The following is a 57,671-nucleotide window of genomic DNA, read 5'->3' as shown; positions in this document are numbered from 1 at the left end:
CGGGAACGGTTCTCGTGCAGTCGAGCGAGAAGGTGCGCGACGACTCGTCGGTCCTGCGCACCATCCAGGGCCATCTCCCGGGCATGTCGGTGCCCAGCCTGCACCAGATCAACCAGCAGATCACCCAGCAACTAGGGCAGCAGCAGGGCTGAGTCGGGCTCTCGAAACCACTGCGCCGCAGGACCTTCGGGGTCCTGCGGCGCAGTCGTTCGTAGGTGGTACCCGGCTCCGGCCTCTGCTCCCTGAGGAGCGAGCTTGCGCAAGCTCCGGGTGCTCCTCAGAGGGCGAAGGGTCAGATGTTGACCTTCTCCTCTTCGCCCTTCGCCGCGAGGCGGTTTCGACGCACGATGCTGGAGATCAGTGCGGCGATGATCAGCGCGACACCGATCAGGCCGGTGATGATCTCGGGGACGTGGGTGCCGATGGAGTACAGCAGGATGAACGCCAGCGCGCCGATCGCCCAGTGCGCTCCGTGCTCGAGGTACACATACTCCGACAGCGTGCCCTTGCGCACCAAGTAGACGGTGAGCGAACGGACGAACATCGCACCGATGAGGCCGAGGCCGAGGGCGATGATGATCGGATCCGCCGTGATGGCGAACGCGCCGATGACGCCGTCGAAGGAAAACGACGCATCGAGCACCTCGAGGTAGAGGAACAGGAAGAAGCCGGCCTTGCCTGTCGCCTTGGCCAGGTCCGACGGTCCCGACTTTCCGTTGGTCTTCTCGATTGCCGCTTTCTCCGCGGCGTCGGTGCCGGGCTCGGCCGCTTCGTCATCTTCCGCGGTCTCGACGTTGAAGTACTCGCCGAGGCCGTTGACCAGGATGTAGGTGATCATGCCGAGTGAGCCGGCGATCATGACCGTCGACCGCTCGTCGGGCGCGGCGATGTAGGTCGCAGTGAGGACGAGAAGCGTCATGGCGATGACGACCTCGAGCATCTCCAGCTTGCCGATCTTCTCGAGCGGCCGCTCGATCCAGGTCAGCCACGTGAGCTCCTTCTGCTCGAAGACGAAGCCGAGGAACAGCATCAGCAGGAACATGCCGCCGAAGGCCGCGATCTGCGGGTGGGCGTCGGTGATGATCGTCTCGTAGCTGGGATCGCCGTTGGGGAAGTAGGCCGCATCGTTGGGCGGCGGGTTCAGTGCGAGGTCGAGCGCCTCAACCGGGTTGAGACCCGACGCGAGCCACACGATGACCAGCGGGAACACCAGTCGCATACCGAAGACGGCAATCAGGATGCCGATGGTGAGGAAGATCTTCTGCCAGAACTCGCTCATCCGGCGGAGGATCGTGGCATTGATGACCGCGTTGTCGAAGGAGAGCGAGATCTCGAAGACGCCGAGGATGGCGGTCAGGATCAGCGCTTCGACGCCGCCATAGAGGAAAGCGATGATCAGCGACACGATCGTCACGACGACCGAGAGGCCGAAAATTCTTACTACCACTGGCTTGTGGCCTTTCTAGGGTGCGTGGAAACCAGCCGACCGCATTGTCGGAGAGGAGTGGTGACGCGCGGATGCCGCACCCGTTCGACAACGGGTGCGGCATCCACAAGCACGTTCAGGCGGACAGCCGGAGTCTACGAGAGACTCAGACGTTCACACCGAAGTCGCGGGCGATACCCGCGAGACCCGAGGCGTAGCCCTGGCCGACCGCGCGGAACTTCCACTCCGACCCATGACGGTACAGCTCACCGAAAACCATCGCGGTCTCGGTGGAGGCATCCTCGCTGAGGTCGTAGCGGGCGATCTCGGCGCCGCCGGCCTGGTTGACGACGCGGATGAACGCGTTGCGCACCTGGCCGAACGACTGCGACCGTGCGTCCGCGTCGTAGATCGAGACGGGGAAAACGATGGAGTCGACGTTCGGCGGAACGCCCGCGAGGTCGACCTTGATGACCTCGTCGTCGCCCTCGCCCTCACCGGTCAGGTTGTCGCCGGTGTGCTCGATCGAGCCGTCGGGCGAACGCAGGTTGTTGAAGAAGATGAAGTGCTGGTCGGAGAGGACTTTCTTGTCCGCGCCGAGCGCGATGGCGCTGGCGTCGAGGTCGAAGTCGGTACCGGTCGTGCTTCGGATGTCCCAGCCGAGGCCGACGGAGACCGCAGTCAGGCCCGGAGCCTCCTTGCTCAGCGAAACGTTTCCGCCCTTGCTCAGGCTCACGCCCATGGTTTGCGCCTTTCTGTTGGTACGGGGTCTCGTGATGTCCGATGTGCCCGGTACGGGCCACTCGGAGCAATCGACAACACTCTATGTGAACGGTTTGACCCGGTCACTGGTTCGGATGGATGACCTGCGGGTTCGCCCTCGGCGATCCGGACACTGCCGGTGCGGGGCGGTGATGGTCAACCCATCCGGGAGATCAACTCGACCAGTCGCCCGACGGCATCACCGGCAGTGGTCGCCCGCTGGTGACGTGCGGCGCTGTCGGATCCGTTGCCGGTCTGTACCCATTCCGGTGTTCCTCCGACGCTCTGCGCGACGCGCAATGCGTATCGGGCGTGGGGGGACGCGACGCGGACCTCCTCGGGCTTGTCCCGATCGACGCGCAGCGTGACGACCTTGCCCTCCGGGGTCAACACGACCTCGTCGATGGTGTCGGAGGCGGCACGCAGAACCACGCGATTGAGACCGATGGGCCACCCCGGGAGTTCGATCGGTACTCGCGCGGTCTCGGGCACAGTCTCGGTTCGGCCCAGGAAACCCTTGCGCTCGACCTGTCGGGTCACCTCCTTGTGCCCGACCACCGGAAGCGGCCGACGCTGGGCGCGCAATCGCGCGGCTGCGTCGGCGGCTGCGCCGGTGAGGTCGCTCAGTCGCGGCTCGGATGTGGAGGTCATGTCAGTTCGCTCCCCGTGCTTCGTCGATGATGTACTTCGCGATATGCCATTCGGCGCGCTCCTGACCGCACACCCAGTCGTTGTAGGCGTAGACGCCGAGCTCGCCGAAGTACGTGGGCCACGCGAAAGCCCAATCGGGAAGCCAACCGCTGCGGGACGTGATGGCATCCGTGATGTCAGTTGCGACGATCTCGAGTTCGCAGTTGTTGCGCCGTCCGAAGTCTTTGATATGGCCGTTGAACACGTTGGCGAGCTTGATGAACACGTCCTGACCGGAGACGTCGACATCGGCGACCATCGCCCCGATCCGGCGGATCGACTCGAGATGATCGAATCGCTGCGGAATGGCATCGACATGTTGGAGTTCGATGTCGCCGGTGGTCCAGTCACGATCTCCGGGGGTGTCCACGGTGTCGATGGTCTCGACGAAGTCGAGCACGTGCGTCCAGCCGATCTCGGACAGGTCGGCCATACCGCCTCGTGCCGCCCATTCCTGGATCTTCAGCTTCATGATGTTGACCCGAAGCACTTCGAGCGTGAGTGCGGAGGGATCCCACCAGTGAAGGCGCAGGATCGCAGCAGCTACCTGTTTCCACTCCGAGTCGACTACTCGACCCTCATACTCCAACCCCGCGTTCACGCTCGCGCGCAGACCGTCTGAGTAGGACTGCATCTGTGCCACAAACCCGTTGTCGAGGTATTCAGGCGCAGACTCCGGGAGGTGAAAACCGACGGGGCGGCGAGCTGTGACGGGGGCAGCCGCTGCATTCCGGGATTGGCTGTGCACACCCGCCAGTGCCCAGAGGTCGGCACCGCAAGACACACACTGGGCCAGCACGCTGCGATCCGCCGTTGCGCCACACGTGCAGGTGACCTGATCGTTGGCGTGTACGCGAGGAGTGGGCGTTGGCACGGGAGCCGCGTCCTGTCGGTCCGGAGCAGGTCGTGACACACGATCGCGCCGTCGATAGTTGATCGGCTGGCTCGACGATGCCTCGGTTACGGGATCGGCCGGACTGTCCGCAACTGGATCCGCAGTGGCCGGCCTGGCGCGAGATCCCCGGCCCGGATGTTCATAGTTGATCCGGCCCGGATGGGTGTAATCGATGGGCATCAGTCGCCGACCTCGTTCTGTGAGTGGGTTTGTGGCGTGTCGAGACCCTGCGAGTACTCGAAGGCCGGATGGGGGCGCCGGATGCTCGGAGTCACCGCAACCAGACCGTCCAGGTCTCACCTGAGCGTTTGACCCTGGTGACCGTCAGCTCCGGCGGGATCGTCGCCAGCTCGAACATCGCCCGTGCCAACGGATTCACGAGCATGGCCTCGAGGACGTTGGCGACACCACGGCCCCCGAAGTCGAGATTCAATGTCGCGCCCTGGCGCAGAGTCTGCAATGCATCCTCGGCGACTGTCAGCCGCGCGCCGGTGGTTTCGCGAACGCGGTTACCGATGTTCGTCACGAACAGGTCGACCAGGTCGTCGCCGACCGTCTCCGACACAAAGTCGAATACGACGATGTTCTCACCGATTCGGTTCAGCAGCTCCGGGCGACCCAGCTCTCGGGTGAAGTGCTCGGCTACGGCCTCGCGGATGGTCGACTCCACCTCGCGGTAACCGGCACCTCGGGCGATCCGCGGCGTTCGGTGTCCGTCGGCCCCGGTGGTGTAGACACCGAGATTGGATGTGAAGACGATCAGTGCTTCGGAGAAATACACCGTGGAACCGTTTCCGTCGGTGAGGCGGCCGTCTTCGAGAATCTGTAGAAACTTGTCGAAGATTCGCGGGTGGGCCTTCTCCACCTCGTCGAAGAGGATGAGTCGGAACGGTTGCTGTCGGACCGCGTTCGTCAGCTCGCCACCCGCGTTGTGGCCCACGTAGCCCGGTGGGGCCCCGATCAGCCTGGCTTCGGCACCCTCGGCCGAGAACTCGCTCATGTCAAACCGAAGGAATGCATCTTTCCGGCCGAAAACTAACTCGGCCAATGACTTCGCCAGTTCAGTCTTGCCGACGCCCGTCGGTCCGGCGAAGAACAGGACACCCTGGGGGCGCCCGCCGGAACTGGCTGTCTGCGCGCCGGTGAGGCCCATCGTCGACCGGATGAGGATGTCGACCGTCTTGCGGATCGCAGCGGGCTGGCCGAGCACGCTCTTGTTCAGACGGGTTGCGGCGTCGCGGATCTTCGCCTTGAGTGCCGGGTCATGCCACGGGTTGTCGGGGATGCCCACGCGGAAGGTGCGCACCGCGTCGTCGATATTCGGGGCCGGGATTCCGCGGTCGATCGCGAGACGGTTGATCTCGGTGATCGAGCGGAGTGTCATGCCACCGGTGAGCCCGGCGTAGTGGTCGATGAGCTTGGCAGTTTCGGGGTCGGGATCCTGATCGAGGGGCATGGGTGTCGCGCCCGGAAGCGAATTGACCAACGGCTTGATCAGATGTCGTCGGTCTCCCAGGGACGGTAACGGAATCGAGATCACCCGAACCAGGTCACTACCGACGATCCAGTGGGGGAGGTCGGACTCCCGATCGATCATCCAGAAGATGGTGTTGTAGAGAGGCGATCGGTGGGGGCCCTCCACACGCCGACGGGGCGCTGTCAGGAGAACGCGCTCGGCGGTCACCAGGAGCTCGTGGAGCTCGCCACCGAAAGACTCCGAGTCGGCCCGCAGGCGGGAAGCGCCCTCGATGATGAGGCAACACGGAGACTCCGACATCGCAACCATTCGGACTATCCGGCGCAGTTGACCTGTCAACGACGCTTCCGGCCCTGCACTCGACTCGGCTGCGCGTATCAACTCAGAGCCGACCTGCTGGTGCTCCGCCAGAATCCCCAGCCCCTCAGCCGGGTTGAACGAGAGAAGTGTCAGATGTCCGGCCTCGTGCAGCGTGCGTACGAGTGCTGACGTCGGGTCAACCGTGACGAAGCGAGGCCCGGTAGGCCGCGGATTCGGAACGAGCACGAGGTCTCGTAGGTTGCCGGTCAACACCACTTGCGGATTGGCCGGTAGTGCGACGTCGACCTCGCGAAGCCAAGTGGGCAGTGGTGAATCCGCGTACGTCAAGATCGAAGACCTCCGTGCTCAGTCCAGAGAGGTGAGACCGGAGAAGTTTGCCACAGGTCGGGGTCGATGGCTGTCCTATGAACATGTGAACGTGTGCGCCGCCAAGAGTAGCCCCTGTGTGGGACACACGTCCCAGACGGATGTCCGGCAACGTCGGCCTCGGGAATCCGGCGTCCGGACAGGCCGACAACCGCGCTCGTGCCGGATGTCTGCGTCGCAGATGCCGCACTGATGCAATGGAATTCGTACAAAATGATGACAGAGCGCGCTGACCCCGGCTGTTAGCTTCGATGTTCTGAGAATCTCTCGGACTCGTCTCTAACCCATGAGTACGCGGAAGCGTCATGTGTGATGACCAGGCGAGTACATCTCCTAGGAGCGTGTCTGCTGATGGTTGAAGTCGACTACTACGAACTGCTCGGCGTCACCCGCACTGCGAGTGAGGCCGAGATCGAGCAGGCCTCGAAACGGGCGACCCGGCAGTGGACCAAACGCGCATCCTCGCCGAACATCGACGTGCGGCACGAGGCCGAGACGAAGATGAAGCGGCTACGTGAGTCCCGCGAAGTTCTTCTCGGCGGCGCGGACAAGCGCGCGGCGTACGATCGCGCGCTGGCGCAGGGTGTGGCGCCGGCGTCCGCACCGTCACGCCAGCCTGTAGGAGCGGGCGGCCAGGTCGACTGGGTTGCAACGGCCCGAGAGGCTCTGGCGAACAACGACTATCATTCCGCTGCTTACGCGGCGAAAGAGGCGACCACTGTGCTAGCCGGAAACGCCGAGTCCTGGAGCCTTCGGTCTCGTGCGAACCTCGGACTGGGCAGAGTGCAGGACGCCCTATTCGAGGCGCGGCACGCCACTGAGATCGAGATGAACAACGCCGAGTATCACTTCAATCTCGGCAACGTCCATGAGCAGCTCCGGGATTGGGTGGCAGCGCTGAAGGAGTATCAAGTGGCCACTCAACTCGATTCGCAGAACTTCGTCTATCCCCTCGCACAAGGCTCGGTGCTTCAGCAGAACGGGCTCCTCGACGAGGCCATCGACATGTACCGCCGAGTCTTCGCCCAGCACCAGACTGTCGATCCGGTGCGCTACTACCTCGGAATCGCCTTGCTGGAGAAAGCTGAGACAGTTCCGAAGCTGAAGGGAAACGGCCGTTACGCGGTGACCGCGGAGGAGGAGATCGCTCCGATGGTCGCACTCGCGTCCGAGGCGCAGCAGCTCTCTCGGGACCCGGAAATTCAGCAGGAGGCGGCGCGGATTCTCGAATACCTGCACAAGCAGAACGAGATGACGTGGTGCCTACCGACAACAGTGTCCGACGCTCCGTTCATGTGGCTGGGTGGTGTCGTGGGAGCGTTCCTGCTCGGGGTGGTGCTGATGGGCGTCTCCTCCGGCATCGGGGTACTGCTCATTCTCGCGTCACTGGCGGCTGTCGGACTGATCGTGTGGCAGTCCTACGTTCCGGGCTGGAAGAAGTCCAAGCGTAAGAACTCTCTCGCGCTGATGATTGGGCACCTGCAATGAGCAAGGTCATCGGAATCGATCTGGGTACAACGAATTCAGCGGTTGCGGTGCTGGCTGACGACGGCATCCCGACGATCATCCACAACCGCGAAGGCGACAACACGACTCCGTCCGCGGTCTTGTTCGACGACGGTGACGTCACCGTCGGAAAGCAGGCCAAGAACGCAGAGACGTCGATGCCCGGCAACGTCGTCCGCTACGTCAAACGTCACATGGGAAGCCCCGACTACAAGTTCATCCCTGACGGCGACTCGACCGAATACGGACCCGAGTTGATCTCGTCGTTCATCCTCAGATTCTTGGTCGACGATGCATCGGCCTATCTCGGCGAGAAGGTCGACGAGGTGGTCATCACCGTGCCGGCCTATTTCGGTGATGCCGAGCGAACCGCAACACGCCAGGCCGGAGAGATCGCAGGACTGAACGTTCTGCAGGTGATCAACGAACCCACCGCTGCAGCTCTGAGTTTCGGTCTCAAGGGCGGCTACAACGGAAGGGTCCTCGTCTATGACCTCGGCGGTGGCACCTTCGATGTGACGCTGATGGACATCTCGCACAACAACTTCACGGTCCTGGCGTCGGCAGGCGATCGCAACCTGGGCGGCTTCGACTTCGACAACGAGCTCATCAGGTTGACCGAAGCGAAGTATCGGGATCTCGGAGGCGAGCTGGATCCCGACGATGACAAACAACAGGCGCTCATCCGCGAGCAAGCCGAGGCGGCAAAGCACAGGTTGTCCACCAGCGACAAAGCGAAGATCCGGATCGGGACCGAGTCCATCACGATCATGCGTGAAGAATTCGATCGGGTCGTCGGCGACCTGGTGACCCGGACCCGCTACATCCTCGAGGATGTGATGGATCAATGCGGACTGTCCTACTCCGACGTCGACAAACTGTTGCTGGTCGGCGGATCCACCCGGATGAAGATCGTGGAGCGGTCGGTCAAGGAGTGGACCGGACTCGAGCCCGACAAGAGCGTTCATCCCGATGAGGCCGTCGCGCTGGGAGCGGCCATCGTTGCAGAGCTCCGCAACGCGGTAGAGACAGGTGAACCACCAGCGGTGCAGGCGTCCGTGTCCGACGTGGTCGCGCAGGGACTCGGCGTCGCGGTTCTGGCCGACGACGGATCGAAGATGCTGAACAGCCTTGTCGTCGTGCCGAACACGAGGGTGCCCAATCGGGTTGAAGCCAGCTCCTTCTCGACGGTGGGGGCGACGCGCCAGATCAACTTCCGGATCACCGAGGGTGACGAGAACGGAGCCGAACTCCAGTACGTGAAAGTGATCGGAGAGTCGCTACTCGCTCTCGACTATGACTTGCCTGCCAAGGCGCCGCTTCGGGTCGTGTTCGTCATCGGAGAGAACCAGACTGTCGAGGCGGAGCTCCATGACGCGGTGAGCGGTCGGCTGATCGGCCAGATGAACGTACAGCGAACGGCCAACCTCGATGCCATGGAAGTCCAGTCCCTCCGTAAACAAAGTCGAGAGATCGTGGTGCAGTGAGCTCCGCGGACAGCACCGGATGGGCCGCTGATCCGGTACGTGACCCGGCGCCTGCCGGTCCCGCCCGCACCGACGTCGGCGAGTTCACCGAGTGCGATCCGGTGTACCCGGATGTGGATGGGACCGATCGAGCCGCCTCGCGCGAGGGTGCGCCGACGGGAGAGGTGTCGGGTCGGCCGGCGGCAGCATGGCCCTCGGTCTCGAGCACAGTGGATTTCAGCGAATTGCACCTTCGGTTCGACCGGATGGAGAGTGCCATGGCGACTGCCTCCGGGGTCGTCGAGCGCAACTATGAGCAGTCGCTGATCGCCCTCCGAGATCGTGCCGCGGCCGCCGAGGTCGGGATGACGCAGACGTTGCTCCGTCCCATCGCGCGGCAGCTGGCGGCCTTGATCGATCGGGTCGAACTCGAGCAGGGACGTCGGCAGGTCGACCCATGGGCCCTGAGCGCCAGCGTGGTCGACGAATTGCACGACATTCTCGAGGACTTCGGCATCGAGACGATCGAGTGCCCACCGGGATCAGAGGTCGACAAGGCCAGACACCGAGTGGTCACGAGTCGAAGCCCGCGCGGGAGCTCGGACGACACACTGCGGATCGTCGAGCGGGTACGGCACGGGTACGAACTGTCGGGGTATGTGATCAGGCCGGCGGAGGTCGCGGCCGAATGGACACCGGAATGGGGTGACCCGACCTACCCTGGGTGACCACGCCGCCCGTCGGGTTGCGTGCATGTTGGCGCCTCCGAGGGACCGGTGCACCATGACAGAGCGCCCCGTCCGACAAGCCAGTCGGACGGGGCGCTCTGTTGTATCCGGCCGACTCGTCAGAGACAGCAACCTACAGAAGAAGCGGCATCCAGCAGGGTGGGGAAACGGCTCCTCGGTCACAACGACCAGGAGGAACCATGTATCAACTACCGACATCCACGCAACGGACTGCTGCGGCGGCAGGCCTCGACCACGCCATCGATGTCGCAGACCGCGTCGTCCGCCGGGTTCCGGCATACCGAGCCCATCTCCGGGCACACAGTTGCGATCCGCAGCGGATCATGACGAGAGACGATTTCGCTGCGCTGCCGATCACGACCAAGATCGACTACCTGGCTCCCCACGAGCTGGATGAACTGATGTGGGACGGTGACATCTCACGGGCACAGACATGGTCGGCGACATCTGGTTCGACCGGATCGCCGACATACTTCCCTCGCGACTCCCGGGCCGCTCGTGATGCTGCCGACTACTACGGGCGGATCTTCGAGGAGTGCTTCGATATCGGAGGGCACACGACCCTGGTTGTGGTCTGCTTCGCGATGGGGACCTGGATCGGCGGCACGTACAGCTATCAGGCCGCTCTCGGACTACACGAAGACGATCGTCGAATCACCGTGGCGACACCGGGAATCGATGTCGCGGCGGCGGTTGCGAGTCTGGTCGAACTGGGTCCACGCCACGAGAAGGTGATACTCGCGGGTTACCCCCCCCTGGTGAAAGACGTGCTCGACATGTTGCCCGCCGACGCACTCACCCAGGACCTGCACCTCCTGCTGGCCGGTGAAGGCATCACCGAGCGATGGCGCGACCACGTACTGGAACGCTTCGGTCGGCTTCACCGCCCGGAGCGGGTATGCCTGATGTACGGGACAGCTGAGGCAGGCGTGATGGGTCACGAGACACCGACGACCGTGACCGTCCGCCGGGCGGCATTCACTTCTGACAAATTGCGGCGGGAACTGTTCGGTCGCAACGCGACACCGTTGACCACGTTCGTCGAGGTCGACCCGATGCGCCGTTACACCGAGGTAGACGAGGACGGGTACCTCTTGTTCACGATCGACAGTGCCCTGCCCCTGGTGCGTTACCGGATCAATGACCAGGGTCGCGTCCTCACCGGCCTAGAACTCCAAGAGGTGCTGAAGATGAGTGGATTCGACGATCTGTCCACGATCGTCGATCCCGAAGGGTGCTTCGTGGTCCTGACCGGTCGGCCGGATGTGGCCACATCCTTCTATTCGTCGTCCATCTTCCCTGCGCAGCTGGCCTCGGCGTTCGACGCCGCGTCGGTCGCACGGTCGGTCACCGGGCGGTTCTGCGCGGACGGAAGTCCGGGGGACGATCACTGCCCGGTATTGCGCATCGACGTCGAGCTTTCGGCCGGAGCAACCACGCCGGAACCAGGTCTGGCCGAGAGACTGCGAAGTCTGTGTCTGGCAGCCCTACTGGACAACAACGACGAGTTCCGAACGCTGCGCAGTTCACACGGGGAGGAGCGGACCACTCCGGTGGTCAACGTGCACCCCTACGGAACCGGGCCCTTCCGACCCGGTGCAAAGCACACCTACACCTTGCGGGGTCGGCGATGATCGAGATCTTGGACCCACGGCTCGATTGCCGACGTCTGGAGGAGATCCGACGCGCCGGTACTCGTGTCGTCGATGCCTGGGCACACGCTTTCGACGAGTACTGCGCAATGGTGCGCCTCGATACGGAGCTGGAGCCGCTGGCGCACTGCGAACTCGAACGCCGGAGCCGTTATGTCTTCTATCCGTGGCGGGACGTGCTGGTCCGCCTGCCCGACGACGAGATCTTCCACCGAATCCGCACGTCCCGGAATCGGTTCCTCATCACCGACGAGGAGCAGGCGAGGTGGTCTGGCGCGACGATCGCAGTCGCCGGGTTGAGTGTGGGTGCGTCCCTGCTACACACATGCGCGCTGACGGGGGCTCGCAGCTTTCGCATCGGCGACCCAGATGTGCTCGGACCGTCGAATCTCAACCGGTTGAACGGGTCGGTGTGCGATCTCGGCGTGGCGAAAACGACTCTCGCGCAGAGGCGGTTACTCGAACTGGACCCATATACGACAGTCGAGACATTCGACCGAGGTGTCGGCCCCGATGACCTACAGCGCTTTCTGACGCCCCCCGGTGGCCCAGGTGCAGACGTTGTCCTCGAGGAGGTCGACGATCTGGCGATGAAGGTGGCGATTCGGCGCGCCGCGAGGGCGGCGGCGGTTCCGCTGATCATGGTCACCGACGATGGTGACGACGTCATCGTCGACGTGGAACGCTACGACCTGGAGCCCGACTATCCCGAGTTCCACGGGATGGCGGGCGATCTGGGGTCGTTGAGCGCCGACGAACTCTCCGACCCCGCCAACAAGATTCGCCTTGCCGGCGCGATCGTCGGACCCGACGTGTCACCTCGGGTGCACGATGCTCTCGGCGAGGTCGGCCGCTCGATCCCGTCATGGCCGCAGTTGGGCAGCGCAGCGACTCTTGCCGGCGCGGTCGGTGCCACCGTTGCTCGACGGATCGTCTGTGGGGGCCGGGTGCCTTCGGGACGGAGACACGTCCGCGCGGGTGATCTGGTGTGTTTATGAGATTCCTACTCCCGCCACCTACCGTGGCGCGAGGACATCAGCGTGGCCATGGCGCCGACACCAGCTCACGATGTAGCGCGCGTGCAGACCGCACCACCGGAAGACAGACGCCTGTGTTAGCGGCAGGCGTTCGTCGTGTTCGTTGCGGGCACGCATCATGGGACCTACGTAGTTGGACGCGACCTTGCTCGCGGTGTTGGCGGACACGCGCGCCACCTCCGCCAGGGTCGCGACGTCGGCCGCGTTGCCGGCGGCGATCGCCCCGGCCATGCGCGCCGCAGTGGTTCCGCGGCGTCCGTTGAACATCTCGAACAGGGATGGGCGCGAGCCCGACTCAGGCCGACTGGTGATCCGCTGGCCGTAGGCGACAGTCCGTAAGGACTCCACGAAGGTGTGCAGACCTGCGGACTTGGCCACCACACCGGAGACATCGGCACGTCGTCGTGCCTCGGCGAGATGGTCCTCCTCCATCGAGTGGCCTTGCGTGGCCAGCAGGACGGGCGCGAGACGATCCGACGTGCGCAGCCCCTCGATGACGTCGAGGCCGTCGAAAGTCCACTCGAGTTCGGCGTGGTTGAAGATGAGGTCTGCGCTGACGACATCGAAACGCACGCGTGCCGCGATCGCGTTGCGAAACTCATCGCGATCCCGGGCGACTGTCACCAAGGAGCCCTCGAACGTTGCCTTGAGCGGGTCTGCCACCACGTGCCCGAGTGGCGAGGCGATGAGGATGCGGAGTCCGGTCGTCACCCGCGTCATCTTGCCGTACTGGTCCGATTCATGCGCGATTCCACCTCCGCGTCGCTCTTCGGGGGCGGAATCCGTCCGAACCCAGCACGAAAATGTCGTCACTGTGGCTGATCGCTCGGCGGGATCACCTCACTCTTGACGGGTACCCGATATCCCGCCGACGCCCGCCGTACCCCTTCCCGAGGAGTGTTCATGACCACCGACATCAGCCACGATCTCGACGTCCCCATGCGCGAACTCACTGTGCGGCAGCCGATGGCGGTGATCGCCGAGCACGACCTGGGTGATGTCGCACTGATGGCACTCCTCGAGGACTTCGGTCATCGGGTGAGCATCATCGATGTCGATGCGGAGGCCGACATGCTGCCACCTTGCCCGGTCGCCGCCGTGATCGTCCGCAGTGAACGACGATTGGCGCGGCTGAGCGAGTTGGGCTGGTTCCGCGACTCGAGAATCATCGGAATCGGGGTTCGACCGGACCCGTCTACCGGTGTCGGGCTCCCCGATTCGGCGTTCTCGGCCGGTGTCCTCCGGCAGGTACTCGAGAAGATCGCCCCGTCCCGCACGCGTCGCCGAGTTCGACTCAGCGACCGGGAGTGTGAAGTCGTGTTGACCTATGTGCTCGGTGCGACGGTTCGGCAGACGGCGGCGCAGCACTACATCGCCGAGAGCACCGTCCGCACACACCTGCGCCGCGTCACCGAACGCTATGTCGAGGCCGGACACCAGGTGTCGAACAAGTCGCAGTTGCTCATCGAGTTGATGGCCGATGGCTGGATTGATCGCAACCAACTGCTCCGTCGCTGAGTGCCGGCGGGGATATCCGCCGCGTGGCGCAGGTGGCGCTGCCCAGAGTTGTTCGGGGCCTGCCGCGTCTGCGACATCAAGGAGCCGCCCGCCAGCACGAGCCGTGGACGGGGCATAGTCGGCCGGTGCTGAGGCAAGCAACGCAGGTGAGGCGTCCGGCAATGCTGTAACCGCCCGCCTGCCCCCGGCATGTAGGACAAACGTCCAGCAGTCGCGCGCATCGCTCGCACGCAGTCACCTCGGCCCTCTCTGTAATGTCGATGCCTGCGACGGTAGTCCGCGGATGGACGAAGTGGTCTCCTCCAAAACGATGAAGTTGCGGGTGCCTCGCCGGGAATGCGAACGCGTGGCGGGTAATCCGTACACTTACCGCAGACATCGACGAAGGAGCGCCGGAGTGAGCCGACTTGCGCCACCCGATATTTCCGGAGACCCCGGGCCTGGTGCCGACTTCCTGCCTGTGGTTCCGCCGGAAGGTATCGACCGAGTGGGATACATGTCGCAGTACCGGCGGGCGATACGGTCGCCGATTTCCGACATGCACACCCTGACAGGAGAATTGCACGGCTGGTGCGGCGCGCTCGGACGTAAGGCGTGGTTCGGTGAGCGATACTGCGCCACCAGCGCACTGATGGCGCGAAGTCGTCAAGTGCGAATCGCCGACGCCGAGACGATCGCGAACTTTGGGGAGGCGTGCCACGACGCTGTCGCGCCACTGAGTCGATACACCGCCGGATGGTTCACCAGCTTGGCTGACGTCACCCCGGTCGGGTTGCGTAAACCCATCGGCGTCGCGGTTCGTGAAGCGCGCCGCGCCGCGGCACGCAGTGTGCGCCGGAGCCTGGCCGCGACGCCGGCCGTTCACGAATCCTTCGCCACGGTGCGCGACTTCGCGCTCGGACCCGGCAAGCGAACCGATGCCGACGAGGTCATCGCATTGGACACGTTCGCCACTGCGATCGCGAAACTGGTCCACAGAGGATTCACCGGTGACCATGTACTGACCGACGCCGATCGTGCCGACCTCGCCGATCTGGGCGATCGAGTGATGACCGAATTCGGCGCGGTTCCTGACGAACCACTCTCGGACCGGCGCCGGGACGAGCTGCGCGGGGTCGCGGTGGAGTTCTTGAACCGGGTCATCGCGGAGCGCTTCGGGAACAGGGCGTTCGACCCGGATCACCTGGCCGAAGCGTACGAACGTGTGGTGACGACTTACGTGAATCGACTGCATGCGGGAAAGGCATTGGAGGGCACCGAGTTCTACCTACTCGTGCGTCTCGACGCGGTCCGGATCGATGAATGGCGGCGCGGCACGATTCGGCGCCGCCGCCAGACACACCTGGTGACCGGTGACGACCAGGGGAGCGCCCGCGCCGACGATCGGCTGGAGGACACGACCGCACCGTCAGACTCAGGTCCGGACGACCTTCTACGTGTCGCTGCGACGCTGATAGGCCAGGATCGCGCCAGTCGTGTCGACGGTGAGTTGTGTTGGGAGGCACGAACAGCGATGGCCCTGCTGACCGCAGGCCTCGATCTGGATGGGTCCCAGCAGGTTCTTCGGGAGACGATCTCGGGCCGTTGGCAAGCAGAACAGCCAGGTGACTCACGCAGCCAAGCGTCGTCGGCCGCCGAAATGACAGTGTTGTTGATGATGCAGACCGCTGTCACGCGAGCTCGTCGCGTCTTCGACGCACACCTCCGCCCGGAGGAGGCATCGTGAGTGGGACGGTGAGACACAGGCCGGACGGGAGCATGGAATGGCGAGCCGAGCACCCCGAAGCCATCCTGCCGATCACGGTGACCATCGGCGGTGTGGCCATCACCGTCGACGCCTTGCTGCCCGAAAGGCCGGTGGAGCTCACGGCGGAATCCGGCGAATCCCTGCGCCGGTTGACGAACGGCTTCGCCCTTCCGTCTTCTTTCGAAGAGCTGCTCGGTGCAAGCGACTCCGAGGCCGTGCCGGATCCGATCCTCGGCGACGAACTCGTCCGGCTCCTGACCGTGGCAGCTGTCGATGTCGTTCATCTCGGCGAGCTCGACGATGGGGTGTTGCTGCTCGACGCAGCCCATTCCCGGGCGCTCGTCGGAGATCCGATGACCGATTGGTACTACGCTCTTGCGGCATCGGTCCCGGGCCGTCTCGTCGACGAGATCGAATCGACGGATCAACTCGGCCCGATGGTCGACAGGTTGGCCGAGGTGATCGCAGCGGCGCCGACGGATTCCATGCCCGAAGATGAGCGCCGCGAGGCGCTGTCGCTGCTCAGCGCGCGCATTGATCGAGCTGATGCCGTATGGGACGTGTTTCAGGTGACGAGCGCCGGCGCCGAACTCGCCCTGGCATCCGAACTCGGTTCCATCTCCACAGTGACGATGGAGGTCGCCGACCTCGCATCGTTGCCTGCCCGCCTGCTGCGTTTCGACGGCCCGGAGGAGCCGGAGATCGAGGTGCACGAGAACGCGGACGGGTCGATCGAGATCTCGGCCGCGATTCGGTCGAGCGTCGACGCGGAATCAGTCACCGCCGAGGGGATATTCGCCGTCGCAGCCGACCGTTCCTCCGGAGAGATACTGGCGTTCGCACAGGCTGTCGCGGTGGACGGCCGGGTCGTCGCACGCATTGACGATCCGGATGGTTTTGTCGAGGGCGCACGATGTGCGTTTTTGGGGGCCGATGCCGACCTTTCGGCACTGCGACTCGATCCATTCGGCATGTCCGTCGCCCGGGTCGACCGTCACTGCCGCTACGCCTGGACTCGGTATCGGGCGGCTGGCGCCATCCGCGCCGGCCTGGGGGTGGTGGACGACGAGAGCCGGATAGCGGCCGCGGCGCAGATGGCGGATGCAGAACAAGTTGGTGCCGCCGAGGCGATCGATCAGGCCCGAATGCTCTTGCGACAGATGACGCGACGGTGGGGTGACACTGATCGGTCCGCGCTCGTGGCGTCCTATCGCGACATCCTGGTCTCTCTCGCAGCCAGATTCTCCGAACCACCGCCCAGCGATGGCGCGGCAGGCCCGACGCTCGCCGAACTGCACATGATCGGGCGGAGGTGAACCCGGCACCCGCGTCGGAGTTGCTGATCCGAGCTGTCGACGCGGACAGCACGTACGTGTCGTTCCGCTGGTTGGACAACCCGGACCATCCGATCGTGCATGCGATACCCGCATCCACCATGCGTCGCTTGCTGGCCCGGCTCGACTCCGCACTCATCACCACTGACGCCGACACCGAGATCGACCATCCCACTGGAGATGCCGAGGGCGATGCGGTCCGAAAGGCGTTGTCCGGTCAATTCACTCGGTACTGGAGCGAGTACACACTGAGTGAAGCGTTCGCGCGGGCCATCGTGCCTGCACAGATAATGACCGAGATAGGCGATCGGGCTAGGCACGGTCGGATCTCGATCCGCGTCACGCCGAGCAGGTCTCTGGCGAGGGTGCCGCTGGAGCTGCTCGTCATCGATGATGACCAGCGGCTGATCGAGCTCGCCGACGTCGTGTACGAACCGCCCGCGGCACTCCATCTGGGGCGGGCCCGGACCCCGGAGCCCTGGACAGGAGCGGTTCCGCAACGCCCGGTTCTGTATTTGGTGGATCCGAGGTTGCCGGCCGGATCTGGACTGAGGCAGGTGCTCGCCACCTCATCGTCGCGCGGCCTCGCGACAACAGGAGGCTCAACCAACGAGGGCCTCTTTCGAGACCGAATCGTTCGGCATCCGACGACCGATCTGTCGGGCATCGGGCGGGCCGTGAGCAGATGGGATCTGAGTGAAGAACTCAACGAATCGCGACCGAGTCGGCTGTTCTATTTCGGACATGTGAGTTCTACGGTTGACCAGCCCGGGTCTGCGGCCATCCACATGTACGACGACGAGCAGGTGTGGGGACTGGCCGCGTCGGTGAATCGAGCTCATCGACCGCTCACCGCACTGGATCTGCTGCTCGGTACCGCCAACCCCGAAGTCGGTCCCGAGGACGCTGATCCTGTGCGGGACAGGAGATCCGGGCATCAATGGTGGCCAATGCCTCCGCGAGTGGCGGTGATCGCATGTGAGGGTGGGGTCGACTATCGGAGCTCGGAGACCTTCGGACTGCTCGTCGCCATGTTCGGCGGGGGCGCCCAGATCGTCACCACAACACGCTGGACGTTGCCCTCAGACGCGGCTTTCGACAGGTTCGCCGGTGTGACCGCGGTTCCCGGTCCGACGACCGAACTGGCCCTGGCTGTGGACGACACGCACACGACGTCTGATCCTTCTGCCGCTCTGGCGGAATGGCAACGGACCAAACTGCAGCAGTGGCGTGACACGCCGGGACCAGCTACCTCACCACTCACCTGGGCTGCGGTTGGCACCCATGTCTGCGGGTATCGGCCCGTCACTGCGGGAGCGGCAAGTGCATCCCGAGGAAGGCCATCATCGTGACCGTGCCGGAGGACGGGCAGCACACAGAGGAATCGGATGAGGAATGGTCGAGACGCCTCGACGAACTAGATGAGCGGGCGCAACGGGCCGACGACGGCGGCAATCCGCGTGAGGTTGTCGAGGCCTACGTGGACCTCGCCGAACACCTTGCAGGCGTTGCCGATCACGATGTCGTGATCGAGTTGCTTCTCGTTGCACGCGAGGCCTGTCTCGAAGTCGATCCGGCGCGGGCCACCGAGCTTCTGCAAACCGTCGGTCTGCTCGCACACACCGCCGGTGACTTCGGATCCGCCTACGACGCGTTCGGAATCGCGTGTGAGGAGCTCTCAAGCGTCGCTGACCCGGAGCACTTCGCGAGCTCGCTGAACGACTTCGGCGCCATGTGCACACAGGTGGGCGAGTTCGACGAAGGAGAGGAGGTGCTCCGGATGGCCGAATCGATATATCTGGATCGCCGTCTTCTCCATGACGCTGCCGAAGTACGGCTGAACCTCGCGAACAACCTCTACCAGTCGGGCCGGGGCGCGGATGCGGAGCGGCTCCTCTCCGAACTCGTCGACTTCTTCGGACACGACTCGGTGCGCCAAGCGATGTGCCTGACGTCTCTGGCGGCGGTCCACGTGGAATCTGGTCGGGCTCATCTCGCACGACCGGCTTTCGAACGCGCGATCAAGATCTTCGAATCGGCCGGCGACGCAGAGCACGCTGCCGAGAGCCGGATGGGTTTGGCGCTGGTTCTACTCGGGTCGGGGGAAGTCGACCGCGGCGAGACACTACTCGCAGAGGTCATCGATTACTACGAGAGCATCGGGAAGCCCGATCGGGTTGCGATCTGCGAGTACAACCGCGCGAATGCTGCGACTGCCCGCCATGACTTCGCTGTCGCCGATGCCGCGTTCGACGCTGCGAGCAACGGGCTCGCGGCAGCGGGAATGCACCACCAGCTCGCCAAGCTGCAGTGGAATCGCGTCAAACGCCTCACGACCGAGGCCGCCCTCGACCCGCAGCGGCAGGCCACACTCGGCGCCGAAGCGGTCGACACCGCAGTTGCGTCCCTCATCGCGTCCGACTATGAGCGCTTCCAGTTCACGGACTCGTGGCGGCGTGCCAGGTGGCGCGACACGCTCGAACACCGGATGACGTGGACGTTCCTACTGGCCTACAAATTGGGTGCGACCACTGTCACCGCGGATCTCATCGACACGATGATCAACGCCGGGGTGTATGGCTTCTCGGGGACGCTGATGCCGGATGAACCGGTGGCACTGGACGTGTCGACCGGACCGCGAGCAGGCGCAGCCATGCAGGACGAACCACCGACGTCGCTCGTGCTCGGGCTCGCCGCCACGTTCCTGCGGACTGCCGAGTTGCCGATGGCGCCGCCACCGGCGTTGGTTGACGGGAACGGGCGTTTGCTCCTGGAACGTCAGCGCGCAATGGCTGCCGCACTGGATCCTGACCTCGCTGCAGTGCTGGAAACAGCACCGCGAGTGCAGATTTGGTAGAAAACTCGGACCATCGCCGCTACCTTCGATCACAGGGTCGAGGTCGATGATGGCGTGGGAGCAACTCGATCTTGTCCGACGTGACCTGCACACCATCGGTCGGTGTCAGAGCCTCGCTACTCCATTCATACGAATTTCTGCACTTACGTTGCCGCCCCCAAATCGCCCGCTTAGCATTGCAGTGCTGGTCCAAGCTATCCGCCAAAGAAGAACGGACACAACACATGACCACTGGCAAGAAGAAGCTCTCCGAGCTCGTCGGAAGCGCGGTCGACAGCGATTCCCTCCTGGCCGAGGCAGTTGAGCGGCTCAAGAGAGAGAAGGAGACCGACAGCGTCGAGTTCTTCCGTCACGGACAGTTCGGTTCGCACAACGCGTAGCGACTCGTGAAACTCTGGCCATACGACGGATCGTGCGATGCCACCACTTCGATAGCGGAGGGGTGGCGTCCCCATCCGATCAACGAGTTCATCTTCAAAATCCAAACGCGCTGCAATCTCAACTGCGACTACTGCTACGTGTACAACCTCGGTGATGATTCGTGGAAACAAGCACCCGCGGAACTCAGTGACGAACTGGTGGATGCGGCGGCGGCTCGGATTCGTTCGCACGCAATGCGACACGGCCTGCCGTCCGTGGCAGTGTCCATACACGGTGGTGAACCGTTACTACGCGGGATCAGCAGAATAGAGAACTTTGTCGGGCGCATGAAGTCCGGTCTCGCGCCGGTCCACGTGGAGATCTCGATGCAGACCAACGCCACCCTGGTGACCGAGCAGGTCGCTGCTCGATTGGCTGAACTCGATATCCACGTCGGGGTTAGCCTCGATGGTGGAGAGAAGTCGAACTCCCACAGGTTGGACCTCGGGGGGAAGTCGTCCTTCGCGCGTGTTGTACGCGGGATCTCGAATCTTTCGCGGTTCCCGGGCCTCGTTCAGGGGGCTCTCGCGGTGATCGATCTCGAGAACGACCCCGCCGACGTGTACGGCACGATCAAGGATCTCGGATTCACCAGCCTTGACGTGCTGCTTCCACATGGGACATGGGAAGCGCTACCGGTACGAAAGAACCCGGACCGTCGACTCGACGCATACGCGCCGTACGGGGACTGGCTGATCGAGTTGTACCGTGTGTGGTCCACCGATGAGTCACGGATACGGTTGCGTCTGTTCGATGACATCATTCACCTCCTACTCGGCGGGGAGTACTCGTTCGAATCCCTGGGCCTGGCACCGGCCCAACTCGTGACGATCGAATCCAACGGCGACATCGAACTGGTCGACAGCATCGGCTTCACCTACGACGGCGCGGCCGCCACCGGTGCGAATGTCATGACCCATGAACTCGACGAGGTCCTGACCCATCCCGGCGTAGTCTGCCGACAGATCGGGGCGCGAGCCCTGCCGGAGGTGTGCCGAAGCTGCCCCGTTCTCGAGGTGTGCGGTGGAGGTCTCATCTCCCATCGATGGGACTTGTTGAACGGCTTCAAGAACCAGACTGTCTATTGCTCGGACATGAAGAAGATCATCGACCACATCGACACTGATGTACGTGGGCGAGTGGAGCGGGCGGACACCGCCGGCGTCGGAGCCGCGGGGTGAACTCATCGAGTCCGCAAGCAACGGATGAGGTCGACGAATTCGGTCCCGATGATCGAGTCGTGGACGCGCTTGGCATCCCCAGCGCTCTGGTGAAGTCGGCCCTCGACGAGGGAATCGCGGCGCATGACTTCTGGGCTGTGATGACGGTGGTCGGCACATCGCAGATGCGACCCGACAACGACGCGGCGTTGATCCGCGATCTCATCGACTCCTGCGGGGGTGTCGACGGCAAACGCGTCGCGGACCTGGGGAGTGGCTGCGGGAGGTACGCGGCCGAGATCCACCGGCGCGGTGCGAGCGAAGTGGTCGGATTCGAGACATCCGGCACGCTCAGGCGGATCTCGAGAGCATTGCATCCGGCGGTACGTGTCGTAGGCGACTCGCTCAGCGACATCGGGGTGAGAGGCGCATTCGACGTGGTTGTCGCGTTGTCGCACATCCTGTTCATCAACGAGTCGCATGACGGGTTGCGGTCTGATCTCCGGAACATCCGGAGTGCGATGCCGGACTTCGGTGTCATTGTGGTGGAGCAGTTCTCGATCACCGCTGGGGAGAGGGTCTGGGCAGCGGTCGAAGGGACATCGATCACCGAACAATGCCACCTCGCTGATGAATCTTTGGTCCACCGGTTCGTGGTACGACGGGACGGCACAGCGATATTCGAGGAACAGATGAAATCGCTGCTTCTGACGGACGACGAGTTCGAGGAGATCGCACGGGACGCCGGCTTCCTGGTGAGTGCACGTCGCTCCGATGTGACGTCTTCCGGTGAGAAGTCGGAGTTATGGGTCCTGCGCGCGCAGAAAGGATTCAACTACCTCAGTGACATCGATTCCTTCCTGGAATCGTGGTTGGAGGGAGATCACGAGCGAAACAGATTGTCGCGTTCGCTCGTGGCCGACGCCGACGGGCGTGTGCGTCCCGAAGGGACGTTCGCATGGGGCCAAGGAGCCTCGGTCTCCCGGAACCATCCGGAGTTTCTAGAGTGCTTGGAGCCTGCGGTCACTAGCCTTGTTGTCGAACTGGTCACCGAGTGGAATCTGGTCACGTACTCCAGTTGCGACGGCCATCGAGTCTCGCGTGAGCCGTGCGAGGACTACACAGAATGCTACGTAGGTGTGGTCAGCTTCAGCGACGTTCACGAGCAGGCGTTGGTCAAGCTCTTTGAGACCGTATGTGCCGAGTTGGCGACCGATACCGCGCACCCCAGAGTTCGACAGCGTCCACTACTCGGCCCGCGTAGCAAGCATCCGGCCGTGGATCTACTGATCAACCGGCGCGGGCCGCATGTCACGTGGGCGAACTATCAGGTGGAGCGAGATCGACTTGTACACAGCATTGTTCAGCGTCTGAGAAGGATGCGACTTGAGAACTGACCGAGCGAGTGACGACATCTGGACCGAACTCGCTGACCTCGACGTCCGTCCAGAGCGGGCTTTGGGTGTGCTCGACCTCCTGAGCGGACGGATTCGCGGGTCATTCCGCACTCTCGCCCAGAGTCTCGAGGTTCCGTTCCCGGAGCTGTCGAGAACGATCTTCGAGGTACTCGAGATGGCGCCGCACGTGGTCGGCTACGGCGCGGGGTACATCTGGATGACATCGGTTCACAGTGCGATACGAGTAGACGACACAAACCGGTTCGAGGAGCTCGCAGCCGATTTTGAGCGATTCCGGGCGGCAGCCGCTGTGCTCTCGGGTAGCTCGTATGTTGCCGATGGCTTCCGCACCGACCTGCTCTCACGCGGTGCCGAGGGCGGGCCGGTGGTTTCCCTACCGTCTATCGGCGCCTTCGAACTGAACTCCGATTCGGGGCTCCGTATAGAGTCCGGCATTGTGCACGGGGAGTATCGGTCCGGACCGAGAACCGGCGGCCTGCGAGTCGACGCCTTCGAGAGTGCGTACCGGCTTCCCCGTTCGAAGTCGCTGTTCGATCTCGCACCCGAGGGTTGTTGGGAGACTGCGCACGAGGAGATCATTGCGGCAGCCGACATGGCGCACCAACTTGTTCCGACGCTTATGGATCGCTATCAGGCTGATGTCGTTCCGCTGAAGCGTGGGGAGCACACCTCGAACGCGGGTACGGATGAAGCCGCGCCCTTCGTGCTGTACTCGTCCTTTCGACGGACTCCGGTGGACTTGGTGGCCTGCCTCGCGCACGAGGAAGCGCATGCACTGATGAATGCGGCCGAGAAGATCCTCGGCGGAGTGCTTCCGGAGTCCGAGCTGACGATGCCTGTCCCGTGGAAACCGGGTGTGACCCGCACCCTGTCCGATGTCATCCACGGGCTCATCTCGTTCGGGCGAGCCGCCCAGGTCCGTGGGCGGGCCCTTTCGCTCGGCGTGTCCGATGAGCAGAACGAGGAAGCACGCGAACGGGAATCCCGATGGGTGCGTGAGGTCACAGCCGGCCTGGAGAACGGTGTGCTGGGTCCGCTGTCCGACGAACTCCGATCGTGGCTCGGACAGAATGTAGAAAGACTTGAGCCCGCACCACCGGAAGCCCGCGACGGCCGAGATGTGGTGGCGGTGGCAGGTGACTCGACCGACGCATGTCCGTGGGTGCTCTATCGATCGACGGGTACCAGGAACGCAGCGGCGGAACAGTATCCGGAGCTGAGTCAGGGCGAATGGCTTCGCGGATCGGGTGCATTCGGCGATCAAGATCGGCGGGATCTGGAGGTTGTTGTCAAGTCCCGGCTCGACACTGTTCTCACGCAGGAGATTCCCGAGCTCATACAGAGTCGATTCGGCACCAACGTCGTCCTGGAGGCCGTCAAAGCCCACCGGCTGCGGGAGGGCGATTCGATTCGCAATCACTCCGACCATGACGATCGAGCAGGTTCGTCGTCGACCGGGTCCTACCGTGCGGTGCTCGGCTGCACCGTGGCGCCGACGGCCGGCGGCGAACTACGGTTCACCGACGGTGATCGGGAGGCCTTCGTGGGACTTCCGCTGCGGTTCGGTGATGCGCTGATCATGAACATAGATGTGCCCGGAGGCCACGAAGTGACGAAAGTAAGCTCGAACACGTTCCGTTACACCATCATCGCCACCTACCGGCGGGATGGAGATGCCTGATCCCCGCGATCGGAGGGCGAAGCTCGTCGTTGCCGACCTCCGGCCCAAGGTGATCATCTGGGATATCGACGGCACCCTTTGGGACGGCGTGATCGACGACAGCGTTGCGGGGGAACTTCGTCAGGGAGCTCAGCTGGTGCCGGCTTTGACCGAGCGAGGGCTGGTCAACTCGATCTGCTCGTACAACGAGACCGCGAAGGCCCGCCGGTGGCTTGAACAGCACGGGCTTGCCGACTACATCGTGTTCGAACAGATATCGTGGGAGGACAAAGCATCGGCGATCCGCCGAATGCTCGCATTCTTCAATGTCGCAGCCGAGTCGGTGGTCGTGGTCGACGATGATCTGCGGGTGCGCGAACGTCTTGCGGCCGATCTGGGCGTGACGACGCTGGCTCCCAACGACATTGAGACGGCTGATCTCGATTCATGGGGAGACGAATCGAGCGGTACCGAACGACTCGGACACTACCGTGTGCTGGAGCGCAGATGGAAGACACTCGAATCCCACCGGGCCAACTCACCTGGGAACGACCTCGTCCCGTTCCTGCGGGACAGTCGAATCACCGTCACTCCGGTTGACGTAGTGGCCAACAGCGGACGAATCGCTGAACTCTCGCAACGCAGCAACCGGCTCAACCTCACATCGAGTCGGATCGACCCGGAGGCCGTCGAAGAGCTAAGTCGCGATGGGGGACTCGTGTCCCGGGCCTTCCGCGTGGCCGACAGGTTCGGCGACTACGGACTGTGTGGATACCTGGTGGTGGAACCGAGTGTGTCGGTGAAGCACCTGCTCTGGTCATGCCGGGTGGTCAACCAAGGAGTTGTCGAGGCTGTCGCCGACAGGATTCGCACCGAGTTCGGGGTGACAGTCGATCACCCGGCCCTGATTGAGTTCGGCCGAGAGGTCGACTGGATCTCGGGTGTCGACGAGTTCTTCGGGCCTTGTTCGTCCATCGTGGAGCCTGCGGAGGCCGACCATCCGCCACCGGTCCTGAGTCAGGTCTGTCTCGTCGGTGGTTGCGACATGGATCTTGTGGCCGCGATGTGGCCACCCAGCGAGCATCTGGACGTTCTCGTCAGTGGGCTGACCAGTGCCGACGGTGTGCAGCAATACGGTCAGAGCAGCCTGCCGCTACTCGTGGGTGCAGCCGCGTACGGTGAAGAGTCGTTGAGAGTCAAGCAGATACCCTGGATCGGAGCGATCCCCTCGGTCGGCGACTGGGCCGAGGCAGATCTCGTCGTGATCAGTTTGTGGGTCGACTACAGCTGTAGCACCATTCGGCATCCGGAGGATCCCGACGAAGTGTGCGCGCCGGAGTACATCCGGTTGACTGCGTACAGCGACGACGCCGAATGGGGCCACTGGTTGGGCCAGTCAATGTGTAGGACAACATATCTCGGCGAGTTTATGCATGGGCCAGCGCTGACTGCCAGTGAACTGACGGGATACGTCGCGAAGTTGGCAGAGCTCTGCTCCGACACCACTGTCGCTCTGATCGGTGGTCCTGAGCTGTGCCGGGATGTCAGCTATCCATCGGGTGATGACCAGTACCGTCGCAATAAGACACTGAACGAAGCCGTGGCGGCTGAGGTGCGTAAGCATTCGAACCTGGTTTTTGTCGATATGAGTGCGATGGTGGACGGCGTCGGTCAACTCGCCTCGCCCGATGATCCGACCGGCTTCCACTATCGCCGTGATGTGTATGCGCGGATGGCAATCGAGCTTTCAGAGTTGCATGGGGAAGCGAGGGCCCGAGCGTACCGATCGCTTCTGGAGGCAGCGGAGACCGCGTTGTGAAGGTCGTGGGCGTGGGTCCGCGAGATGACTTCTACTGTCATGTGAACGGTGATTGGATCGATCAGCACGTGATGCCGCCGAACGTGTCGATCGACGGATCATTCAGGGACGCATGGAGAATGGCCGAGAGTCGTGTGCGAGATACCATCGCGTGCGAGCTGAAGGACACGCCTGTCTTCACATTCTGGTCCGCAGCGATGAGTGCATCGGATCCGTTGGTCGATCCGCACATCGTGTGCGCCGAGGAGCTGCAGGTTGTATCCACCCTGCGGGAGCCGTCCGACCTTCCCCGTGTGCTCGCCGAGCTCTACGAGATGGGTGTGACCGCCGCGCTGGAACTCACGGTCCGAACGGAACCAATTCTCGAATCGGGGGAAAAGCCAAATCGTCTGATCGTGAGGACGGTTCCCGGCGAGACGGACGACCGTGGGTCGGGCCCGGGCGTAGCGCAGAACCAGTTTACTTGTGATGACACACAGGCAAGTGCCCTCTCGCTCGACCTCGCTCACGCATGCCGGACCCGGAGTGCGGACCGAACTGAGAGGGTTTCTGTCCTCGACCTCTGCGATCGAGCCCCGTGTTTCGACTGGACCGGATGGCTCGACATCCAGGGCGTCGCATTGACCGAACAACTGAACGTGCAGGTCGTGGACGTCGAAGCGGTGGAGACAGTGGCGAACGCACTCACCGCGCACCCGCTCGCCGCCGTTCGGGAGTGGTTGCGATCACGAGTGATCCGGTGCCGCTACGGTCAACTGCGGGGTGGCGATAGCCCCGATGCACGACTGCTCGCCTGTCAACGGCTGACGGAACGCTTCTACGCCAAGGAGATTCTGGAGAGGTATCGACAACGTTTCGTCACTGAATCCCGAGTCGAGCAGGCGATGTCGATCGCGCTCGATGTCCGGAATGCTCTCCTGGAAATTCTCTGTCATCTTCCGCTCTCAGACGGTGGCCGACGCCATCTGGCCGAACAGATCGAGCGGGTCACCATCCGAGTCGGTCTCCCGGAGGCGAGACCGGTTGCCGCGGAGTTTCGGTGTTCGGACAACCCGTATGAGAATGTGCGCAACGCATTTCGAACTGAAGCTGCCGCCGTGCGAGCAACTCGGCATTGGCGGGAAGCCGCCGCCTGGGACCCGGCGAGGGCGTACAGCGCAACAGGGTATTACCACCGGGGTCGCGGGGAACTCTGCTTCCGTGGGGCTTGCTCGACGAACCCTTCCTCGCCGACAACGGTGCGCCGGGCGCCAGCTTTGGGACGTTCGGTTGCATAGTCGGACACGAACTCGCCCATTCGATCGACCTTCACACCGAGGTCGACTTCGGAGATGACTCGCAATCAACGATGACGGTGTCAGACCTCCGGCGGGTGGCCGCCTGGCTGCACAGTCTGATCGACCAGAGTGACAAGGCGTTCTTTGATCCGATGTCCCGGCTGGAGTACGCAATCGACGCCGGTCGCGCACTCAACGAGGTCTTTTGTGACCACCTCGGGGTGTGGGCTGCGGCGGTCGCAACGAGTCATGCATCGCCTGGGCAGCAGGCGATGCGTGAGTTCTTCCGGGGCTACGCCACCATGATGCGTTCAGTCGCGACCGATGTCGAACGCGATGATCGCCTCTCCTACGATCCCCATCCCCCGGCTGAGGTCAGATGCAACTGGGTTCTTCGAAATCTGGACTACTTTCACGATGCCCACGCCACCACCAGCGGAGACCGGATGTGGGTCGAGCCGGCCCGTCGGCTGTGTCGGACACTCGAGGAGATGCCCGGTGAGTCGGGCTGACGTGTCGACCGATTCGTTCGCGTCCCTCGTCTCCGACGACGAGGTGTTACGCCATTTGTTGGAGGGAAGCGGGATCTCCTTGCCAGAGAGCGGATCGGAGATGTTGCAGGCATGGGAGTACAGCAGGCGATTCCTCGCCGGACTCATTCCGCGGCCCGGCACGCTGCTGGATTACGGCTGCGCCAACGGGTTTCTCCTCAAATGCCTTCAGAATTGGTCCCCGCACGACATCGTCCCTTTCGGCGTCGATATCGATGCCGCCCGTCTCCGGGAGGCGCGTCGGATCTTCTCAGAGGTTCCGGAGAACTTTGGTCTGGTCGGCCAGAGCGATGTGGTGGGTGAGGGGTTCCCCCGCCAGTTCGATCTGGTCTATTGGGCAGTCGGTGACAACATCGACTTCGCTGAAGCCGCGAACCAGCGGTGGCTGCGGAGCGTCCACGCGCTCACCGCTCCGGGCGGAAGATTTGTGATGGGGTTCTACGAATCGCCGACGGCGAATCGCGCCAAATTAGATGCCTTGTCGACGTGTGGTTTCCGCTTCCAGAGTGTGGTTCAGAATCCGCAGTCACCGGATGAACTCGCCATTTGGATCGACGTTTCACAGTGAGTGTGCACTCGGGCTCACCACCTGTGGGAACCCGGATGCCCGCCGGGGGTGGTTCGCGACGAGCAGATGAGAAACGTCCCCGTGCGGCCGGAACTCCGGCACACGGGGACGTTCAGTGGAATCTCTAGACGAGACTCAGGCCTCGATGATGAACTCCTCGAGCTGCTGACGCGCGACGTCGTCGGCGAGCTGCTTCGGCGGGGACTTCATCAGGTAGGCCGAGGCCGGGATGACCGGTCCGCCGATACCGCGGTCCTTGGCGATCTTGGCGGCGCGCACGGCGTCGATGATGATGCCGGCCGAGTTGGGGGAGTCCCAGACCTCGAGCTTGTACTCGAGGTTGAGCGGCACGTCGCCGAAGGCGCGACCCTCGAGGCGGACGTAGGCCCACTTGCGGTCGTCGAGCCACTCGACGTGGTCCGACGGGCCGATGTGGACGTTCTTGTCCTCGACCTTGCCGGCGAGCGAGCCGGTCAGGTTGGAGGTCACGGCCTGGGTCTTGGAGATCTTCTTGGACTCCAGGCGCTCACGCTCGAGCATGTTCTTGAAGTCCATGTTGCCGCCGACGTTCAGCTGGTAGGTGCGGTCGAGGGTGACGCCGCGATCCTCGAACAGCTTCGCCATCACGCGGTGGGTGATGGTGGCGCCGACCTGGCTCTTGATGTCGTCGCCGACGATCGGGACGCCGGCGTCGACGAACTTCTGCGCCCACTCGGGGTCGGAGGCGATGAACACCGGCAGGGCGTTGACGAAGGCGACGCCCGCGTCGATCGCGCACTGCGCGTAGAACTTGTCGGCCTGCTCCGAGCCCACCGGCAGGTAGCTGACGAGGACGTCGACCTCGGCGTCCTTGAGGGCCTGGACGATGTCGACGCCCTGGCCGTCGGCCTCGGTGATGGTCTCGAGGTAGTACTTGCCGAGGCCGTCGAGGGTGTGACCGCGCTGGACGGTGACGCCGGTCGGCGGCACGTCGGCGATCTTGATGGTGTTGTTCTCGCTCGCGAAGATCGCGTCCGAGAGGTCGAAGCCGACCTTCTTGGCGTCCACGTCGAAGGCGGCGACGAACTCGACGTCGCGAACGTGGTACGGGCCGAACTTCACATGCATCAGACCCGGCACGGTGGAGTTCTCGTCGGCGTCCTTGTAGTACTGCACGCCTTGCACCAAGGATGAAGCGCAGTTTCCTACGCCCACAATGGCAACGCGCACCTTATTGGGCTCACCCATGGTCGGGCTCTCCTTCTTGTCGCGGCATCGCAGTCGTTCGCTGCGCCACCGTTGTTTTCACTTGCTCGGGTTCGTCGAGCTGTTCGTCCCGGCTCGGCGTCGAGTCCGGGTCTTGATGTTCGTCATCGGCTCGTCCGGTGGAGGCCGTCGGCCGCCCCGGATCGAACGGTGACCGTTCGCCGTCGGCGAGGTCGTCGTCGAACTGTCCGTCGAACGGGTCTGGCGACCCGTCCTGCTGGGAGCTCTCGGCCGCGATCAGCTCGTTGAGCCAGCGGACCTCGCGTTCGCTGGATTCGAGGCTGAGCTGATGCAGCTGACGGGTGTACCGGTCGACGGCCCGGTTGGACCGCCCGACGATCTCCCGCAACCCTTCTCGACGCTCCTCGACCTGCCGCCGGCGTCCCTCGAGGATGCGCATGCGCGCGACCGCCGGGGTGCGGCTGAAGAACGCCAGATGCACACCGAAACCGTCGTCGGTGTAGTTCTGGGGTCCGGTGTCGGCGACCAGCTCCGCGAACCGTTCCCGGCCCGCGTCGGTGAGCTGGTAGACGCGCCGGCCTCGCCGCACCTTCACGCCCAGGGGCGTCTCCGGTTCGTCGATGAGGCCGTCGGCCTGCATGCGACGCAGCGTCGGGTAGAGCGATCCGTACGAGAACGCACGGAAGGCGCCGAGCAGGCCGGTGAGCCGCTTGCGCAGCTCATAGCCGTGCATGGGGGATTCGAGAAGCAGTCCGAGAATGGCCAACTCGAGCACTTCGCCACCCCCTTCGCGGTCCTGCCGATGACTGTCACTACTTCCTCGGATCGATGTGCCGGCACGCTCTGACGAGCCGACACCTCGTTCCGATGTGTTTGCCAATGTATCGCACCGATATAACCGTGTCCACGAGCGGTCGGTCGGCGGGAGGACGGACACGCGACGACGCCACCACGCGGCGATCGACCATCCCGGGTGTGGCTCCATCGGACCCGCGTGCCGGACCCCGTCGGCCCAACGCCCCGGCAGAGACCACGTACCCTGAGAACCGTGCAACGCCAGATCGTCGACTACGCCCTGCAGCGGCGCGCTCGGCTGTCCTCGGTCCACGCGGGCCGGACCGCCGTTGCCGAGGTCTGCGATGCGAGCCCGTATCTCCTGCGCGCCGCGAAATTCCATGGTCGGCCCAGCACCACGATGTGCCCGATCTGCCGAAAAGAGCAGGTCACGCTGGTTTCCTGGGTGTTCGGCGACCGGCTCGGTCAGGTGAGCGGGTCGGCGCGCAGCAACGAGGAGATCGCCCGGCTCGCGACGACCGCCGAGGAGTTCTCGGTGCACGTGGTCGAGGTGTGCCGGACCTGCAGTTGGAACCATCTGGTCCAGTCGTACGTTGCCGGGCTGCCGCCGCAGACCACGCGTCGCTCCCGACGCATGGCCAAGTAGCGCGCCGGCCTGCGGTTTTTTGCCCGAGGCGGTGGCCTGCTGTCACAGTGGAGCGGCACGAGGCCAGAGAAGTTGACCGTGCTCGCCGGATGACGAATGTCCGTGCGACCCGGCAGGAAGGTGGACGATGAGCGAGGCACGTGGTTCTTCGCCCACGCCGCGACGCACCGGAGTCCGACCCGGTCCGGGCGGCGGCGGTCAGAACAGAAGTCAGACAGCGACACGACACCGACGGTTCGCGTGGGCGCTGGGGATCGTGGGCGCCATCGTCCCGGCGATCGTGCTGGTGCTCATCATCGCGTTCGCGGCCACCTACTTCACTGCCGAGATCCCCGAACCGGAGGTGAGCCAGAAGGCCACCATCGTCGACACGTCCGGGCGGACCCTCGCAGACGTCACCTCGCCCGACGGCAACCGCACGGTCGTCCCGTTCGACGAGATCCCCGAGACGATGAAGCAGGCGATCGTCGCCGCCGAGGACCGGGAGTTCTGGACCAACAACGGCTTCTCGCCCCGCGGCCTGTCCCGCGCCGCCATCGGTCAGATCACCGGCAACCAGACCGCCGGCGGTGGCTCGACCATCACGCAGCAGTACGTCAAGAACGCGATCGTCGGTGACGAGGTCAGCTACTCCCGGAAGTTCAAAGAGCTCGCGATCGCCGCGAAGATGAACGACCGGCACGGCTGGTCGAAGGAAAAAATCCTCGAGGCATACCTCAACACGATCTACTTCGGCCGGGGCGCCTACGGCGTCGCGGTGGCCGCGCAGAAGTTCTTCAACAAGTCGATCACCGACAAGCGTCGCGCCGAGCGCAACCCGCTCACCTTCGAAGAGGCCGCGCTGCTGTCGGCGGTCATCCGCGCACCGTCCTACTACGACCCGGACACCAACCGTGAGGTCACCGAAGCGCGCTGGCGATACGTCCTCGACGGCATGGTCGCGACCGGTGCGATCACCCGCGCGCAGGCCGACAACGCGGTCTTCCCCAAGACCGTCAAGGCGCGTGTCAGCGACTCCGACGAGACCCCCGGGCCCAACGGTCTCATCAAGCGACAGGTCCTCGCCGAGCTCAACCGCATCGGCATCACCGACAAGCAACTGCGGACCGGCGGTCTCAAGATCAGCACCACGATCGACCCGCAGGTCCAGAACGGCGTCGTCCAAGCGGCCTGCCGCAAGAACCGGATCTACAAGTGCCCCGAAGGTGAGCTGAACGGCGAACCGGATGATCTGCTCGCGTCGGTGGTATCCATCGATCCGCAGACCGGCGGGGTGCGCGGTTACTACGGCGGCGACAACCCGGGCGGCTGGGACCTCGCCCAGGCGGGCCTGCAGACCGGGTCGTCGTTCAAGGTGTTCGCGCTCGTCGCGGCGCTCGAACAGGACATCCCGTTGTCGAAGACCTACAGCTCCGCGCCGTTCCAGGCCAGCGGCGGACTCACCGTCGAGAACTCCGACGGTGAGAGCTGCGGTACCTGCAACCTCGCGACGGCGATGAAGATGTCCCTCAACACGGTGTACTACCGCCTGATGATGGACCTCGACGGCGGTGCCCGGGCGGTCGCCGACGCCGCGCACCGCGCGGGTGTGGCCGAGTCCTTCGGCAACATCGAGCACACCCTGCAGGAGGCCAACGGCGAGCCCGAGGGCGGTGTGGTCCTGGGCCAGTATCAGTCCCGGGTCATCGACATGGCCTCGGCATACGCCACGCTCGCGGCCTCGGGTGTCTACCACGAGCCGCACTTCGTCCAGAAGGTCGTCGACGCCGAGGGGCAGGTCCTCTACGAGCGCAAGACCGAGGGCAAGCGCGTCTTCCCCGCGAAGGTCGCCGACAACGTCAGCGCGGCCCTCGAACCGGTCGCGGCGTACTCCAACGGCAACTCGCTCTACGACTCCTCGCTCGGTTCGCGGCCGTCGGCGGCCAAGACCGGCACCGTCCAGCTCGGCGACACGGGGCAGAACAAGGACGCGTGGATGGTCGGTTACACCCCGCAGCTGTCGACCGCCGTCTGGGTCGGCACCAGCGACGGCACCGCCCTGACGAACTACAACGGCGCGTCGATCTACGGCAGCGGCCTGCCGTCGTCGATCTGGAAGTCGGCGATGGATGCCGCGCTCGAGGGCAAGGAGATCAAGCAGTTCCCCGAGCCGGAATCGGTCGGCGGCGTGGCGGGAGTGCCGTATGAGGCACCGGCTACCACGTACGCGCCGTCGCAGCCCCGACGTGGGCCTTCCATACCGAACTTCGACATCCCCGACCAGGGCGGTGACGGCAACCTCACCCTCGCACCAGGCGTGACGATCCCGATCCCGGGCGCTCCGCGCAACGGCGGCGGTGGTGGCGCCGGCGGCGGGAACAGCCCCGGTGGTGGCGACGGTGGTGGCGACGCCGGCGGTGGCGACGGTGGCGACCTCGGCGGCATACCCGGCGGCGGTGGAGACGGTGGCGGAGGAGTCCCTGAACCGCCCATCGGCTGACCCGGACCCGGCCGACTCCGCGGCGAGCGGCTCTGAACCCGTCTGGGACAGCCCTGCACCACTGGCGAGCGATCAGCGTGTCGACGATGCACGCATCTTGCCGACGCGCACGGACGGTCTGGTGCGAGAGGCGAGTTCGCTCGTCGGCGGGCCGGTCGGGGCGCACGCCGTCATCGGGCGCGGCCGGCATCTGACTCCGCTGCGGGTGCTCTTCGCGCTCGCGTTGTGCGGACTCGCGCTTGGCTGGTTCGGCAAGGCCGGGTGCCTGCAACAGGCGCCGGCCGACTCCGGGGCCAACGGCGCGAGCGCCGAGATGCGGCTCGACTGGGACGATCAGCGCCAGTTCACCAACCTCTGCTACTCCGACGTGATCAGCCTGTTCGGGGCGGAACGCCTCAACCGGGGAGCGCTGCCCTACCGCGACTTCTGGTTCCAGGAGGGCTCCGAAGGCGAGACCATCAAGCGGTACATGGAGTATCCGGTCGTCACCGGGATGTTCATGTACGGCGCGGCGCAGCTGACGCAGGGCTGGGTCTGGGCCGAGGCCAACTGGGGTGTCCCCGGCGCGCTCGACGTCGTGCTGTTCTTCACCATCGCCGCCCTGGCGTTGGCGGCGTTCTGGCTCGTGACCGTCTGGGCGACGGCCCTCACCGCGCGAACCCGCATGTGGACGGTATGGCTGGTGGCGCTGTCCCCCCTCGTCGTCGTCCACGCGTTCACCAACTTCGACGCCATCGCCACCGCGGCCGTCGCGGTGGCCCTGCTGGCCTGGTCGCGGGAGAAGTTCTGGGTGGCCGGCCTGTTCATCGGGCTCGGCGCGGCCGCGAAGCTGTATCCCGCACTCCTGTTGGTGGTGCTGGGTGCGCTCTGTCTGCGCAGCGGGAGAGTCCGCGAGTTCGGGATCACGGCTGCGACGGCGATCGGCGCCTGGCTGGCGGTCAACCTGCCGATCCTGATCCCGTACCCGACGGGGTGGTGGGAGTTCTTCCGATTCAACGGCGATCGGTCGGCGGACCCCGACACCATCTACCGGATCGTGGCCGACTCGGCTGGTTTCACATGGAACATCGGTTATCTGAACGCGTTGTCGGTGGGTCTGACGGTCGCCGTGATCGCGGCGGTGGCCGCGATCGGAATCCTCGCGCGGCACCGACCCCGCGTGGCCCAACTGACCTTTCTCGCGGTGGCGGGCTTCCTGCTGGTGAACAAGGTGTGGAGTCCCCAGTACTCGCTGTGGCTGGTTCCGCTTGCGGTGCTTGCCATTCCACATACTCGACTGCTGCTGGCCTGGATGACGCTCGACGCCCTGATCTGGGTGCCGCGGATGAGTCTGTTCCTCGAGGCCGAACGTCGCTGGCTTCCCGACCAGTGGTTCACCGCAGCCGTCGTGCTCCGCGGACTGATGGTGCTGGTCCTCTGTGCCGTCGTCCTCTGGCAGATCTGGCATCCGCGCGACGACCTCGTCCGCCGCGGGAACGACGGCCGATGGTACGACGACCCGGCCGGTGGTGTCCTCGACGGTGCTCCCGACCGGATCGGCCGCCGGGCGAGGACGCTCGGCACCGCGGATGGTCCTCGGGAACCGGCCCCGGTGGGCGGATGACGGTCACCGAACGCGACGGAACCGAACCGGGCCCCGCTGCGTCCAAACGACCATGAAGCACACCACACTCGCTCTCCCCGACGATCTCACCGACTGGCTCTCGGCGGGCGACCGGGCCGCCGAACTGCACTCCGACACCGTCGCCGTCGACCGGCAGTGGTGGACGGACGCGCTCGCCGAACACGGACTCCCGGATTCGTTGCTCGGCAACAAGATCAGCAGAGCAGACCTGTTCGCGCTGGGGTCTCGGGCCACCGACTCGCCCGACGACGCGATTGCGTTGCTGTGGAACGTCGTCGCGTTCTGTCTCGGCCGCCGCACCTCCGACGGCAAGAAGCGGATCGCCGCGGTGTCCGCTGACCGGAAGTACCTCGGCGGGCTGCTGAGAGACGCGGCCGAGACGGGCCGCGAGGAGCCCGGCGCGGCGTATGCGATGCTTCGGCCCGACAAGGGCGGCAACATGATCGAGCGTCTGGGTCCGGCCGGTTTCACCTGGTTTCTCTACTTCGCGGGCGCCGGGGAGCCGAAACATCCGAGTCCGGTCCTCGAGAGCAAAGTGGCCAGGTCGCTGCGCCGTGCCGGCTGGCGGGACCTTCGCGAGTCGACGTGGACCGCGGCCGACTACGTCGCCTACTCGAAGGTCGTCGACGGGTGGCGTGCGGATGCGGGCATCGACCGCAACGACGTCATCGTGCGGGGCCTCTTCGCCATCTCGCCGCCGAGCGGCTGGGATCATCCGTGGCAGGCATGGGAACGACAGACGTGGGAACGCGAGAACTGGGTGAGGGGACCGTTGACGACGGATGACCTGCGCGCCGTACACCGCTGGCTGTCCACGCTCGCCGCGCTCACCTCCAGATCGGCTGCCGCACACGAGGAGTTCGAGCGGCTGGGGCACAAGATCAACACCGCACTAGGAGGCGAGGTCGGTGAGATCAGGGCGTCGCTCGAGGGCGATCGCTACCGGCACTCCTACCACGGGGAGTACTGACGGTTGGGTGACCGCTCCGGTGGGTAATGACGGATCATGTCGGATACCGCACCACACATCTCGGACGACACCGCGGAAGCGGTCGGCAAGGTGGGGGAGGCGCTCGAGTACATCGAGCGCGCCCGCGGCCACCTCTATTCGTTCCACCAACTCATCGGACGCGGCGATCTGCTGCTCGGGGAAGCAGTGGACGAATTACGAAAGGCCGGACACGGGGAGTTCGCCGACGAGTTGTCCACCGAGTTGGTGGGTCGCAACGTGCTCGAGGGGCGCTGGACATTCCAGGTCGTCGAGGAATTCGACGACACCTACTGGGGCCCGTTGCGCGAGTACGTCAACCGGGTTCGAGCCGACCTGACCGACGGCCAGCGACACGTGCACGAGGCGCGGATGAAGGAAGACCGGCGCACCCAGGGCCATCCCGAGCACACCGCGAATCCCTAGGCCTCAGACAGAGATTCGTTGTAACAGGCGATCTCTCGCCGACGGCCACTCGTCGTCGGTCATCGCGTACAAGGCGGTCGTGCGCCAGCCGTCGCCGAATCGGCGGTGCTTGCGCAGCAGACCCTCGAAGTTGGCACCCAGTTTGGTGATCGCGGCGCGGGACTGGGTGTTGTTCTCGTGGGTGTGCCAGGTGAGGCGGACGGCGCCGCGCTCCTCGAACGCATGGCGCATCAGCAGGAACTTGGCGGTGGGGTTCACCGCGGTTCCCTGGACACGTTCGTTGTAGAAGGTGTATCCGATGCACGCGGACCGGTTGGCCTCGTCGATGTCGTAGAAACTCGTCGACCCGACGACACTGCCGTCGGTGTTGTCGACCACGGCGAACGCCACCCGGGAACGGAGCGCCGAGTCGACGAACCGACGGGCACTGTCCTCATCCGTCGGCACTCCGGGGACCCACCGGAATCGGGTCGGGTCGTCGACCACGCGCGCCAACGGTCCGATGTCCTCGATGCTGATCGGTCGCAACGTGACTCGTCCGTGCACCAGGGGGCCGGTCGCCAACCAGGAACTCATGACGAGCCTTTCGCCATCGCGTCTCGCGGCGGGTGCCGGGGTGCGTCAGCGGACCCCTGATCGGTGACGTCGTGCACCTGTGCGGCCACCCTGGAGGCCAACGGTTCCCGGAGCGGGGTCCGCGGGAGGGTCACGATCAGGTAGCCCAGCAGGGCGGCGTGCACCCACACCGAACCGGCGACGCCGGTGACGATCCACCACGGCAGCGGCTCGCCGGCATCGCGGATCGGGAACAGTCGGAAAATCGTCAGGTCGAGGGCGAGGTCGGTGAGCAGATACGTCAGGATCACCGACCACCGCACCTTCATCAGAACGAAGAACGGCAGGATCCAGAGCGTGTACTGCGGGGAGTGGACCTTGTGGAACAGCATGAAACCCGCGAGCATCGCGCCGCTCACGCCGATCCAGGGGAAGGTGCCGACGCGGTCGAAGCGGCGCCACCCGAGGTACATCGCGACCCCGAACGTCGTGAGGATCAGCAGCGGCGACAGCACACTGACCAGCGAGTGGTAGGTGTCACCGGTCCCGGTGAGATAGCGCAGCCCCCAGTACCAGATGGAATTGGTGTCGACGTCGGCTCGTCGTCGACTCTGGAACGACAGCGCCGCCTTCCACCCGTCGAATCCGAGCACCATGAACGGCAACTGGATCGCGACCACGGTGACGACGGCAGCGCCCGCTACCCAACCGGCGCCCGTCCAGTCGAGACCGCCGCGGGCGTCTCGTCGTCGTTCGACCATGCGCGCTCCGCCGGCTCCGCGGGTGAGAACGTATGCCGCCAACGGCAATACGAAGATCCCCGGGTAGAGCTTGAGGCAGAATCCGATCGCGAGCAGAACCGCCGCGATCACCGCGCTCGTACGAAGCGGCAGTCGTCGTCGACGGGTTACGGGGTGGTCCGACGCGCCCCACGCCATCACGGCGACGGCCCCGACGGCGGTGGAGACGACCGGGAGCTCCCAGTTGTGGAAGGAGTACAGCACCAGAGGAGGTGTCGCGGCCCAGAGCAACGCCCACCAGCGCACCATCGATGCGAGCAGCACGGTGATCGCGAAACCGAACGGCGCCAACAGGAGCGCCGACTGGGTGAAGAACTCGGTGTCGGTGTCGGCGCCGACCGCACCGACGAACATGAGCACGCCGGAGAGCACCGGATATTCGACGACGCCACCGAACAGAGTCCCGTCCGATGTGATCCCACCGTGGATGTAGGGAAAGACGTGGGTGTTGATGTCGCGACCGAGCCAGAGATACATCAGGTCCGAATAGCAGGGGATCACCGCGTCCGGATCGCCGGTCGGCCAGTTGTCGCTACGTCCGAGTGCATCGAACGGGGCGCCGCCGCACCGCAGCTTCGCCTGGAAACTCCAGAACATCGTCGCGGCTGTCGCCAACACCGAGACGAGGACGATCACGGCCGTCTCACCACGGCCGGAGAGCCGCGCCGACCACCGGCCCGGGGTTGTCCGCCGCTCCGACATGGGCAACAGCGTAGGTGGTCTCATGATGTGTCGCCGAGGCGGCCCGCGACCACGGATTTCTCTGCGAACGGGCAGGTCATGTATCTTGGACCGGTTGCCGACGCAGGCGACCCTCCTGCCACGGACAGTCCGTGGCCGACCTAGCCCATAGGAGGTGATGTGGTCTTATGCGTCACTACGAATTGATGGTCATCCTCGATCCGAATCTGGACGAGCGCACCGTCGCACCCTCACTCGATACTTTCCTCAACGTTGTCCGTAAGGACGGCGGTTCGGTGGACGGCGTCGACATCTGGGGCAAGCGCCGACTCGCCTACGAGATCCTCAAGCACAACGAGGGCATCTACGCCGTCATCGATCTCAATGCCGAGCCCGCCACGGTCTCCGAGCTCGATCGTCAGCTGAAGCTGAACGAGTCGGTTCTGCGCACCAAGGTCCTGCGGAAGTAATCCACAGGGTTTCTTGATCGTCTGAAGACGTCGGTACCGGGTTCTAGGGTTGAGCCCAGAATCCGGTGCATGTCGATCAGCGAGTGCCCACCAACGACCCGAGGGGAAACACACATGGCAGGCGACACGGTCATCACCGTCATCGGCAATCTGACCGCCGACCCGGAATTGCGGTTCACGCCGTCCGGCGCAGCGGTTGCCAACTTCACGGTGGCTTCCACCCCGCGCACCTTCGACCGCCAGACCAACGAGTGGAAGGACGGCGAAGCGCTGTTCCTCCGCTGCAACATCTGGCGCGACGCCGCGGAGAACGTGACCGAAAGCCTGACCAAGGGCTCCCGGGTGATCGTGCAGGGACGGCTCAAGCAGCGGTCCTACGAAACCAAAGAGGGTGAACGACGCACGGTCGTGGAACTCGAGGTCGACGAGATCGGCCCCTCGCTGCGCTACGCCACCGCCAAGGTCAATCGGGCCTCGCGCGGCGGTGGCGGTGGCGGCGGTGGATTCGGATCGGGCGGCGGCGGTGGCCGCGGCGGTGGTTCGAACCAGCAGGTTGCCGACGATCCCTGGGGCAGCGCGCCTGCCAGCAACAGCGGGGGATCGTTCGGCGGCGGGGACGACGAACCACCTTTCTGATATCGGTCGGGGCACGATGATCCGCCCCGAACAGCCCGGGAACGGCAGCGACCGTCCCCGACAGCATTGACTGGAGCAACACACACATGGCAAAGGCAAAGCCGAGCCGGAAGCCTCGCGTCGAGAAGGTCACCAAGACCAAGGCGTGCAGCTTCTGCAAGGACAAGAAGGCCGTCATCGACTACAAGGACACCGCGCTGCTGCGTCGTTTCCTGTCCGACCGGGGCAAGATCCGGTCGCGTCGCGTGACCGGTAACTGCGTGCAGCATCAGCGCGACGTCGCTGTGGCAGTGAAGAACTCGCGTGAGGTGGCCCTGCTGCCCTTCACCTCGACCAGCCGATAAGCGGAAAGGATCAGTTGACATGAAGCTCATCCTCACCGCCGCCGTGGAGAACCTCGGCGAAGCCGGCGACATCGTCGTGGTCAAGGACGGCTACGGCCGCAACTACCTGCTGCCCCGCGGCCTGGCCATCAAGGCCACCCGCGGCGCCGAGAAGCAGGTCGAAGGCATCCGTCGGGCACAGGAGGCCCGCGAGGTCCGAGGTCTCGAGCACGCCAACGAGCTGAAGCAGGCCCTCGAGGGCCTCGCCGACGTCTCGCTGGACGTCAAGACCCACGACTCGGGCAAGCTCTTCGGTTCGGTCACCGCGGCAGACGTCGCCGGTGCCATCAAGACCGCGGGCGGTCCGACCCTCGACAAGCGCAGCGTCGAGCTGCCCAAGGGGCACATCAAGGCCACCGGTAGCTACCCGGTCGTCGTCAACCTGCATCCGCAGGTCTCGGCGACCGTCCAGCTCGCCGTCGTCGCCGCGAGCTGACCTCAGCGTTCTACATACACAAGGCCGGGTGGAGATCCTCCACCCGGCCTTGTCGTGTCCGGAGTGGCGAAGGCCGGTGTCTGTTTCTGCTCCCTGAGGAGGGGCCGGAGCTTGCGGAGGGGCCGGTGTCTGTTTCTGTTCCCTGAGGAGCGGTCGGAGCTTGCGGAGGGGCCGGTGTCTGTTTCTGTTCCCTGAGGAGCGGTCGGAGCTTGCGGAGGGGCCGGTGTCTGTTTCTGCTCCCTGAGGAGCGGCCGGAGCTTGCGGAGGCCGCGTCACGAAGGGTCCGGCGACCGGGGTGCGGGCGTAGCGAGCCTCGAAGCCCCCGAATCTATTTCGGCGCAGGCGGACTGGCCGGCAGCTGGTTCCAGTACTGCAGTCGCGGCGGAAGGTACTGCGGTGCCGGGTTGGCGCTGTGGTCGACCGCGTTGTTGCCCGGACCGAGGGTGTCCCAGGACGGGAAGAAGAACTTGTGCCAGGCGGGCGTGAAGATGAGAGCGCGGTCGCCGGTGCGGCAGGCGACGGTGTCGCGACGGGGCACGGTGCACGTGACGCCTTCGATGGTGACCCGTTTGCCGACACCGAGGACCGGTGGCCGGAAGCCGCTCTCCGGGCCGAACCGGTAGGTCTGATCGGCACGCGCCCACCACGGGCCCTGCTGATCGTCGGAGATCACCGCGCCGGTCGCGTTCGGCGGGGCGGTCGCGGGACGGCCCGCGCAGCCGACGTAACGGTAGCCGGGACCGATCTCGCACACCCACCTACCGGTGGTGAAGAAGGACCGTCCATTGTCGACATAGGCCAGCGATCGGAAGGTCGTCGGGGCGACCGGCTGATAACGCGACAGATCGAACTCGAGGGGCATCGAGGGGCCTGGCGCGGCGGACGTCGGCGGGGCCACCGCCAGCCCGGCGGCAGCGGTCACGGCCGCCAGCACGGTGACCGCACGACGGACGACGACGGACCTCAACCCCAACCTCGACACGATCGACATTGCATCACACCCGAGGGAACGTCGTCGGCGATCGTCGCAGAATCGTGCGAACCGGCGTCGCCCGCCCGTCTGGCCAGGTGTAACGCAGACCACACCGGATGTTCACCCGAATATTCGCCACGGGGAGTTGAACAGGTGTCCGCAACACGCCCGCAAGACGACGCGCCGAAGAAGTCCAAAGGATTTCCAATTACTTGATTGTGGAAATTAGTGAGGGCGCTGACCTGCGAAAACTGTGTTGTTCACACCCTGATTCCTCAGGTTGTCCACAAAGGCTGCACAACTCGTCCCCCCGCAACTCACACACCGTCCACAAGTGTTCCCCAGATCCGTCAACAGGTCGGTTTGAGTAGCGGTCGCAGACGTCCTAGTGTCACGCCTCAGCGTCTCCGTCCGTCTCGGCGCACACGACACTTCGCTGTCGGTGCCACCCGATAGGAAGAGACTGACCAGAACACGACGTCGACACCGGGGACTCGCGACGTGGCCTACCGGGGCCGACACCAGACTCAGGGTCGTACTCATTCGATGTCGGGTGGGATCGAACGTTGCGAGAGGTTTGACACGCGTGGCTGTTGTGGATGACCGCGGGCGCGGCCCCGCCGCCGGAGGGCGAGGCCGGGAAGACGAGATCCCTGCCGAGGACTTCGGTAGGCAGCCCCCGCAGGACCTCGCCGCCGAGCAATCGGTGCTCGGTGGCATGTTGCTGTCCAAGGACGCGGTCGCCGACGTCGTCGAGAAGATCCGCACCGGCGACTTCTACCGTCCGGCCCATCAGGCGGTCTTCGAGGCGATCCTCACCCTGTACTCGAAAGGCGAGCCCGCCGACGCGGTGACGGTCGCCGCGGAACTCGAGCGGGCGGGCGAGCTCAAGCGCATCGGTGGTGCGCCGTACCTGCACACGCTGATCTCCACGGTGCCCACCGCGGCGAACGCCGGCTACTACGCCGAGATCGTCGCCGAGAAGGCGTTGCTGCGTCGACTCGTGGAGGCCGGCACACGCATCGTCCAGTACGGCTACGCCGGCGCCGACGGGCAGGACGTCGCCGAGGTGGTCGACCGCGCCCAGGCCGAGGTGTACGAGGTCACCGAGAAGCGCACCGCCGAGGACTATGTCCCGCTCGAGGATCTCCTGCAGCCGACGATGGACGAGATCGACTCCATCGCGTCGCGAGGCGGCATCTCGCTCGGTGTCCCGACCGGCTTCGCCGATTTCGACAAGCTCACCAACGGGCTCCACCCCGGTCAGATGATCATCGTCGCCGCACGTCCTGGTGTCGGCAAGGCGCTCGCGCTCGACACCCCGCTGCCGACGCCCACCGGCTGGACCACGATGGGCAAGGTCGGGGTCGGCGATCTCCTGCTCGATGCCCACGGCCGGCCCACCCGGGTCGTCGCCGCCACCGAGGTGATGACCGAACGGCCCTGCTACGAAATCGAATTCAACGACGGCGCGACGATCGTCGCCGACGAGCAACACCAGTGGGCGGCCGAGATCGACGGCGAGCGGCGGGTCATCACGACCGCCGGCCTGCGGGCGCACGTCGGTTGCGCGGTCGTGCGCAACACCGCGCCGCTCGAGTTGCCGCGCAAGCGGTTCGCGTACGGCCCGTACACGGTGGCGGCGCTGGCCGGGATGGCCTTCGACGATCCCGAGATCAGCATGCGCATCGACGCGGAGGGCCCGGTCGACGTCATGACGCTGATGGCGGACCTCGGTGGCCGGATTCCGTACGAGTATCTCCGTGGTTCGATCGCGCAGCGTCGTGCCCTGCTCGCGGGGTTGCTGGATGCCCGTGCCTCGGTGGACGACGATGGCTGGATCACCGTGCCCGCCGCGACGCGGCACATGACGGCGGTTGTCGCCGACCTCGTGGCCGGGCTCGGTTTCAACTACAAGCGATCCGCCACGGGGTGGTTGCGCGTCGACGCCGACGAAGACGTGTTCACCGTGCACCACAAGGCAATTCGGCACAAGGAGCTGCGTCGTCGGGCCGGTGTGCGACGCGTCGTCGCCGTTCGCCCCGTCGACCCGGTCCCGGTGCGCTGCGTCCAGGTCGACAACGCCGACCACCTGTATCTCGCGGGTGAAGCGATGGTCCCGACGCACAATTCGACCCTGGCGATGGACTTCCTGCGATCCGCGGCCATCGGACACGGCCTGACCGCCGCCATGTTCTCGCTGGAGATGAGCAAGACTGAGATCGTCATGCGCCTGCTGTCGGCGGAGGCGAAGATCAAGCTCGCCGACATGCGTGCCGGCACCATGAGCGATGACGACTGGACACGGCTCGCACGTCGAATGGGTGAGATCTCCGAGGCGCCGTTCTTCATCGACGACTCACCCAACCTCACGATGATGGAGATCCGCGCCAAGGCGCGCCGTCTCAAGCAGCGGCACGACCTGAAAGTCGTTGCGGTGGACTACATGCAGCTGATGACGTCGGGTAAGAAGGTCGAGTCCCGCCAGCAGGAGGTGTCGGAGTTCTCCCGCCAGTTGAAGCTGCTGGCGAAGGAACTCGAGGTCCCGGTGATCGCGATCAGTCAGCTCAACCGTGGTCCGGAGCAACGTACCGACAAGAAGCCCCAGGTGTCGGACCTCCGTGAGTCCGGCTCGCTGGAGCAGGACGCCGACATGGTCATCCTGCTGCACCGCCCCGACTCCATCGAGCGTGACGACCCGCGCGCGGGCGAGGCCGACATCATCGTCGGCAAGCACCGTAATGGGCCCACTGCCACCATTACCGTTGCGCACCAGCTACATCTGAGTCGGTTCGTGGACATGGCGCGGGGGTAGTCGACCGCGCAGAGTGCGGGATTCGTCTCGGTTTCCGGTACAGATACCTCACTCTAGAGTCTTGATCGCGCTCAAAGCGGGGCCCGGACAAGGTCCCACACCCCGTACCGGACAATAGTTAGGTGATCGAAAGAGTTTTGTCGGTGGGACCGGACGGCGAGGCCCAACGATGACCTCGCCGGTCAGTTCGCGGCAGGCGATGACCATCTGGGTCGTCGGGGTCGCGGTCTACTTCGTTGCGGTGCTGCAGCGCTCCTCATTGGCCGTTGCCGGCCTGCTGGCTGCCGAGCGTTTCGAGATCAGCGCTCCGCAGTTGTCGACTTTCGTCGTGCTCCAGCTGCTGGTGTACGCGCTGATGCAGGTGCCGGTCGGGCTCGTCGTCGACCGGTTCGGTCCGCGTCGGGTACTCCTCAGCGGAACGCTGATTCTCACGCTTGCCCAGATCAGCTTCGCGTTCGCGGACAACTACACGTGGGCGCTGTCGTCGCGGTTCTTCGTCGGGGTGGGCGACGCCATGACCTTCGTGTGTGTCCTGCGACTGGTGACGAGCTGGTTCCCGGCGCGGCGGATCCCGCTGATCACGCAGCTCACCGGCGTGCTCGGCCAACTCGGCGCGGTCACGGCCGCCATACCGATGACCTGGGCACTGTCCACCTTCGGATGGAGTCGCGCGTACCTGGCCACCGCTGGGATCGGCGCCGTTCTGCTCGTGGTCGCACTGGTCGTCGTGCGCGATTCCGCGACGGTCCGGTCGGTGCCGGGACCGATGCTCGGGTTGGCCGGAATCCGGCGAAACCTTCGCGAGTCGTGGGATCACCCCGGCACCCGGCTGGGTTTCTGGATGCACTTCTCGACCCACTTCAGCGCCACCGTCCTGGGCCTGTTGTGGGGCTACCCCTTCTTCGTCGAGGGCGAGGGGATGAGCGCCGGTGCGGCGGGTCTGCTCCTGACGCTCATGGTGTTCGCCATCATGGCGTTCGGCCCGATCTTCGCGTGGCTGATCACCCGGTGGCCGTGGCACAGGTCGACGCTGGTGTTGGCGGTGCTCGCCGGAATCGCGGCCACCTGGACGGTGGTACTGGCGTGGTCCGGCGGTGCGCCGTTCGCGCTCCTCGTGCTCCTGGTGGTGGTCTGTGGAATGGGCGGTCCGGCGTCGATGATCGGTTTCGATGTCGGCCGCACCTCCAATCCGGCATCGCGGGCGGGCACGGCCACCGGAATCATCAACCAGGCGGGGTTCATTGCCAGCTTGATCCTCGCAGGGCTCATCGGTCTCATCCTCGACTGGCGAACCCCGGACGGGTCCAGGGATATCCGCCGGAGGCGTTCACCTGGGCGATGTCGGCGCAGTTCATGCTCTGGGGGCTGGGCGCGGTCCAGATCTACCGCTATCGCCGCAAGGGGCGTGCGCGTCTGTTGCGTGAGGAGCCGGAACGGTGGTCGCGCTAGTTCCGTCCGCCTCAGACCGCCCAGCGGTCCGCCAGCTCGTCCAACCATCCCGGCACCGCATCGGAATTCGCGGGCGGTGACTCCACCAGCACCAGTTCGTCGACGCCGAGAGCGTCGAGACCGGCGCGGTCCGTGGGAGCCGGATTCCGCAGCGCGACCGCGATGTCGAGATCAGAACGGTCCCGTCCGCTCTCCTGGCAGAACCGGTCGATCGTGCGGATCCGATCAGCCACCGCGTCGACGTCGTCGAGGTTGAATCCGTACCAGCCGTCGCCCCAGTCGACGACCCGGCGCAGCGCCCGGTCGCTGTTGCCGCCCACGACGAACGGGATACGGCCGGCCGCCGGCTTCGGATTCACCCGGATGTTCTCGAAGGCAACGAATTCCGAGTGGTAGGTGGCCATCTCGTCGCGCCAGAGCACGCGCATCGCGTCCACGTAGGCGTCGGTCCGGGCACCTCGTCGGGCGAACGGCACCCCCAGTGCGTCGAATTCCTCACGGGACCAACCGATCCCCACGCCAAGGGTCAGTCGTCCCCCGCTGAGAAGGTCGAGCGACGCGGCCTGTTTGGCCATGATGATCGGGTTGTGTTCGGGGAGCAGCAGCACCCCGGTGGCGAGCCGGATCGTGGTGGTGGCCGCGGCGGCGAAGGAGAGGGCGATCGTCGGGTCGAGCCAGTCCGCTTCGGCGGGAACCGCGATCTTCTTGTCGGGGGTGTACGGGTACGGCGACGCCGGGTCGTCGACCATCACGACATGCTCGCCGCACCACAGTCTGCGGAAACCACGTGCCTCGGCTTCGCGGGCCACGGCGTCGATGATGTCGCGGCGTGCCCCGGTCCCGATGCCCAGCGCGTGTAGTCCCAGTCGCATCATGACTCCGAATCCGTGGGTCGGGTACTGCTCGGCATCGTATGCCTCAGCAGAACAGAGTGAGGGATACGTAACGGTTTCCGACACGGATCCCGCATTTTGCGCTGCGTGGCCTACGTACTGGATCTCAACTCAGCAACAGCCACCCGAATCGCAGGCAGAGCGCGGTGACACCGAGGACCGCCGTCACGATCAGCCACCGCCGGGCGAGCCGTTCGGTGCGCACATGGTCGTCACCGGGCCGCAGGTAGACGTACGCCGCCGTCATCGCGCACCCGGCCGCCGCGGCCCCGACGACGAGCACGAGCGTCATCATCAACACACCCACCATCATGCCGATCAGCAGGGAGTGGTTTCGACAAGCTCAACCAGCGGGGGGAGCTCAATAAGCGGGGGGAGCTCAACCAGCGAGGGGCGGCTCAACCAACGGGGGGCAGCTCGACCAGTGGGGGCAGCTCAACCAGCGGGGGTGCACAGTCGACGGGTACAGAACGAGGTCGGCGCTGCGGCTTCATCCGAAGTCGCAGCGCCGAGTCGAGATCATCGACGACGGGGGGATCAGTCGACTTCCTCGCCCACCCACTTCGCGAGCAGGTGGTGCATGTGGCGGATCTTGAGTTCCTGGTACGCCGCCATCGGCAGGTACTTCTGGGTGGTGGTCTTCAGGCCGCGGTGCACCTTCGGCATGTTGTACGCGTCCTGGTCGAACACGCGGGCCGAGCTGCCGAGGACCGTGGCGTCGATCCAGGTCTGTTCGGGCGTCAGCCACTGCACCTTCGCGGCCGGCGGACGCGGCCCGGTGAACGGCGCCAGCAGGTAGACGTCCATGATCGACGTGTTGTGGTCGTCGCCGTTCGGCCGGAACCGGTAGACGATGCGCTGGTAAGCGCCCCACGGATGGAAGTTCGGGAACACCGTGTAGTAGATGCTGTCGAGTGACTCGGCGTCGGACATGTTGTCCGCCTTGACATCACCGATGACGTCGCGGAGTCCCTCGCGGGCGAGCAGGCCGGACATCTCGCGCGCGGTGACACCGTCGGGCAGGGTGACCATCGGGTCCTCGTCGATGCGCGCATCCACCATCGAGTCGAACATCTCCTGCTCGCTCGGGATGAACTTGATGTGCGGGCTGGGCACGCCGTTGGCGGTGATCCCACGGTTGAAGTTGCCCCACGAGTCGTACTGGCTGTTCGAATCCCCTGTTCCCACAACACGTTGCGGGTGGGTGGTGATGACGTGGAAAGCCTCCGAGAACGCCTCCTGGGCGATCTTCCAGTTCGCGTCGATGACCTTCGCGACGTGCGCCTGGATGTAGCGATCCTCCAGCGGCCAGGCCTCGAAGTGCTTGCCCAGGTCGCCGAGGAAGCTGGCAAGCGACTCCGACTGCGGGTCCATGTTGATGAAGACGAAGCCGCCCCAGGTGTCCACCTTGACCTGCGGAAGGTTCATCGCATCCTTGTCGACGTGGGGGAAATCCCATTCGCACGTCATGGATTTCAGCGATCCGTCCAGGTTCCAGCAGAAGCCGTGGAACGGACAACGCAGGTCGTTGCCCGCGGGACCGCTCTCCTCGCGGAGCATCCGGCCGCGGTGCAGGCACGAGTTGTAGAACGCGCGGATGGACATGTCCTTGCCGCGCACCACGAGGATCGACTTGTCGCAGATCTCGTAGATGTGCGTGTCGCCGGGCTCGGGGATCTCCTCTTCACGACACGCCATCTGCCAGACCTTGTACCACATACGATCTCGCTCGAGCTCGTGATACTTGCGGCTGATGTACCGCGAGACCGGGATGAAGTTCTGATCCTCGTAGAGGTCGTGGGTCTCCTCCCGCAGGACCTGCGGGACCGGGTGGGTGTCGGTGTCGAGCAGTCGCTGGTAGCTGGCGACGTAGTCGGCCTGCTCGTCGTCGGATGCCGACGATCCGGGGGTGCGTGTGTCGATCTCGGTCACAATTTGCCTCCTTCGGCCAGGCGATTGCTGCGGGCTTCGTCGGCGAGTCGGTCCGCCTGCATCTTCTCCAGGAGCTTGGCAGCGCCCATGAAGCGACGGTTCTGGGTGATGGGGACGGGCTCGCGCGGACCGAGACCGACCCAGCGGGCCATCTCCGGGTCAACGGATTTCACTTCGCCGTGCAGATACCGGCCTTCGGGGTCGAAGGTGCCGGTCTTGCCGTCCTTGGTGGTCACGAGGACGTTGAAGTCCTCGTCGAATTCGTAGATGGCTCGACTCATCGGATGCTGGATCTGACGCATCGGGTTCTCCTCGGTGGGGCTGGCGCGCCTCTTACTTGGCAGCGTATTCACTAACTGTAGCACCGAGAGTGAGCGGCAACACATCGAACTGTATTCGCTGTAAAAAAAGTTCAGATGGAACGGGCTGCCCACCGCAGTGAGTTGGCGATCAGGGACCGATAGTCCGGGTGGGCGAGGGTGGCCGCGGTGTCGCCGGGCTGGAGGTAGACCAGGCGGGATGCACCGTTGGTGCGACACCAGCCGACCAGCGACGACCCTTCGGCGTGCTGCCACCCCTCCCGTTCATCCCGCCGCCCGGACATGGCCAGTGCGGTGGAGAAGTGCACGTCGTCGGTCATCGGTGCGTTCGTCCGCAGCAACGGCGTCACGGAGTCCTCGAACACCTCGCAGAGATAGGTCTCGTCGACGAGGTCGAGATGTGCCGGCAGGTCCGCGGTCACCGGGTGGGTGCTGTCCTCGATGGTGATCCGCTGCTCCACCGCATGCCGATAGCCGGAGTCGGGGCCCGGTGCCCCGCGCACGGTTCCGGGCTGGTACAGGTAGCGGCCGCCGACGAACTCCGACCACTCGTCCCAAGTGGCCCAGCTCGCGATCGCATGATGCAGGACGACGTATCCGTGCCCCGTCTCGCGGGCCGCGCGCAGACAGTCCCGCAACGACTCCGGCGGGTCGTACGGTTCGGGCAGGGTGCCCGGCATGTCGTAGTGAAGGGACACGTCGTGGTCGGCGAGGTCGTCGGGCCCGATCGCGGCGTCGGGATGTTCGCGCCAGGTGACCTCACCGGGAAGGGCGTCGAGGAGATCGGCGAAGGCGGCTCGGTCGAAGGAGTGGCCGCCGGTGATCGCGAGGATGCGCATGTTCGAGTCCAACCTGCATCGGAGTAACTATTTCGGAATTAAAGTTACTCGACGGGCTCGGCTCGGGTCAGCGGCCTTCGATCATCTTGGTGCAGACGTCGGTCGTCGCGGTGCGCAGACTGGGGACCGGGATGTCCGACAGCGGCCCACCCTCGATACGCAGGGGTTGGATGGCGATGGTCATCGCGATCATCGTCCGGACCCGGAGGGTGCGCGCCGCGTGCTGTGCGGTGGCCGCACGCCGGTTGGGCGGGTCCTCACCGGCCGGGAAGTAGTCGAACGCACGTCGGATGTGCCGTTCCTCGTACTCCTTCGTCAGCAGCCGGGTCCCGGGGGTCGCGCCGCCGGCCATCTGCAGGAACAGCATGCGGGCGGAATTGGGGTGCTCGGCGGTCCAGTCCCAGACCGCGGCGACGACGTCCTTGAACGAGTCCGCGCTCGCGGACACATCGTCCGGTCGAGCCGACTGCGCCGCGGCCGAACTCGCGTCCATCGCATAGCCGAGTGCACTCTCGAAGAGCTCCTCTTTGCTGGCGAAGTGATAGTAGACCGCGGTCGGGACCATTCCCGCCTCGGTGGCGATCTCCTGGATGGAGGCCTCCGCGAACCCCTTTCGCGAGAACACCCGAACCGCGGCCTTCACGATGAGATGCCGCCGCGACGGACGGTGCGCGGTCGTGCCGTTGCCGGCGCCCGACCCGTTCTGGACCGGTGAGTCCGGCGGTGCGCCCTCGGCGCCGGCCTCGTGTTCCACCGGCGAGATGTCGGGTGCGGCGTCGGGATCGACGTCCTCCTGTGGGCCGGTGCCCGCCCCCGGATCCGCGGCCGCCAGTGCGATGTCGTCGGCAGTCGGGGTCGAATCCCAGCCGAGCCAGTCGGCGTCCGACTCCGACATGCCGTCGGCCGGCCGGGCGTTGTCTCGCCTCGATCTCGCCATACGTCCTCCTCGCCGTGCTCCCCGTCCCGATCCGCCGTGGCGCAGACCTCCCGGTTCCGTTCACGGCGTGCCATCAGGATGGCACAGCCCGTGGCAGCCCCCGATGCTGTCATGATCTATCGCATGGCGGGCAAGAATCCCTCAGGACGAAGCACTTCCGGCCGACGCAACGCCGGGCGCGCGTCGGCGAGCGCTCCGAGTCGCGGCAGCGGCGCGAAGCGGGCCGCGCACCGGCCGTCTCGACGCGACGTCGTCGTCGAGGCGGCGATGCACCTGTACTCCATGCGGTCGATCGAGGACGTCACCGTCGCCGACATCGCCGCCGAGGCGCAGATGACCTCGGCGGCAGTGTATTACCACTATCCCTCCAAGGAGGAGGTACTTCTCGGTGGACTGCGGATCTTCGCCGAGCAGATGCTCACCCAACTGCGCACGGAGATCGACGCCGATCCCGACGCCTCGCTCGGCGACGTGATCATCTCGGTTCTCGAGTGGACCGACGCCCACCGGGCGGCGTCGCTGGTCTACTTCGTGCGGTCGCCCGGATGGAGTCTGTCGATCGAGGCGCTGCGCCGGGAGGTGCGTCTGGAGATGCTCGCGATCTTCTCCGCCGAGTTGCGGGTGCGGGACCGCATCACGTCCAAGGCCAAGCAGGCCGCTGCGGCGACGGCACTGTCCAGCCTCCTCGAGGTGTCCGCGTCGTCGTGGCTCACCGAGGACGTCGTCCTCGCGAACCTGGGGCGCCGGCGCTTCTCCGACGAAGTGCGTGAGCTCGCCGCCGACATCGCCAGCGTGTGATGTGACACCCTCGAACCTATAGCTTCGACGTCTGATCGTTCACCTGAGCAGGCGGTTCGCGATAGTATCTTTATAGAGAACCTAGTTTGTGGTTCACTGGAGCCGTGCCCAACCAGACTCGTGCGCGCTCGATCGATCTCGACAACCCGTTCGCGCCGCTGGCCGGACTGTGCGAACTCGTGCTCATCCGCCACGGCGAGCAGGCGCTGAGCAAGGAGCTCAGCGCAGCTGAGACCGTCGATCCGCCCCTGTCCGACCTCGGGCAGCGACAGGTGCGCGCCGTGGCCGACCGGCTTGCCACCCACAGGGTCGATGCCGTCTACAGTTCGCCGCTGCGCCGGGCCCTCGACACCGGCCGGGCCATCGCCGCCCATCACGGTCTGGAACCGATCGTCCGCGACACCCTGACCGAGTACGAGCCGTGGCAGTCCTTCCCGGCCGACGAATCGCCGTTCGAGACCCTTCCGCACGACGAGATATCCCTGATCTTCCGCGAACACATCAGGACCCGCAGTTACGAACCGTTCCCGTACGCCGAGGACCCGGTGGCCTTCCGTGCGCGAGTGCTCGGCGAGATCGGCCGGATCGTCGACGCGCACCTCGGCGAGCGCGTGGTGGTCACCTGCCACAGCGGGGTGATCAATGCCGTGCTCGCCGACGCGCTCGGAAGCGGTTTCGACATGCCGGTCCGCGTTCACCACACGTCGGTCAACGTGTTGCGCGGCGCGGACACCCGCCGTGCGGTGCAGTCCGTCAACGACTTCACACACGTGCTCGACTTCCAGACCTCCGTCGGCGCGATGAACCTCTAGTCCGACCCCGCCAGAACAACCAGCCCCGAACCGCCAGCACGACCGAAAGAAGAAGGACCCGACATGGATCTCGACCTCACCGGAAAGCGCGCCCTCATCAGCGGCGCGAGCAAGGGGATCGGCCTCGCCATCGCCAAGACCCTCCTCGCCGAGGGTGCATCGGTGGGCATCTGCGCCCGCGGCGAAGCCCAACTCAAGACCGTCGCCGACGAGCTGTCCGAGTCCGGCACGGTGTTCTGGAAGTCCGTCGATGTCGGCGACTCCGCGGCTGTGACGTCCTTCGTCGACGACGCGGCCGAGTCGCTCGGCGGGATCGACATCGTCATCGTGAACGCATCGGCCATGACCGGCAAGGGGCGCGAGGCGTGGGAGAACAGCTTCAACGTCGATCTGATGAGCCTGGTCGGCTTCATCGAGGCAGCCACACCGCACCTGGAGAAGAGCTCGGCCGCGTCGGTCGTCACGATCAGTACGACATCGGCCATCGAGGCCGGCCCGATCACCACCGCCAACAGCTATGGCGCGCTCAAAGCCGCCGTGTTGCAGCACTCCTCGGCGCAGGCACGTGTCCTGGGAGCCAAGGGGATTCGCGTCAACGCGGTGTCGCCCGGTCCGGTCTACTTCGAAGGCGGACCCTGGGACACCATCAAGGAGCAGCGCCCGCAACTCTATGACGCGGCGCTGTCGTCCGCCGCGCTGGGCAAGCTGGCCGCCGCCCAGGATGTCGCCAACGCGGTGACGTTCCTGGCGTCGCCCGCCGCCGGTCACATCACGGGCACCAACCTGGTCGTCGACGGCGGCTTCACCAACCGATTCGACTTCTGAGATGAGCGCGGACTCCACCGAGACCGCCGACGTCGTCGTCCTCGGCGGCGGTTCGGGCGGGTACTCGTGTGCCCTGCGCGCCGCGCAGCTCGGCATGTCGGTCGTCTTGGTGGAGTCCGGCAAGCTCGGCGGTACCTGCCTGCACAACGGTTGTATCCCCACCAAGGCGCTGCTGCATGCCGCGGAGATCGTCGACTCCGTGCGCTCTGCAGCCGATTTCGGAATCAAGGCCTCGCTCGACCGTGTCGACATCACCGCGGTGCATGCGTACAAGCAGAAGGTCGTCGACGGTCTGTACCGCGGCCTCGAGGGACTGATCGCCTCGCGGGCGATCCGCGTGGTGCGGGGTCACGGCCGCGTCGTCGGGGACCGGACGGTCGCAGTCGATCTCGCGGACGGGGGGACCGCGCGACACCGGGGTGAGGCCCTTGTCCTCGCCACCGGATCGCAGTCGCGGACCCTGCCGGGCATCGACATCGGCGGTCCGATCATGACCAGCGACCGTGCGCTGGAGCTGGATTCGATCCCGAGGTCGGCGATCGTCCTGGGCGGCGGCGTGATCGGTTGCGAGTTCGCCAGTCTGTGGACGTCGCTCGGCGTCGAGGTCACCATCGTGGAGGCGGCACCACGACTGGTCCCGACCGAGGACGAGTGGTCGTCGAAGCAGTTGACCCGAGCGTTCCGCAAGCGCGGCATCACCATTCGGACCGCGGCCATGCTGTCCGCCGCGCGCGTGACCGATGCCGGGGTCGCCGTCGATCTCGGCGACTCCGAGTCGCTGAACGCCGACATCCTGCTGGTGGCGGTAGGGCGTGGTCCGCGGACGTCCGGTCTCGGGCTCGAGGAGGCGGGCATCCGACTCGACCGCGGGTTCGTCGAGGTCGACGATGCGCTGCAGACCACTGTGCCGGGGGTCTACGCGGTCGGTGACATCGTGCCGGGTCCGCAGCTCGCCCATCGCGGCTTCGCTAACGGTATCTTCGTGGCCGAGCAACTGGCCGGCCTCGATTGTGTGCCGGTCGCCGACAGCGGGATTCCACGTGTCACCTACTCCAACCCCGAGGTTGCGTCGATCGGGTTGACCGAGGCCGAAGCCGTCGACCGGTACGGGGACGTCACCACCGCCGTCTACGACCTGGGTGGCAACGGCAAGAGCCGCATCCTCCAGACGTCGGGTGGGGTGAAGCTCGTCCGCGCCGGGTCCGACGGACCCGTCGTGGGAATCCATCTCGTCGGTGATCGGGTCGGTGAGCTCATCGGTGAGGCACAGCTGATCTACAACTGGGAGGCGACCGCCGACGACGTCGCGAACCTGGTGCACGCGCACCCCACCCAGGCCGAGGCGCTCGGCGAAGCACACCTCGCGCTGGCCGGGAAACCCCTGCACGCACACGCCTGAGAACTCCGAGGAGCGGAATGTCCGGACCTGCCGGCCGTCTCGACGCGGTCGTTATCTGTGGTGGGCAGTGGCACGACTTCGACTACGCCAGACTCCAGATCCTCACGCTGCTGGCCGATCACGAGACGGTGCGGACGCGAGTCTTCGACGACTACGGGGATGCGTGCGCCGCCATCGACAACGCGGATCTGCTGATCACATACACGTGCAATCGAATTCCGGCCGAGACCCCGCAGCGGTCGCTCACAGAGTTCCTCGCACGTGGCGGCCGATGGCTGGCGTTGCACGCCACCAACTCCGCGATCGAGCCGACGCCAACGGGGTCGCCGAGCAAGTTCGTCACCCCACGCACCATGGGCGTGCTGCCGCAGCTGGTAGGTAGCCAGTTCCTGGGTCATCCGCCGATCGCGCCGTACCGGGTCGAGATCACGGACCCCGACCATCCGCTTGTCGACGGTGTCGAGGCCTTCGACGCCGTCGACGAGCTCTACGTCAGCGAACTCTTCGAGCCGATAGAGGTTCTCGCGCACACCCGGTTTGTCGGTGAGTCAACGGGTTTCGCCGAGGGACACACCACCTCCGATGACCCTCTCCCGGTGCTCTATCTCAAGAGACACGACGCCGGAACCGTCTGCTACTTCACCCTCGGTCACTGCCGCGGCCGGTTCGACGTCCAGGATCTGGGTATCGACGACCTCGGACGTGTCGACCGCGGGAGCTGGGAGGTGCCGGAGTACCGGACCATCCTCGGCCGCTGCGTGGCGTGGGTGGTACGCGGGACGTTCTGAGGTTCAGAGCATTCCCCAGTGCCCCGTTTCGTGACCGGCAGACTTCAACTCGACTCCTAGACCTCGATCGAAGTCCATCGGTCGAGTTGAGGTCTGCCGGTCGCGGGCCCGACCTCCTGTGTTTCTATCGATTCAGCGAACAGAGGCCCCATGCGCCCTAAGAGACTGCTGAGATAGTCGGTGTCGTTTCGGTGTGGGGTGAGCGGGTTTGCCTGGTGGGCTGGGATCCTGGTGGGTATGCAGGGTGAGCCGGATCGTCAGGGTGAGTTTCTGGATGTGAACTCGGTCGTCGGGCATTTGCTGGCCGAGGGCAGTGTGTTCGCGTTTTTGGCTGCTCATCGCGAGCAGTTGTTTCCTGCGGAGATGTTCGCGGACCTGTTTCCCAGCGGCCGGGGCCGTCCGTCGATCCCGCCGGCCACGATGGCGTCGGTGATCGTGCTGCAAACGCTGCAGGGTTTGTCCGATCGCGAAGCCGCTGATGCGGTCACTTTTGATCTGCGGTGGAAAGCGGCGTGTGGATTCGTGTTGGGTAACAAAGGTTTTCATCCGTCGACTCTGACGTACTGGCGTCGGCGACTGGCAGCCAGCGATCGGCCGTACCGCATTTTCGAGGTGGTACGCGAGGTCATCACCACCACCGGGGTGCTCGCGGGTAAGAGCCGTCGAGCGCTGGATTCGACGGTCTTCGATGACGCGGTGGCCCGCCAGGACGCTATCACCCAGGTGATCGCGGCGATCCGGCGGGTCGCCCGAGAGGTCGACGGTGGTGCGGTGGTGGTCGAGCAGCGTGCGACTCGTCTGGCCGCGTTGACCGGCGGCGGCTATGACCGGCCCGGCAAGCCGCGGATCGCCTGGGATGATGAGTGTGCTCAACAGGACCTGATCAGCGCCCTTGTCGAAGATGGGTTGGCCGTGCTCGACGGTCTGGACCTCGAGGCCATCGAGAAGGAGCCGAGTAACGAGGCCCAGGCGCAGGCGGTGGCATTGCTGGCATTGGTGACCGGCCAGGATGTGGAACCGGCACCAGGTTCTGATGGCACCGACGGACGCTGGCGCATCGCGCCCCGGACCGCCCCGGACCGGGTGATCTCTACCGTCGATACCGACACCCGGCACGCCCACAAAACCCGGGCACGCCAGCAGGACGGGTTCAAGGGCCACATCGTCAATGAACCGGAGACCGGGTTGGTCACCGCGATCGAGATGACCAAAGCCGCTGGTCCGGACACTTCCGACGGAGCAGTCGGGGCACGGTTGTTGCTGAGCGATCCGACCGTCGCCGACGACGCCGACGATCGTGAGGTGCTGGGTGATTCAGCGTATGCCTCCGGTGACATGCTGGCCACGCTGGCGCGGACACGATGGAACGCGGTGATCAAACCCAAGCCACACATGCCGGCGGTTGCTGGTGGTTTCGTCGTCGACGATTTCACCTTCGACGCCGACGCGAACACATTGACCTGCCCCAACAACCTGACCCGGCCGGTCAGCGCGAAAGGCCACGTCACCTACGGTGCGGCCTGCCACGACTGCCCACTTCGGGCACGGTGCACCACCGCGGTTCGTGGACGCAAAATTAGTTTCGGCGAACACCACCAACTCCAGCGCGAACACCGACAACACTTCTCTGACAAGACTATTGCCGACACCTACCGCCAGCATCGACCCATGGTCGAACGGACGATTGCCTGGCTCACCCGCGGTAACCGGCGGGTGCCCTACCGTGGAATCGAACGCAACAACAACTGGCTGCACCACCGCGCCGCCGCGATCAACCTACGCCGCCTGATCACCCTCGGACTGACTACCACCAACGGCACCTGGACACTGGCCACCGCCTGAACCGCGGCACCGCCGCCCCACCTAGATCGATCACCACGACCACACCCCGGAACCGACACATCCCCGCAGCAGGAACCTCAACCCAGGCTGGACCCTAATTCAGCAGGCTCCTAATCCGAGAGAACGCCACAACCCTTGCTCCCTAATCCGAAGAGTTAGGTGAGGTGGCTGCTCAGGCCGCTCCGTGGGGTGTGATGGTGACGTCGTATCCGAGTTTGTGTAGGTCGTAAATGGCGCGGTTCTTGGTG

General features: G+C 65.1%; 52 protein-coding genes and 1 pseudogene (1 of these 53 running past the window's edge). 36 read left to right on the top strand and 17 right to left on the bottom strand.

What is annotated here, in order from left to right; all coding sequences use genetic code 11:
- Window positions 1-152: the final stretch of an AIM24 family protein gene (locus tag FFS52_RS15095; protein ID WP_058252893.1), read on the top strand. The gene continues 613 nt to the left of window position 1, outside the view; 152 of the gene's 765 nt are visible here — the last part of the coding sequence; the start codon falls outside the window, past its left edge; the stop codon is at window positions 150-152.
- Window positions 153-292: 140 nt separating this feature from the next.
- Here the strand turns inward: FFS52_RS15095 and FFS52_RS15090 are convergent, their stop codons facing one another.
- The 5 genes from FFS52_RS15090 to FFS52_RS15070 form a co-directional block, all read right to left on the bottom strand.
- Window positions 293-1,447, bottom strand: a complete 1,155-nt coding sequence (locus FFS52_RS15090; protein WP_078112510.1) for a DUF475 domain-containing protein — start codon at window positions 1,445-1,447, stop codon at window positions 293-295.
- Window positions 1,448-1,592: 145 nt separating this feature from the next.
- On the bottom strand, window positions 1,593-2,168 hold the full coding sequence (locus FFS52_RS15085; protein WP_058252891.1) for a TerD family protein: 576 nt from the start codon (window positions 2,166-2,168) through the stop codon (window positions 1,593-1,595).
- A 176-nt stretch (window positions 2,169-2,344) separates the two neighbouring features.
- Window positions 2,345-2,839 (bottom strand): hypothetical protein, encoded by a 495-nt coding sequence (locus FFS52_RS15080; protein WP_078112511.1) that lies wholly within the window; start codon window positions 2,837-2,839, stop codon window positions 2,345-2,347.
- Window position 2,840: 1 nt separating this feature from the next.
- Window positions 2,841-3,953 (bottom strand): hypothetical protein, encoded by a 1,113-nt coding sequence (locus FFS52_RS23910; protein ID WP_249356282.1) that lies wholly within the window; start codon window positions 3,951-3,953, stop codon window positions 2,841-2,843.
- Between the two features lie 91 nt (window positions 3,954-4,044).
- Window positions 4,045-5,550 carry an AAA family ATPase gene (locus tag FFS52_RS15070; protein ID WP_249146056.1) on the bottom strand — a complete coding sequence of 502 codons (1,506 nt, stop codon included), beginning with the start codon at window positions 5,548-5,550 and terminating at the stop codon, window positions 4,045-4,047.
- A 738-nt stretch (window positions 5,551-6,288) separates the two neighbouring features.
- Here FFS52_RS15070 and FFS52_RS15065 point away from each other — a divergent pair.
- The 5 genes from FFS52_RS15065 (at window position 6,289) to FFS52_RS15045 (ending at window position 12,308) form a co-directional block, all read left to right on the top strand.
- Complete coding sequence (locus FFS52_RS15065; RefSeq protein WP_137810165.1) at window positions 6,289-7,425, top strand: tetratricopeptide repeat protein; 1,137 nt, start codon at window positions 6,289-6,291, stop codon at window positions 7,423-7,425.
- Window positions 7,422-8,930, top strand: coding sequence for an Hsp70 family protein (locus FFS52_RS15060; protein WP_137810164.1), 1,509 nt, complete (start codon window positions 7,422-7,424; stop codon window positions 8,928-8,930). The genes FFS52_RS15065 and FFS52_RS15060 overlap by 4 nt, the downstream gene beginning before the upstream one ends.
- 257 nt (window positions 8,931-9,187) lie before the next feature.
- A complete protein-coding gene (gene grpE, locus FFS52_RS15055) occupies window positions 9,188-9,637 on the top strand; it encodes a nucleotide exchange factor GrpE (RefSeq protein ID WP_249356283.1) in 450 nt (149 codons plus the stop codon).
- Between the two features lie 344 nt (window positions 9,638-9,981).
- On the top strand, window positions 9,982-11,292 hold the full coding sequence (locus tag FFS52_RS15050) for a hypothetical protein (protein WP_240199001.1): 1,311 nt from the start codon (window positions 9,982-9,984) through the stop codon (window positions 11,290-11,292).
- Window positions 11,289-12,308: a ThiF family adenylyltransferase gene (locus tag FFS52_RS15045; protein WP_078112516.1), complete on the top strand. Its 1,020-nt coding sequence runs from the start codon at window positions 11,289-11,291 to the stop codon at window positions 12,306-12,308. The genes FFS52_RS15050 and FFS52_RS15045 overlap by 4 nt, the downstream gene beginning before the upstream one ends.
- An 18-nt stretch (window positions 12,309-12,326) precedes the next feature.
- Here the strand turns inward: FFS52_RS15045 and FFS52_RS15040 are convergent, their stop codons facing one another.
- On the bottom strand, window positions 12,327-13,058 hold the full coding sequence (locus FFS52_RS15040) for a response regulator (protein WP_249356286.1): 732 nt from the start codon (window positions 13,056-13,058) through the stop codon (window positions 12,327-12,329).
- Between the two features lie 192 nt (window positions 13,059-13,250).
- Between FFS52_RS15040 and FFS52_RS15035 the strand changes: the two genes are divergently transcribed.
- The 13 genes from FFS52_RS15035 to FFS52_RS14985 all read left to right on the top strand — a co-directional run bounded on the left by FFS52_RS15035 (window position 13,251) and on the right by FFS52_RS14985 (window position 28,676).
- Window positions 13,251-13,865, top strand: a complete 615-nt coding sequence (locus tag FFS52_RS15035) for a LuxR C-terminal-related transcriptional regulator (RefSeq protein ID WP_078112622.1) — start codon at window positions 13,251-13,253, stop codon at window positions 13,863-13,865.
- A gap of 538 nt (window positions 13,866-14,403) precedes the next feature.
- Window positions 14,404-15,591 (top strand): hypothetical protein, encoded by a 1,188-nt coding sequence (locus FFS52_RS15030; protein ID WP_137810162.1) that lies wholly within the window; start codon window positions 14,404-14,406, stop codon window positions 15,589-15,591.
- Between the two features lie 92 nt (window positions 15,592-15,683).
- Entirely contained in the window at window positions 15,684-16,928 is a 1,245-nt protein-coding gene (locus FFS52_RS15025; protein ID WP_137810161.1) for a hypothetical protein, read from the top strand.
- Between the two features lie 56 nt (window positions 16,929-16,984).
- Window positions 16,985-18,298, top strand: coding sequence for a CHAT domain-containing protein (locus tag FFS52_RS15020; RefSeq protein ID WP_249356288.1), 1,314 nt, complete (start codon window positions 16,985-16,987; stop codon window positions 18,296-18,298).
- On the top strand, window positions 18,295-19,803 hold the full coding sequence (locus tag FFS52_RS15015; RefSeq protein WP_137810160.1) for a tetratricopeptide repeat protein: 1,509 nt from the start codon (window positions 18,295-18,297) through the stop codon (window positions 19,801-19,803). The genes FFS52_RS15020 and FFS52_RS15015 overlap by 4 nt, the downstream gene beginning before the upstream one ends.
- A gap of 224 nt (window positions 19,804-20,027) precedes the next feature.
- Window positions 20,028-20,183 carry a hypothetical protein gene (locus tag FFS52_RS23705; protein WP_171011647.1) on the top strand — a complete coding sequence of 52 codons (156 nt, stop codon included), beginning with the start codon at window positions 20,028-20,030 and terminating at the stop codon, window positions 20,181-20,183.
- Window positions 20,184-20,189: 6 nt separating this feature from the next.
- On the top strand, window positions 20,190-21,404 hold the full coding sequence (locus tag FFS52_RS15010; RefSeq protein ID WP_078112522.1) for an FxsB family cyclophane-forming radical SAM/SPASM peptide maturase: 1,215 nt from the start codon (window positions 20,190-20,192) through the stop codon (window positions 21,402-21,404).
- 59 nt (window positions 21,405-21,463) lie between these two features.
- Window positions 21,464-22,780 carry a hypothetical protein gene (locus tag FFS52_RS15005; RefSeq protein ID WP_078112523.1) on the top strand — a complete coding sequence of 439 codons (1,317 nt, stop codon included), beginning with the start codon at window positions 21,464-21,466 and terminating at the stop codon, window positions 22,778-22,780.
- A complete protein-coding gene (locus FFS52_RS15000; RefSeq protein WP_137810159.1) occupies window positions 22,770-24,482 on the top strand; it encodes a 2OG-Fe(II) oxygenase in 1,713 nt (570 codons plus the stop codon). Before FFS52_RS15005 ends, FFS52_RS15000 begins: the two co-directional genes overlap by 11 nt.
- Entirely contained in the window at window positions 24,475-26,280 is a 1,806-nt protein-coding gene (locus FFS52_RS14995; RefSeq protein WP_137810158.1) for a hypothetical protein, read from the top strand. The genes FFS52_RS15000 and FFS52_RS14995 overlap by 8 nt, the downstream gene beginning before the upstream one ends.
- Before the next feature lie 119 nt (window positions 26,281-26,399).
- On the top strand, window positions 26,400-27,557 hold the full coding sequence (locus FFS52_RS23700) for a hypothetical protein (RefSeq protein WP_171011646.1): 1,158 nt from the start codon (window positions 26,400-26,402) through the stop codon (window positions 27,555-27,557).
- On the top strand, window positions 27,488-28,069 hold the full coding sequence (locus FFS52_RS14990; RefSeq protein WP_171011645.1) for a M13-type metalloendopeptidase: 582 nt from the start codon (window positions 27,488-27,490) through the stop codon (window positions 28,067-28,069). Before FFS52_RS23700 ends, FFS52_RS14990 begins: the two co-directional genes overlap by 70 nt.
- A complete protein-coding gene (locus FFS52_RS14985; protein ID WP_171011644.1) occupies window positions 28,056-28,676 on the top strand; it encodes a class I SAM-dependent methyltransferase in 621 nt (206 codons plus the stop codon). Before FFS52_RS14990 ends, FFS52_RS14985 begins: the two co-directional genes overlap by 14 nt.
- Window positions 28,677-28,811: 135 nt before the next feature.
- On the opposite strand, the gene FFS52_RS14980 is transcribed toward FFS52_RS14985, so the two are convergent.
- A complete protein-coding gene (locus FFS52_RS14980) occupies window positions 28,812-29,903 on the bottom strand; it encodes an inositol-3-phosphate synthase (RefSeq protein ID WP_137810155.1) in 1,092 nt (363 codons plus the stop codon).
- Window positions 29,896-30,657, bottom strand: coding sequence for a PadR family transcriptional regulator (locus FFS52_RS14975; protein WP_137810154.1), 762 nt, complete (start codon window positions 30,655-30,657; stop codon window positions 29,896-29,898). The genes FFS52_RS14980 and FFS52_RS14975 overlap by 8 nt, the downstream gene beginning before the upstream one ends.
- Window positions 30,658-30,930: 273 nt before the next feature.
- Here FFS52_RS14975 and FFS52_RS14970 point away from each other — a divergent pair, with 273 nt between their 5' ends.
- The 5 genes from FFS52_RS14970 (at window position 30,931) to FFS52_RS14950 (ending at window position 36,840) form a co-directional block, all read left to right on the top strand.
- A complete protein-coding gene (locus FFS52_RS14970; protein ID WP_137810153.1) occupies window positions 30,931-31,323 on the top strand; it encodes a DUF5318 family protein in 393 nt (130 codons plus the stop codon).
- A 127-nt stretch (window positions 31,324-31,450) separates the two neighbouring features.
- Entirely contained in the window at window positions 31,451-33,802 is a 2,352-nt protein-coding gene (locus tag FFS52_RS14965; RefSeq protein WP_137810152.1) for a transglycosylase domain-containing protein, read from the top strand.
- A 61-nt stretch (window positions 33,803-33,863) separates the two neighbouring features.
- Window positions 33,864-35,405 (top strand): glycosyltransferase 87 family protein, encoded by a 1,542-nt coding sequence (locus tag FFS52_RS14960; RefSeq protein ID WP_249356295.1) that lies wholly within the window; start codon window positions 33,864-33,866, stop codon window positions 35,403-35,405.
- Between the two features lie 52 nt (window positions 35,406-35,457).
- Window positions 35,458-36,396 carry a hypothetical protein gene (locus tag FFS52_RS14955; RefSeq protein ID WP_058252886.1) on the top strand — a complete coding sequence of 313 codons (939 nt, stop codon included), beginning with the start codon at window positions 35,458-35,460 and terminating at the stop codon, window positions 36,394-36,396.
- 36 nt (window positions 36,397-36,432) lie between these two features.
- Window positions 36,433-36,840, top strand: coding sequence for a hypothetical protein (locus FFS52_RS14950; protein ID WP_058252885.1), 408 nt, complete (start codon window positions 36,433-36,435; stop codon window positions 36,838-36,840).
- A 3-nt stretch (window positions 36,841-36,843) separates the two neighbouring features.
- Here FFS52_RS14950 and FFS52_RS14945 read toward each other — a convergent pair whose 3' ends face one another.
- Both FFS52_RS14945 and FFS52_RS14940 read right to left on the bottom strand, forming a co-directional pair.
- Window positions 36,844-37,416, bottom strand: a complete 573-nt coding sequence (locus FFS52_RS14945; RefSeq protein ID WP_137810151.1) for a GNAT family protein — start codon at window positions 37,414-37,416, stop codon at window positions 36,844-36,846.
- Window positions 37,413-38,897: a hypothetical protein gene (locus FFS52_RS14940; protein ID WP_137810150.1), complete on the bottom strand. Its 1,485-nt coding sequence runs from the start codon at window positions 38,895-38,897 to the stop codon at window positions 37,413-37,415. Before FFS52_RS14940 ends, FFS52_RS14945 begins: the two co-directional genes overlap by 4 nt.
- A gap of 167 nt (window positions 38,898-39,064) precedes the next feature.
- Here FFS52_RS14940 and rpsF point away from each other — a divergent pair, with 167 nt between their 5' ends.
- The 4 genes from rpsF to rplI all read left to right on the top strand — a co-directional run bounded on the left by rpsF (window position 39,065) and on the right by rplI (window position 40,801).
- A complete protein-coding gene (gene rpsF, locus FFS52_RS14935) occupies window positions 39,065-39,346 on the top strand; it encodes a 30S ribosomal protein S6 (protein WP_058252882.1) in 282 nt (93 codons plus the stop codon).
- Window positions 39,347-39,460: 114 nt separating this feature from the next.
- The gene (locus FFS52_RS14930) at window positions 39,461-39,982 is read left to right on the top strand and encodes a single-stranded DNA-binding protein (RefSeq protein WP_058252881.1); all 522 of its coding nucleotides are present in this window, start codon (window positions 39,461-39,463) and stop codon (window positions 39,980-39,982) included.
- 86 nt (window positions 39,983-40,068) lie between these two features.
- Window positions 40,069-40,326 carry a 30S ribosomal protein S18 gene (gene rpsR, locus FFS52_RS14925; protein WP_004020662.1) on the top strand — a complete coding sequence of 86 codons (258 nt, stop codon included), beginning with the start codon at window positions 40,069-40,071 and terminating at the stop codon, window positions 40,324-40,326.
- A gap of 19 nt (window positions 40,327-40,345) precedes the next feature.
- Complete coding sequence (gene rplI / locus FFS52_RS14920; protein WP_058252880.1) at window positions 40,346-40,801, top strand: 50S ribosomal protein L9; 456 nt, start codon at window positions 40,346-40,348, stop codon at window positions 40,799-40,801.
- Between the two features lie 328 nt (window positions 40,802-41,129).
- Here rplI and FFS52_RS14915 read toward each other — a convergent pair whose 3' ends face one another.
- Window positions 41,130-41,792, bottom strand: coding sequence for a hypothetical protein (locus FFS52_RS14915; protein WP_065629487.1), 663 nt, complete (start codon window positions 41,790-41,792; stop codon window positions 41,130-41,132).
- A 568-nt stretch (window positions 41,793-42,360) separates the two neighbouring features.
- Here FFS52_RS14915 and dnaB point away from each other — a divergent pair.
- Window positions 42,361-44,589: a replicative DNA helicase gene (gene dnaB / locus FFS52_RS14910; protein WP_065629486.1), complete on the top strand. Its 2,229-nt coding sequence runs from the start codon at window positions 42,361-42,363 to the stop codon at window positions 44,587-44,589.
- A 169-nt stretch (window positions 44,590-44,758) separates the two neighbouring features.
- A pseudogene (locus FFS52_RS14905) lies at window positions 44,759-45,784 on the top strand (MFS transporter); the annotation flags it as partial.
- Window positions 45,785-46,049: 265 nt separating this feature from the next.
- Here the strand turns inward: FFS52_RS14905 and FFS52_RS14900 are convergent.
- From FFS52_RS14900 to FFS52_RS14875, 6 genes are all read right to left on the bottom strand, one after another.
- A complete protein-coding gene (locus FFS52_RS14900) occupies window positions 46,050-46,910 on the bottom strand; it encodes an LLM class F420-dependent oxidoreductase (protein ID WP_137810180.1) in 861 nt (286 codons plus the stop codon).
- Between the two features lie 127 nt (window positions 46,911-47,037).
- Window positions 47,038-47,226 carry a hypothetical protein gene (locus tag FFS52_RS14895; protein ID WP_249356290.1) on the bottom strand — a complete coding sequence of 63 codons (189 nt, stop codon included), beginning with the start codon at window positions 47,224-47,226 and terminating at the stop codon, window positions 47,038-47,040.
- Between the two features lie 242 nt (window positions 47,227-47,468).
- The gene (locus FFS52_RS14890; RefSeq protein WP_137810149.1) at window positions 47,469-48,863 is read right to left on the bottom strand and encodes an aromatic ring-hydroxylating dioxygenase subunit alpha; all 1,395 of its coding nucleotides are present in this window, start codon (window positions 48,861-48,863) and stop codon (window positions 47,469-47,471) included.
- Window positions 48,860-49,165, bottom strand: coding sequence for a hypothetical protein (locus tag FFS52_RS14885; RefSeq protein WP_058252858.1), 306 nt, complete (start codon window positions 49,163-49,165; stop codon window positions 48,860-48,862). The genes FFS52_RS14890 and FFS52_RS14885 overlap by 4 nt, the downstream gene beginning before the upstream one ends.
- A gap of 110 nt (window positions 49,166-49,275) precedes the next feature.
- Window positions 49,276-50,022 carry a ThuA domain-containing protein gene (locus FFS52_RS14880; RefSeq protein WP_137810148.1) on the bottom strand — a complete coding sequence of 249 codons (747 nt, stop codon included), beginning with the start codon at window positions 50,020-50,022 and terminating at the stop codon, window positions 49,276-49,278.
- 67 nt (window positions 50,023-50,089) lie between these two features.
- A complete protein-coding gene (locus FFS52_RS14875; protein WP_137810147.1) occupies window positions 50,090-50,959 on the bottom strand; it encodes a TetR/AcrR family transcriptional regulator in 870 nt (289 codons plus the stop codon).
- 90 nt (window positions 50,960-51,049) lie between these two features.
- Between FFS52_RS14875 and FFS52_RS14870 the strand changes: the two genes are divergently transcribed.
- From FFS52_RS14870 to FFS52_RS14845, 6 genes are all read left to right on the top strand, one after another.
- Window positions 51,050-51,757 (top strand): TetR/AcrR family transcriptional regulator, encoded by a 708-nt coding sequence (locus FFS52_RS14870; RefSeq protein ID WP_249356613.1) that lies wholly within the window; start codon window positions 51,050-51,052, stop codon window positions 51,755-51,757.
- Between the two features lie 104 nt (window positions 51,758-51,861).
- The gene (locus FFS52_RS14865) at window positions 51,862-52,569 is read left to right on the top strand and encodes a histidine phosphatase family protein (protein WP_137810146.1); all 708 of its coding nucleotides are present in this window, start codon (window positions 51,862-51,864) and stop codon (window positions 52,567-52,569) included.
- Window positions 52,570-52,632: 63 nt separating this feature from the next.
- A complete protein-coding gene (locus FFS52_RS14860) occupies window positions 52,633-53,394 on the top strand; it encodes an SDR family oxidoreductase (protein ID WP_058252853.1) in 762 nt (253 codons plus the stop codon).
- A gap of 1 nt (window position 53,395) precedes the next feature.
- The gene (lpdA, locus tag FFS52_RS14855) at window positions 53,396-54,793 is read left to right on the top strand and encodes a dihydrolipoyl dehydrogenase (RefSeq protein ID WP_137810145.1); all 1,398 of its coding nucleotides are present in this window, start codon (window positions 53,396-53,398) and stop codon (window positions 54,791-54,793) included.
- A gap of 17 nt (window positions 54,794-54,810) precedes the next feature.
- Window positions 54,811-55,581 carry a ThuA domain-containing protein gene (locus FFS52_RS14850; RefSeq protein ID WP_137810144.1) on the top strand — a complete coding sequence of 257 codons (771 nt, stop codon included), beginning with the start codon at window positions 54,811-54,813 and terminating at the stop codon, window positions 55,579-55,581.
- 237 nt (window positions 55,582-55,818) lie between these two features.
- Window positions 55,819-57,423 (top strand): IS1182 family transposase, encoded by a 1,605-nt coding sequence (locus tag FFS52_RS14845; RefSeq protein ID WP_137810178.1) that lies wholly within the window; start codon window positions 55,819-55,821, stop codon window positions 57,421-57,423.
- Window positions 57,424-57,671 lie beyond the last annotated feature (248 nt).

The sequence above is a fragment of the Gordonia sp. ALPHA1B1 genome (assembly GCF_005502615.1).
GTDB lineage: Bacteria > Actinomycetota > Actinomycetes > Mycobacteriales > Mycobacteriaceae > Gordonia > Gordonia hongkongensis.
The sequence above is the reverse complement of the archived record's forward strand: the minus strand, read 5'-3'. Positions and strand labels throughout refer to the sequence as shown.

Coding starts and splice junctions, on each gene's coding strand:
- FFS52_RS15085 (WP_058252891.1), bottom strand. CDS start 2,168: ATGGGCGTGAGCCTGAGCAAGGGCGGAAACGTTTCGCTGAGCAAGGAG.
- FFS52_RS15080 (WP_078112511.1), bottom strand. CDS start 2,839: ATGACCTCCACATCCGAGCCGCGACTGAGCGACCTCACCGGCGCAGCC.
- FFS52_RS23910 (WP_249356282.1), bottom strand. CDS start 3,953: ATGCCCATCGATTACACCCATCCGGGCCGGATCAACTATGAACATCCG.
- FFS52_RS15070 (WP_249146056.1), bottom strand. CDS start 5,550: ATGTCGGAGTCTCCGTGTTGCCTCATCATCGAGGGCGCTTCCCGCCTG.
- FFS52_RS15065 (WP_137810165.1), top strand. CDS start 6,289: ATGGTTGAAGTCGACTACTACGAACTGCTCGGCGTCACCCGCACTGCG.
- FFS52_RS15060 (WP_137810164.1), top strand. CDS start 7,422: ATGAGCAAGGTCATCGGAATCGATCTGGGTACAACGAATTCAGCGGTT.
- grpE (WP_249356283.1), top strand. CDS start 9,188: ATGGCGACTGCCTCCGGGGTCGTCGAGCGCAACTATGAGCAGTCGCTG.
- FFS52_RS15050 (WP_240199001.1), top strand. CDS start 9,982: ATGACGAGAGACGATTTCGCTGCGCTGCCGATCACGACCAAGATCGAC.
- FFS52_RS15045 (WP_078112516.1), top strand. CDS start 11,289: ATGATCGAGATCTTGGACCCACGGCTCGATTGCCGACGTCTGGAGGAG.
- FFS52_RS15035 (WP_078112622.1), top strand. CDS start 13,251: ATGACCACCGACATCAGCCACGATCTCGACGTCCCCATGCGCGAACTC.
- FFS52_RS15030 (WP_137810162.1), top strand. CDS start 14,404: ATGCACACCCTGACAGGAGAATTGCACGGCTGGTGCGGCGCGCTCGGA.
- FFS52_RS23705 (WP_171011647.1), top strand. CDS start 20,028: ATGACCACTGGCAAGAAGAAGCTCTCCGAGCTCGTCGGAAGCGCGGTC.
- FFS52_RS14995 (WP_137810158.1), top strand. CDS start 24,475: ATGCCTGATCCCCGCGATCGGAGGGCGAAGCTCGTCGTTGCCGACCTC.
- FFS52_RS23700 (WP_171011646.1), top strand. CDS start 26,400: ATGGCCGAGAGTCGTGTGCGAGATACCATCGCGTGCGAGCTGAAGGAC.
- FFS52_RS14980 (WP_137810155.1), bottom strand. CDS start 29,903: ATGGGTGAGCCCAATAAGGTGCGCGTTGCCATTGTGGGCGTAGGAAAC.
- FFS52_RS14965 (WP_137810152.1), top strand. CDS start 31,451: ATGAGCGAGGCACGTGGTTCTTCGCCCACGCCGCGACGCACCGGAGTC.
- FFS52_RS14955 (WP_058252886.1), top strand. CDS start 35,458: ATGAAGCACACCACACTCGCTCTCCCCGACGATCTCACCGACTGGCTC.
- FFS52_RS14950 (WP_058252885.1), top strand. CDS start 36,433: ATGTCGGATACCGCACCACACATCTCGGACGACACCGCGGAAGCGGTC.
- FFS52_RS14945 (WP_137810151.1), bottom strand. CDS start 37,416: ATGAGTTCCTGGTTGGCGACCGGCCCCCTGGTGCACGGACGAGTCACG.
- FFS52_RS14940 (WP_137810150.1), bottom strand. CDS start 38,897: ATGTCGGAGCGGCGGACAACCCCGGGCCGGTGGTCGGCGCGGCTCTCC.
- rpsF (WP_058252882.1), top strand. CDS start 39,065: ATGCGTCACTACGAATTGATGGTCATCCTCGATCCGAATCTGGACGAG.
- FFS52_RS14930 (WP_058252881.1), top strand. CDS start 39,461: ATGGCAGGCGACACGGTCATCACCGTCATCGGCAATCTGACCGCCGAC.
- rpsR (WP_004020662.1), top strand. CDS start 40,069: ATGGCAAAGGCAAAGCCGAGCCGGAAGCCTCGCGTCGAGAAGGTCACC.
- rplI (WP_058252880.1), top strand. CDS start 40,346: ATGAAGCTCATCCTCACCGCCGCCGTGGAGAACCTCGGCGAAGCCGGC.
- FFS52_RS14915 (WP_065629487.1), bottom strand. CDS start 41,792: ATGTCGATCGTGTCGAGGTTGGGGTTGAGGTCCGTCGTCGTCCGTCGT.
- FFS52_RS14900 (WP_137810180.1), bottom strand. CDS start 46,910: ATGCGACTGGGACTACACGCGCTGGGCATCGGGACCGGGGCACGCCGC.
- FFS52_RS14895 (WP_249356290.1), bottom strand. CDS start 47,226: ATGATGACGCTCGTGCTCGTCGTCGGGGCCGCGGCGGCCGGGTGCGCG.
- FFS52_RS14885 (WP_058252858.1), bottom strand. CDS start 49,165: ATGCGTCAGATCCAGCATCCGATGAGTCGAGCCATCTACGAATTCGAC.
- FFS52_RS14880 (WP_137810148.1), bottom strand. CDS start 50,022: ATGCGCATCCTCGCGATCACCGGCGGCCACTCCTTCGACCGAGCCGCC.
- FFS52_RS14875 (WP_137810147.1), bottom strand. CDS start 50,959: ATGGCGAGATCGAGGCGAGACAACGCCCGGCCGGCCGACGGCATGTCG.
- FFS52_RS14860 (WP_058252853.1), top strand. CDS start 52,633: ATGGATCTCGACCTCACCGGAAAGCGCGCCCTCATCAGCGGCGCGAGC.
- lpdA (WP_137810145.1), top strand. CDS start 53,396: ATGAGCGCGGACTCCACCGAGACCGCCGACGTCGTCGTCCTCGGCGGC.
- FFS52_RS14850 (WP_137810144.1), top strand. CDS start 54,811: ATGTCCGGACCTGCCGGCCGTCTCGACGCGGTCGTTATCTGTGGTGGG.
- FFS52_RS14845 (WP_137810178.1), top strand. CDS start 55,819: ATGCAGGGTGAGCCGGATCGTCAGGGTGAGTTTCTGGATGTGAACTCG.